Annotated in this window: 55 protein-coding genes (2 of these 55 running past the window's edge); 41 read left to right on the top strand and 14 right to left on the bottom strand. The window is 59.6% G+C overall.

Annotated features, from left to right (window positions below; genetic code table 11):
• Positions 1-184 carry the 3' portion of a winged helix-turn-helix transcriptional regulator gene (locus E2F43_RS07360; RefSeq protein ID WP_133211250.1) on the top strand. The gene continues 764 nt to the left of window position 1, outside the view, so the window shows 184 of its 948 coding nt (coding positions 765-948); its start codon lies beyond the left edge, outside the window; the stop codon is at positions 182-184.
• A gap of 80 nt (positions 185-264) precedes the next feature.
• The gene (gene paaN, locus E2F43_RS07365; protein WP_133211252.1) at positions 265-1,935 is read left to right on the top strand and encodes a phenylacetic acid degradation protein PaaN; all 1,671 of its coding nucleotides are present in this window, start codon (positions 265-267) and stop codon (positions 1,933-1,935) included.
• A gap of 57 nt (positions 1,936-1,992) precedes the next feature.
• Here the strand turns inward: paaN and E2F43_RS07370 are convergent, their stop codons facing one another.
• Positions 1,993-3,687 (bottom strand): tetratricopeptide repeat protein, encoded by a 1,695-nt coding sequence (locus E2F43_RS07370; protein WP_133211254.1) that lies wholly within the window; start codon positions 3,685-3,687, stop codon positions 1,993-1,995.
• A 433-nt stretch (positions 3,688-4,120) separates the two neighbouring features.
• Here E2F43_RS07370 and E2F43_RS07375 point away from each other — a divergent pair, with 433 nt between their 5' ends.
• The gene (locus E2F43_RS07375; RefSeq protein ID WP_133211256.1) at positions 4,121-5,041 is read left to right on the top strand and encodes a VOC family protein; all 921 of its coding nucleotides are present in this window, start codon (positions 4,121-4,123) and stop codon (positions 5,039-5,041) included.
• The gene (locus tag E2F43_RS07380; RefSeq protein ID WP_133211258.1) at positions 5,041-5,226 is read left to right on the top strand and encodes a hypothetical protein; all 186 of its coding nucleotides are present in this window, start codon (positions 5,041-5,043) and stop codon (positions 5,224-5,226) included. Before E2F43_RS07375 ends, E2F43_RS07380 begins: the two co-directional genes overlap by 1 nt.
• Positions 5,227-5,290: 64 nt before the next feature.
• Here E2F43_RS07380 and E2F43_RS07385 read toward each other — a convergent pair whose 3' ends face one another.
• Complete coding sequence (locus E2F43_RS07385; RefSeq protein ID WP_133211260.1) at positions 5,291-5,707, bottom strand: globin family protein; 417 nt, start codon at positions 5,705-5,707, stop codon at positions 5,291-5,293.
• A gap of 625 nt (positions 5,708-6,332) precedes the next feature.
• Between E2F43_RS07385 and E2F43_RS07390 the strand changes: the two genes are divergently transcribed.
• On the top strand, positions 6,333-9,053 hold the full coding sequence (locus E2F43_RS07390; RefSeq protein ID WP_133211262.1) for a cation-translocating P-type ATPase: 2,721 nt from the start codon (positions 6,333-6,335) through the stop codon (positions 9,051-9,053).
• Positions 9,054-9,125: 72 nt separating this feature from the next.
• Positions 9,126-10,154, top strand: a complete 1,029-nt coding sequence (locus E2F43_RS07395; RefSeq protein ID WP_133211264.1) for a histone deacetylase family protein — start codon at positions 9,126-9,128, stop codon at positions 10,152-10,154.
• 11 nt (positions 10,155-10,165) lie between these two features.
• Here the strand turns inward: E2F43_RS07395 and E2F43_RS07400 are convergent, their stop codons facing one another.
• Both E2F43_RS07400 and E2F43_RS07405 read right to left on the bottom strand, forming a co-directional pair.
• Positions 10,166-11,380: an MFS transporter gene (locus E2F43_RS07400; protein WP_133211266.1), complete on the bottom strand. Its 1,215-nt coding sequence runs from the start codon at positions 11,378-11,380 to the stop codon at positions 10,166-10,168.
• Positions 11,381-11,453: 73 nt separating this feature from the next.
• Positions 11,454-11,993, bottom strand: a complete 540-nt coding sequence (locus E2F43_RS07405; protein ID WP_133211268.1) for a hypothetical protein — start codon at positions 11,991-11,993, stop codon at positions 11,454-11,456.
• Positions 11,994-12,222: 229 nt separating this feature from the next.
• Here E2F43_RS07405 and E2F43_RS07410 point away from each other — a divergent pair, with 229 nt between their 5' ends.
• The 7 genes from E2F43_RS07410 (at position 12,223) to E2F43_RS07440 (ending at position 20,576) form a co-directional block, all read left to right on the top strand.
• Positions 12,223-13,245, top strand: a complete 1,023-nt coding sequence (locus E2F43_RS07410; RefSeq protein ID WP_133211270.1) for an ABC transporter permease — start codon at positions 12,223-12,225, stop codon at positions 13,243-13,245.
• 15 nt (positions 13,246-13,260) lie between these two features.
• Positions 13,261-14,328, top strand: a complete 1,068-nt coding sequence (locus E2F43_RS07415) for an ABC transporter permease (protein ID WP_133211272.1) — start codon at positions 13,261-13,263, stop codon at positions 14,326-14,328.
• A gap of 13 nt (positions 14,329-14,341) precedes the next feature.
• Positions 14,342-16,318, top strand: a complete 1,977-nt coding sequence (locus E2F43_RS07420; protein WP_238946798.1) for an extracellular solute-binding protein — start codon at positions 14,342-14,344, stop codon at positions 16,316-16,318.
• 6 nt (positions 16,319-16,324) lie between these two features.
• Entirely contained in the window at positions 16,325-17,299 is a 975-nt protein-coding gene (locus tag E2F43_RS07425; protein WP_133211274.1) for an ABC transporter ATP-binding protein, read from the top strand.
• Complete coding sequence (locus E2F43_RS07430) at positions 17,296-18,264, top strand: ABC transporter ATP-binding protein (RefSeq protein WP_133211276.1); 969 nt, start codon at positions 17,296-17,298, stop codon at positions 18,262-18,264. Before E2F43_RS07425 ends, E2F43_RS07430 begins: the two co-directional genes overlap by 4 nt.
• A 318-nt stretch (positions 18,265-18,582) precedes the next feature.
• Positions 18,583-19,170 (top strand): TetR/AcrR family transcriptional regulator, encoded by a 588-nt coding sequence (locus E2F43_RS07435; protein WP_133211278.1) that lies wholly within the window; start codon positions 18,583-18,585, stop codon positions 19,168-19,170.
• A 23-nt stretch (positions 19,171-19,193) separates the two neighbouring features.
• Positions 19,194-20,576 (top strand): DsbA family protein, encoded by a 1,383-nt coding sequence (locus E2F43_RS07440; RefSeq protein WP_133211280.1) that lies wholly within the window; start codon positions 19,194-19,196, stop codon positions 20,574-20,576.
• Between the two features lie 136 nt (positions 20,577-20,712).
• On the opposite strand, the gene E2F43_RS07445 is transcribed toward E2F43_RS07440, so the two are convergent.
• Positions 20,713-21,783 (bottom strand): MBL fold metallo-hydrolase, encoded by a 1,071-nt coding sequence (locus E2F43_RS07445; RefSeq protein ID WP_133211282.1) that lies wholly within the window; start codon positions 21,781-21,783, stop codon positions 20,713-20,715.
• A 234-nt stretch (positions 21,784-22,017) separates the two neighbouring features.
• On the opposite strand from E2F43_RS07445, the gene E2F43_RS19215 reads away from it, so the two are divergent.
• The 16 genes from E2F43_RS19215 (at position 22,018) to E2F43_RS07525 (ending at position 35,076) form a co-directional block, all read left to right on the top strand.
• Positions 22,018-22,374: a sulfatase/phosphatase domain-containing protein gene (locus tag E2F43_RS19215; RefSeq protein ID WP_238946879.1), complete on the top strand. Its 357-nt coding sequence runs from the start codon at positions 22,018-22,020 to the stop codon at positions 22,372-22,374.
• Complete coding sequence (locus E2F43_RS19220; protein ID WP_238946799.1) at positions 22,341-22,619, top strand: hypothetical protein; 279 nt, start codon at positions 22,341-22,343, stop codon at positions 22,617-22,619. Before E2F43_RS19215 ends, E2F43_RS19220 begins: the two co-directional genes overlap by 34 nt.
• Positions 22,620-22,725: 106 nt before the next feature.
• Positions 22,726-23,433 (top strand): DUF3581 domain-containing protein, encoded by a 708-nt coding sequence (locus tag E2F43_RS07455; protein ID WP_133211284.1) that lies wholly within the window; start codon positions 22,726-22,728, stop codon positions 23,431-23,433.
• 94 nt (positions 23,434-23,527) lie between these two features.
• Positions 23,528-24,814, top strand: a complete 1,287-nt coding sequence (locus E2F43_RS07460; protein WP_133211286.1) for a serine hydrolase domain-containing protein — start codon at positions 23,528-23,530, stop codon at positions 24,812-24,814.
• 572 nt (positions 24,815-25,386) lie between these two features.
• On the top strand, positions 25,387-26,601 hold the full coding sequence (locus E2F43_RS07470) for an acyl-CoA dehydrogenase family protein (RefSeq protein WP_133211288.1): 1,215 nt from the start codon (positions 25,387-25,389) through the stop codon (positions 26,599-26,601).
• Between the two features lie 17 nt (positions 26,602-26,618).
• Positions 26,619-26,849, top strand: coding sequence for a hypothetical protein (locus E2F43_RS07475; RefSeq protein WP_133211290.1), 231 nt, complete (start codon positions 26,619-26,621; stop codon positions 26,847-26,849).
• Positions 26,850-26,891: 42 nt separating this feature from the next.
• Positions 26,892-27,575 (top strand): glutathione S-transferase family protein, encoded by a 684-nt coding sequence (locus E2F43_RS07480; protein WP_133211292.1) that lies wholly within the window; start codon positions 26,892-26,894, stop codon positions 27,573-27,575.
• A 31-nt stretch (positions 27,576-27,606) separates the two neighbouring features.
• A complete protein-coding gene (locus E2F43_RS07485; protein WP_133211294.1) occupies positions 27,607-28,722 on the top strand; it encodes an acyl-CoA dehydrogenase family protein in 1,116 nt (371 codons plus the stop codon).
• 28 nt (positions 28,723-28,750) lie between these two features.
• Positions 28,751-29,947, top strand: coding sequence for an acyl-CoA dehydrogenase family protein (locus tag E2F43_RS07490; protein WP_133211296.1), 1,197 nt, complete (start codon positions 28,751-28,753; stop codon positions 29,945-29,947).
• Between the two features lie 138 nt (positions 29,948-30,085).
• Positions 30,086-30,568, top strand: coding sequence for a hypothetical protein (locus E2F43_RS07495; RefSeq protein ID WP_133211298.1), 483 nt, complete (start codon positions 30,086-30,088; stop codon positions 30,566-30,568).
• Between the two features lie 24 nt (positions 30,569-30,592).
• Complete coding sequence (gene ohrR, locus E2F43_RS07500) at positions 30,593-31,036, top strand: transcriptional regulator OhrR (protein WP_133211300.1); 444 nt, start codon at positions 30,593-30,595, stop codon at positions 31,034-31,036.
• 40 nt (positions 31,037-31,076) lie between these two features.
• The gene (locus E2F43_RS07505; protein WP_133211302.1) at positions 31,077-32,252 is read left to right on the top strand and encodes a saccharopine dehydrogenase family protein; all 1,176 of its coding nucleotides are present in this window, start codon (positions 31,077-31,079) and stop codon (positions 32,250-32,252) included.
• Positions 32,253-32,257: 5 nt separating this feature from the next.
• Positions 32,258-32,692: a nitroreductase/quinone reductase family protein gene (locus E2F43_RS07510; RefSeq protein WP_133211304.1), complete on the top strand. Its 435-nt coding sequence runs from the start codon at positions 32,258-32,260 to the stop codon at positions 32,690-32,692.
• Positions 32,685-33,143: a carboxymuconolactone decarboxylase family protein gene (locus E2F43_RS07515; protein WP_133211306.1), complete on the top strand. Its 459-nt coding sequence runs from the start codon at positions 32,685-32,687 to the stop codon at positions 33,141-33,143. Before E2F43_RS07510 ends, E2F43_RS07515 begins: the two co-directional genes overlap by 8 nt.
• Positions 33,140-33,649 (top strand): carboxymuconolactone decarboxylase family protein, encoded by a 510-nt coding sequence (locus E2F43_RS07520; protein ID WP_133211308.1) that lies wholly within the window; start codon positions 33,140-33,142, stop codon positions 33,647-33,649. The genes E2F43_RS07515 and E2F43_RS07520 overlap by 4 nt, the downstream gene beginning before the upstream one ends.
• 239 nt (positions 33,650-33,888) lie before the next feature.
• A complete protein-coding gene (locus E2F43_RS07525; protein ID WP_133211310.1) occupies positions 33,889-35,076 on the top strand; it encodes an amino acid aminotransferase in 1,188 nt (395 codons plus the stop codon).
• 188 nt (positions 35,077-35,264) lie between these two features.
• On the opposite strand, the gene rraA is transcribed toward E2F43_RS07525, so the two are convergent.
• Positions 35,265-35,744 carry a ribonuclease E activity regulator RraA gene (gene rraA, locus E2F43_RS07530; RefSeq protein ID WP_133211312.1) on the bottom strand — a complete coding sequence of 160 codons (480 nt, stop codon included), beginning with the start codon at positions 35,742-35,744 and terminating at the stop codon, positions 35,265-35,267.
• Between the two features lie 138 nt (positions 35,745-35,882).
• Between rraA and glmS the strand changes: the two genes are divergently transcribed.
• From glmS to E2F43_RS07560, 6 genes are all read left to right on the top strand, one after another.
• A complete protein-coding gene (glmS, locus tag E2F43_RS07535) occupies positions 35,883-36,296 on the top strand; it encodes a methylaspartate mutase subunit S (protein WP_133211314.1) in 414 nt (137 codons plus the stop codon).
• Positions 36,293-37,657, top strand: coding sequence for a methylaspartate mutase (locus E2F43_RS07540; RefSeq protein ID WP_133211316.1), 1,365 nt, complete (start codon positions 36,293-36,295; stop codon positions 37,655-37,657). Before glmS ends, E2F43_RS07540 begins: the two co-directional genes overlap by 4 nt.
• Positions 37,654-38,841 (top strand): glutamate mutase L, encoded by a 1,188-nt coding sequence (locus E2F43_RS07545; RefSeq protein WP_133211317.1) that lies wholly within the window; start codon positions 37,654-37,656, stop codon positions 38,839-38,841. The genes E2F43_RS07540 and E2F43_RS07545 overlap by 4 nt, the downstream gene beginning before the upstream one ends.
• A 4-nt stretch (positions 38,842-38,845) precedes the next feature.
• Positions 38,846-40,414 (top strand): AMP-binding protein, encoded by a 1,569-nt coding sequence (locus tag E2F43_RS07550; RefSeq protein ID WP_133211318.1) that lies wholly within the window; start codon positions 38,846-38,848, stop codon positions 40,412-40,414.
• Positions 40,415-40,494: 80 nt separating this feature from the next.
• Positions 40,495-41,073: a peptide-methionine (S)-S-oxide reductase MsrA gene (gene msrA, locus E2F43_RS07555; protein WP_133211319.1), complete on the top strand. Its 579-nt coding sequence runs from the start codon at positions 40,495-40,497 to the stop codon at positions 41,071-41,073.
• Positions 41,074-41,129: 56 nt separating this feature from the next.
• Positions 41,130-41,453, top strand: a complete 324-nt coding sequence (locus E2F43_RS07560; RefSeq protein ID WP_133211320.1) for a hypothetical protein — start codon at positions 41,130-41,132, stop codon at positions 41,451-41,453.
• A gap of 33 nt (positions 41,454-41,486) precedes the next feature.
• Here the strand turns inward: E2F43_RS07560 and E2F43_RS07565 are convergent, their stop codons facing one another.
• Together E2F43_RS07565 and E2F43_RS07570 are read right to left on the bottom strand one after the other, a co-directional pair.
• Entirely contained in the window at positions 41,487-42,119 is a 633-nt protein-coding gene (locus tag E2F43_RS07565) for a flavin reductase family protein (protein ID WP_133211321.1), read from the bottom strand.
• A complete protein-coding gene (locus E2F43_RS07570) occupies positions 42,116-42,496 on the bottom strand; it encodes a thiol-disulfide oxidoreductase DCC family protein (protein WP_133211322.1) in 381 nt (126 codons plus the stop codon). The genes E2F43_RS07565 and E2F43_RS07570 overlap by 4 nt, the downstream gene beginning before the upstream one ends.
• 139 nt (positions 42,497-42,635) lie before the next feature.
• Here E2F43_RS07570 and E2F43_RS07575 point away from each other — a divergent pair, with 139 nt between their 5' ends.
• The 4 genes from E2F43_RS07575 (at position 42,636) to E2F43_RS07590 (ending at position 49,239) form a co-directional block, all read left to right on the top strand.
• A complete protein-coding gene (locus E2F43_RS07575) occupies positions 42,636-43,070 on the top strand; it encodes a nitroreductase family deazaflavin-dependent oxidoreductase (protein WP_133211323.1) in 435 nt (144 codons plus the stop codon).
• A 119-nt stretch (positions 43,071-43,189) separates the two neighbouring features.
• Positions 43,190-44,551 (top strand): wax ester/triacylglycerol synthase family O-acyltransferase, encoded by a 1,362-nt coding sequence (locus E2F43_RS07580; RefSeq protein WP_133211324.1) that lies wholly within the window; start codon positions 43,190-43,192, stop codon positions 44,549-44,551.
• Between the two features lie 259 nt (positions 44,552-44,810).
• Entirely contained in the window at positions 44,811-45,524 is a 714-nt protein-coding gene (locus tag E2F43_RS07585) for a YebC/PmpR family DNA-binding transcriptional regulator (RefSeq protein WP_133211325.1), read from the top strand.
• 193 nt (positions 45,525-45,717) lie between these two features.
• On the top strand, positions 45,718-49,239 hold the full coding sequence (locus E2F43_RS07590) for a S8 family serine peptidase (RefSeq protein ID WP_165954229.1): 3,522 nt from the start codon (positions 45,718-45,720) through the stop codon (positions 49,237-49,239).
• Between the two features lie 25 nt (positions 49,240-49,264).
• Here E2F43_RS07590 and E2F43_RS07595 read toward each other — a convergent pair whose 3' ends face one another.
• Both E2F43_RS07595 and E2F43_RS07600 read right to left on the bottom strand, forming a co-directional pair.
• Positions 49,265-50,794 carry an AbgT family transporter gene (locus tag E2F43_RS07595; protein ID WP_133211329.1) on the bottom strand — a complete coding sequence of 510 codons (1,530 nt, stop codon included), beginning with the start codon at positions 50,792-50,794 and terminating at the stop codon, positions 49,265-49,267.
• Positions 50,795-50,884: 90 nt separating this feature from the next.
• Complete coding sequence (locus tag E2F43_RS07600) at positions 50,885-51,430, bottom strand: DUF3833 domain-containing protein (protein WP_133211331.1); 546 nt, start codon at positions 51,428-51,430, stop codon at positions 50,885-50,887.
• Between the two features lie 93 nt (positions 51,431-51,523).
• Here E2F43_RS07600 and E2F43_RS07605 point away from each other — a divergent pair, with 93 nt between their 5' ends.
• Both E2F43_RS07605 and E2F43_RS07610 read left to right on the top strand, forming a co-directional pair.
• The gene (locus tag E2F43_RS07605; protein WP_133211333.1) at positions 51,524-52,183 is read left to right on the top strand and encodes a cupin domain-containing protein; all 660 of its coding nucleotides are present in this window, start codon (positions 51,524-51,526) and stop codon (positions 52,181-52,183) included.
• A gap of 82 nt (positions 52,184-52,265) precedes the next feature.
• A complete protein-coding gene (locus E2F43_RS07610; protein ID WP_133211335.1) occupies positions 52,266-53,000 on the top strand; it encodes a trypsin-like peptidase domain-containing protein in 735 nt (244 codons plus the stop codon).
• 71 nt (positions 53,001-53,071) lie between these two features.
• On the opposite strand, the gene E2F43_RS07615 is transcribed toward E2F43_RS07610, so the two are convergent.
• The 4 genes from E2F43_RS07615 to E2F43_RS07630 all read right to left on the bottom strand — a co-directional run.
• Positions 53,072-54,886 (bottom strand): hypothetical protein, encoded by a 1,815-nt coding sequence (locus E2F43_RS07615; protein ID WP_133211337.1) that lies wholly within the window; start codon positions 54,884-54,886, stop codon positions 53,072-53,074.
• 219 nt (positions 54,887-55,105) lie between these two features.
• Complete coding sequence (locus tag E2F43_RS07620; RefSeq protein WP_133211339.1) at positions 55,106-56,020, bottom strand: prenyltransferase; 915 nt, start codon at positions 56,018-56,020, stop codon at positions 55,106-55,108.
• Between the two features lie 133 nt (positions 56,021-56,153).
• Entirely contained in the window at positions 56,154-56,765 is a 612-nt protein-coding gene (locus E2F43_RS07625) for a hypothetical protein (RefSeq protein ID WP_133211341.1), read from the bottom strand.
• 164 nt (positions 56,766-56,929) lie between these two features.
• Positions 56,930-57,671 carry the 3' portion of a transglutaminase domain-containing protein gene (locus tag E2F43_RS07630; protein ID WP_133211343.1) on the bottom strand. Its footprint extends 53 nt past the window's final position, so the window shows 742 of its 795 coding nt (coding positions 54-795); its start codon lies beyond the right edge, outside the window; the stop codon is at positions 56,930-56,932.

Consider the following 57,671-nt stretch of genomic DNA (forward strand, 5'->3'; position numbering starts at 1 on the left):
GCATTGGGGTGACCGCTGGTGCGACCCGACTGGTGCCGGTCCGCCGATGAAGCTGATCCATGCGACCTGCAAGCAGCCATTGCATGGCCAGGTGGTCTGCGATCAATGCGACGACGAAGTGCGCCCCGACGAGGTGGGCTTTTCCATTCACAATGTGGCTGAGTACTCGGCGACAGGCTCCTGACAACCGATAATGCCAACGCCATCCATAACAAGGCTGCGCCGCGCCGTCATCCCGCCCCTGTGACTGATGGGTAATTGCCGATGACTGACTGGTTCTCTGAACACCGCCCCCTCCTGGATAAAGCCCTGGATGCCTGCGCCAGGCGTTACTCATGGAGCGGTTGGCCGGAAAACCCCAGTACCAAAATTCACGGTGAGGAAAAGCCCGCCGCCGGCCGTGCCGACTTCGAGGCGATGCTGGCAAACGAGTTTGTATTGTCCCAGCCGGGGGCGTGCGGTTGGGTGGGTGAGGAAGTATCGCCCTACACCGGGCAGGCTCTGGGTGTTCGCTACGAGCAACTCGATCCAGCGGCACTGTTTGCAGCCATCGCCGAGGGTCGCCCGGCCTGGGCTGCCGCCACCCCGCAGCAGCGGGTGGGGGTGTGCCTGGAGATGCTGCACCGCTGCGGCGAGCAACTGTTCGCCAATGCCCATGCCACCATGCACACTTCGGGTCAGTCCTATGTGATGGCCTTTGCCGGCAGCGGGGCCAACGCCCTGGACCGCGGGCTGGAAGCGCTGGCCTATGCCTACAAGGCGATGGCCGATGTGCCGGCCACGGCCCGTTGGGAGCGCAGCTTCGGTGGCGATGGCGCCGCCTGCCTCGACAAGCACTACCGGCTGGTGCCGCGGGGCGTTTCTGTCGTTATCTGCTGTGCCACCTTTCCCCTGTGGAATACCTACCCGGCCCTGTGCGCGTCACTGGCAACGGGGAACCCGGTGGTGCTCAAGCCGCACCCCGCCGCTACGCTGCCGGTGGCGATGGTGGCCAGGGTGTGCCGCGAGGTGCTGGCCGAGGCGGGGTTTGATCCCAATCTGGTGACCCTGGCGGCGGACAGTCGCGAAGTACCGCTGGCCCTGGCGCTGGTGGAGCACCCGGACACTGCGATTATCGATTTCACCGGCAGCCCGCGTTTTGGCAGCTACCTCGAGCAGAACTTTTCCGGCAAACAGGTGTATACCGAAACCGCCGGCTGCAACTCGGTGGTGCTGGAGTCCACTGACGACCTGGCGGCCACCGCCCGGGCCATCGCCCATTCCCTGTGCCAGGCCTCGGCGCAGATGTGCACCAGTGTGCAGAATATTCATGTGCCCGCCGATGGCGTCCGGGTTGGCGGTGAACGAGTGTCACTGACAGAGGTCCAGGGTGCAATTTGCGAGGCGGTGGACGGCTGGCTGGCGGAGCCCCGGCGGTCGGCGACGCTCTGCGGTACCCTGTTCGATCCCTCGGTTAGCCAGAATGTCGCCCGCTATCGCGAGTTGGCCGGCGACCGCATCCTCAGGGATTCCGCACCTCTCCACTATGCAGAGTTTCCTGATGCGCGCACCGCTTCGCCGCTGGTGATTGCGGCGACAAACAGCGATCGTGAACTCTACCGTAAAGAGGTGTTTGGTCCCGTGTCCTTCATCATTGCCAACGACTCGGCGGAGCAATGCCTGGCCGATGCCACCGCCAACGCCCGGGAGTGCGGGGCCATTACCTCTCATGTGTATTCGGTAGACGAGGCTTTTATCGACGCGGCAGTGGAGGCCTATCACGGGGCCGGTGCTTCAGTGGCGGTGAACCTGCACGGGATGCCGATCAACTTCGCCGCGGCCTATTCGGATTACCATGTCACCGGGCTCAACCCCGCGGGTAACGCCTGCCTGGCCGACCTGGCTTTTGTGACCTCGCGATTCCGCATCGTACAGAGCAAAGTCATGCGCCGCTGATCGTTGCCGTCTGGCGACGATGGCATGGGTTTGAGGTTGTTTTCTAATGATGTCCAGTCAGTCCAGATCCGGCCATGACTCCCGCACCGGCATGCGTCGGTAAGCCTCCAGCAAACCCAGCTTCTCCACCAGCGGCTCCCAGCGGGGGTCGTTGTGCAGGCTCCGCAGCGTTTCCGTTGACAGCAGCTCGTCGGTAAGCCCGGGGTCTCGCCGTCGCACCGCGGTTTCCAGCCACTTGAAGGCGGAGTCGGCTTCTCCCGCTGCGGCAAAAATTTCGGCGATCTGGAAGGCACCGTCTTCGCCATTCGCGGCAATAAACCGGGCGAGTTTGGCCTCGCATTCTTCGGAGCGGCGGTGTTGGTAGGCAATCAACAGCCAGTTGAAGTCGGTCCAGAAGTGGATATTCGCTGTCCGCTGCTCCTGCAGGGCCTCGTCCACCTCGCCGCGGGCGGCCTGGATCCGGCACAGGAAGCAGAAGGCGTTGTGATGATTGGCGTTCAGGGCCATCAGCGAATGAAAGGCCGCCTCTGATTCGTCCAGCTTTCCCAGGTAGTAGAGCGCGCGGGCCCGGTCACTGCGTGCGTCCTGGTTGAGGGGGTCAAGGGCAATGGCCTGGTCACAGAACGCGACAGAATCCTCCAGCCGCCCCTCGCTGCGCGCCAGGCGCGCTTCTGCCACGTAGACATCGCTGTTGTCGGGGGCGAGTGCCCTGGCTCTTTCCAGGTCGCTGTGCGCGCCCGCCCAGTCCCATTCGTAATAACTCCTGAGCTGGCTCTGGCTGATCCAGCCCCCGGCGTGTTCGGAATCCAGCTCCAGGGCGCGCTCGAGCGCCTTGCGACTGGCTGCAACACCTTCTTCCCAGCCGGCCTGGGCCGAGCCACCGCGCAGGGCGTAGACCAATGACAACAGTGCCCATGCCGGTGCGTAGTCAGGATCGATGTCCACTGCCTGCTCGAGGTAATCCATTGCCTGGTTGAGCGAGTCAGGGGTGCGCTGGCGCTTACAGTGCAGCGCCTGCAGATAAAGATTATAAGCCTCGGAACTGGTCTCCCGGGCTACCGGGATTTTGTCCAGCAGCTGAGGCTTGAGCGATTCGACCACCGCCCGGGCGATTTCATCCTGGATGGCAAAGACGTTTGCCATGGAACGATCGTAGTTTTCCGACCACAGGTGATAGCCGTCCTGCGCCTTTATCAGCTGGGCGGTGATGCGCAGCTGATCGCCGGCCTTGCGCACGCTGCCTTCCAGAACATGCCTGACCCGCAGCTTCTCTGCTATCTCGCGAATATCCTCCTGCCTGCCCTTGAAGGAAAAGGCCGATGTACGCGAGGCGACATGCAGGCCCGGCACCTTGGCCAGCAGGTTGAGCAACTCCTCGGTCAGGCCGTCGGAAAAGTATTCCTGGTCACGGTCGGGTGACATATCCGCAAAAGGCAGGACGGCAATGGACTGCCCGGGGATTTCTACGGCCAGTTCTGCCGGTAGACCGGTAATTTCGGCCAGGGTCTGCTCCTCATCGGCACTGTCGCGCTGCACCCCGTCGGGTGTCAGTTCGAATGCCCAGGCCAGCACGATAGCAATCGGGAAGCCCAGAGCGAGCACAATGATCAGCGCCTGCAGAATCCATTCGGGGGCAGTGAAGCTCTCCAGCAGAAACTCCGCTGCCTGGGCGACAATCCATCCGGTCACCACATAGGCTGCGGCGACTTTGAAAACGTGGCGGCGCTTGAGCTCGGTGAAAAAGGTTGCCATCTGATCTTCCGTCCGTTGAAGAGCTGACTATAGCACTACCCGAACGAAAACGACCCCCTTCCCATATTTGGGGTCAGAGTAAAAACTCAGCGTTGGGACAGTCTGTTCACTCTGGCTCCACGTAATTTTTGGTAATTTTTGGGGTCATAATTTTTGGGGTCAGAGTAAAAACTCAATTTGGAATCAGAATGAATGGAATGTCCGAGCGCTGAGTTTTTACTCTGACCCCAAATTTACTCGCCGACTGAATTCACCGGCGAGTGCGATCGCCAGCCCCGACGACACCGGGGACTGTGTTTTGTGATAGCAGGAAGCTACACTGTTACCGCCCAACCCTGGCTGCTGAAGTGGCGGATTGACGCACCTATCAACCACCAGCAGGCACCAGCTGTCGGGAGCCTGATCTCGGGACCAGCACTTGCGGAGCTATCTTATGAAAGCATTGAAACTTGTACTGCTAGCCAGCGCTGTTGTCGCGCTAACGGTGGCCTGCGCTGCCACCCGGGTTGATATCCCGTCACTGGCTGCCGATGAAGAGGGCGCCGACCTGCCGGGTAAATTTGTCTGGCATGACCTGATTACCGATACGCCGGCGCAAACACGCGAATTTTACCGGCAGTTATTTGGCTGGGAGTTTCGCCCGCTTCCCGGTGGGGTCAACTATGAGATGATTTATCACCGCGGCACCGCGATTGGCGGTATGGTCGACCAGACCCGGCTGCCCGCGCAGGTAGATATTTCCCAGTGGGTTGCCGTGCTGGCTGTGGCGGATGTGACAGCAGCGACTGAGTATTTTCGTACCCGGGGCGGTACTGTTTTCACGCCGCCTACCTCACTCGGCGAACGAGGCCGTATAGCCGTCGTTGCAGATCCCCAGCAGGCGGTGCTGGCGCTGTTGCAGACCGATGGGCGTGACCCGGGAGACACAGAGGCTCCGGAGGGCGCAGGCAACTTCCTGTGGAACGAGTTGTGGACGGCTGATGCGGCCAGTGCAAGCGGTTTTTACGCCGGCCTGGCGCCCTATCAACAGGAAACCCGGGCCATGCAGATTGGCACGCAAACCGTCGATTACCACCTGCTCGAATCTGCCGGTCGCCCGCGGGCAGGGATCCGCAACAAACCGATACCGGAACTGCCGTCGCACTGGGTCAGTTATGTCAGCGTAGACAATCAGAGTGCCCTCGAGCAGATCCTTTCCCGCGTTGAACAACTGGGCGGTCGGGTACTGGTACCGGCAACCGGGCGTTTGCAGGGTGGCGGGTCGGTGGCATTGATCGCCGGACCCTCAGGCGCCGGTATTGCATTACAGACATGGCCGCAGCAGACGGTGAGCGTCGCCGGGGAGGCCTGGTAATGAAACAAACGCTGCTACGCTATTGTCTGGCCGCCGCCCTGGCTTGCCTGACGGCGAGCCTGAGCGGCTGCTCAGATCCGAATATTTACGGGAGCATCGGTATCTCCAGCGGCTACGGCGGTTATTACGGTGGCCACGGACCGCATGTGAGGACCAGCATCTCCATTGGCGGGCGCATACGCTAAATCGCGACGCACACGCCTGCATGAGAGTTCGCCGCGCCACATGGCAGGTATCCTGGTCCCGCAATCAGGCGGCGACGTCCCGGCTGGCCTCGATCATCACATCAGCCAGGGTGGTGTAGGCGATGGTCCACGCTTCTTCCACCTCTTCGGTGAAGGCGTCTCCGAGCCCCTGGCCCAGGGTCCACAACAGGGCAGCGCCCACCGTGTCGTAGTCATCTTCCTTTACGCCGTAGCCAACGTGGCGCTGGCCAAGTTGCTGAACGGCGGGGACGATGGTGTCCAGTCGATCCAGTGACGCCACTGCGGTATTGAGCATGGACATCAGCATCTTGCCCTGTGACTTCATATCGCCCTTGAACAGGGCCTTGTATTTCGGCTCGAGTTCGAACAGCCTGCCGTAGAAAAGCGCCGCCGCCTGTTGCGATATCGGGGCGACCTGTGCCCAACTGCTCTTTACCAGGCTGATTTGCTGAGGTGTCATTTCATTCTCCTGTCTGCGAATTGAGCTCGGTGCCGGTGGTGAATCTTGGCGTGTAATCTACCGCCACTTCACTACCGGCGACGCGATCACGTTGTTTTACCACTGCCTGATCCACGTATTGTTCCTGACAAAACCCAAAAAAGGCACCCTCTCTACCCCGGGCCAGGCCGCGGGGGAGAGGGCGCCAGTGCCCTGGATGGTAACTTTACAGCTGTAACAGCCCGCGCTTTAGCAGCGCGGGTACTCAGCTAGCAGCATGATTCGTGCCATGTTCACAATCCCCCGGAAACAGTGACTTTGTCGCCCACGGGAAGCCCGCTGGGTGGCTCTTTTCGAAGCGCTTGCACTACCCGGGTGCCAAAAACATTCCATTTTGGCGCGGGGAGGGCACTCGATAACGGGATTGTGGTGCTGCGCGATAGGAGGGAGAGACCGGTTTGTCAGCAGGCCTCGGCAATCTGTGGCAAGTCCGGGCTTGAAAGGCGGCAGGGTTTTGCTGCCTGCTTGCTGGAGAATTCTCTGGCCGAGAGAAGCCTGCTGTAATCGCCGCTCTCTTGATCTGGTGCATTTGTGTTGTAACAGCCATCGGATAATCTGCATCTGCGAATGAATCAGGGAAGCGAAGATGAGCAGGACATGGTACGGGCTGCAGACGGACGCGGTAATGGATGCGCTTGAGACTGGCCCGCAGGGCCTTCAGCAGGACATGGCAAGCGAGCGCCTGCAAGAATACGGTGCCAATGAAATAGCATTCAGGAAGACCCCGGCCTGGGTGCGATTCCTGCGCCAGTTCAACGATCCCATGGTGATTATTCTGCTGGTCACGGCCCTGGTCACCGGCATTTTGACCGCCTTGGGCAGCCATATGCTGCCGGACACCATCGTGATTGCCAGCGTCGTCCTGCTCAACGCCATTCTGGGCTTTGTCCAGGAAGGCAAGGCAGAGGGCGCCCTGGAAGCACTGCGAAACATGATGGTCCAGGAGGCACTGGTGGTGAGAGCCGGCGACCAGCGGCGCATCCCGGCGCGGGAACTGGTGCCCGGTGACCTGGTGGTGCTGGAGGGCGGAGACAAGATTCCCGCCGATGTACGCTTCATCGAAGTCGCCAACATCCACGTGGATGAATCGTCTCTCACCGGCGAGTCGGTGCCGGTGCAGAAGAAAGTGGAAGCTATTGCGGGTGAAGACCTGGTGCCGGGAGACCAGGCCAATATGGGATTCTCCGGCACCTATCTCACCCAGGGAACCGCCCGTGCGATAGTGGTGGAAACCGGCAGGAACACGGTTTTCGGACGGATCGCCGACATGGTGAAAGCGGCCGACAGCGGGATGACGCCCCTGCAGCGTAAAATGCAGGAGTTTGTTCACACCCTGATTATCGCCATCCTGGTGGTGGGTGCTTTCAACTTTGCCTATGGCATTTACCTGGGCTATGACACCGCTTACAGCTTCCTCGGCGCAGTGTCGCTGGTGGTGGCGGCTATCCCGGAAATGTTGCCTGCGCTGGTGACTTCAATTCTGGCCCTGTCGGGGATGGTGATGGCCGGGCGCAAGGCACTGATCCGCAAGTTGCCTGCGGCGGAGACCCTGGGGGCGACCTCGGTTATCTGCTCCGACAAGACCGGCACCCTGACCGAAAACCGTATGACCGTGAGTCGCGTCTACGCCGGGGCTGAAATCTATGGGGTTACCGGTACCGGCTACGACATTGAAGGCGAGTTTCTCATCGAGGGCCAGCCCGTGTCACCCGCGGAGCGCCCTGCGCTGATGCAACTGCTGGCCTGCGGCTTTTATTGCAACAATGCCCACCTCAGTGGCGAAGGCGGGACCGGTGACCCCACCGAACTCGCCCTGCGCATCTCCGGCGCCAAAGCGGAACTGGTGGTAGACGGTGAGCGGCGGCTGGAAGAGATTCCCTTTGACTCCTCTGCCAAGTACATGGCGGTACTGGTGGAGAGGGACGGCAGGCATCAGGTACTGGTAAAAGGCGCGCCGGAGGTGGTGATCGGGATGTGCTGTAGCCGCCTTGCCACCGACGGCAGCAGCGTGGCACTGGAGCAGGAGCAGGCACTTGCCACGGCCAGGCTGTTCGCCGGGGACGCCCTGCGCACCCTGGGGTTTGCCTTCAGGGAACTGCCCGCCAGCCAGCAGGACCTGCGTCACGAGGATCTTACCGATCTCTGCTTTCTGGGGCTGCAGGGTATGATCGACCCGCCCAAGCGTTCGGCGATCGAGGCGGTGGCCGCCTGCAAGGGCGCCGGCATCCGCACAGTCATGATTACCGGGGATCACCCGGCCACGGCCCAGGCGGTGGCCGCACAACTGGGAATCGATGCCGGTCGGGTGCTTACCGGTGCCGAGCTCAATCCCCTGACCGAGAGCGAGCTGGAAGATGCGGCAGCAACGGTGTCGGTATTTGCCCGGGTCGCACCGGAACACAAGAAAGCCATTGCCGAGGCCCTGCAGGCGCGAGGACTGGTAGTGGCCATGACCGGCGACGGGGTCAATGACGCCCCGGCGTTGAAGGCGGCCGATATCGGCGTGGCCATGGGCATCAGCGGTACCGAGGTGGCCAAGGAGTCCGCGGACATGGTGCTGGCGGACGACAACTTCGCTACCATTGTGGCGGCGGTGGAGGAGGGCCGTCACGCCTGGAACAACCTGCAGAAGGCCATTCTTTATACCCTGCCCACCAACGCGGCCCAGGCCCTGCTGATCATGGGAGCGATTCTCGTGGCGGCTTTCATCCCCCTGTTCGCCGAACGTTTCGTGCTGGAGCCGGTGCAGATCCTGTGGATCAACCTGCTGGATTCCGTGCTGCTGACCATGCCGCTGATGATGGAGTCCAAGGAAAAGGGACTGCTGGACGCGCCGCCGCGTGAGCCCGGGGCGCATATCATCAATGCCCTGTTTATGCAGCGTCTGGTGCTGATGGGGCTGGCCATTTCGGTACCCGGTTTCCTGATTTACTATCACTTTGGTGCCGCTGCGATCGCGGCGGACGGGACAGTGGATACTCTGCTGCTGACCCAGGCCCAGACCGCAGCTTTCTGGGCAATTCTGCTCGCCCACTTCGGCTATGTGATTTCGGCGCGGTCGGTGTACGCCTCCGCCTTCAGCTTCAGCCCGTTTTCAAATCGCTGGCTGTTGGCGGGTATTGCCCTGAGCATAGGTATTCGCCTGATTCCCACCCTGGTGCCTTCGGCGGCGGCGCTGTTCCGGACCGCGCCCTTCCCGGCCGAGTGGTGGCCGCTGATACTGCTGTGCTTCCTGCCCAGTTTTACCGCCATCGAACTGGACAAGTTGTGCCGCAGGCGGTTTGGCAGGGGGGGGCACTCACGTTGATATCGGGGCGTTCCCCTGCGAACATCGACCTGGCCTGTTGGGGCACCAGTACGCCAACCAGTGAGATGAAAAATGCTAACGGTTTACAGTGAAAAACACGCACTGCACAATCCCCGGGGCGAGCTCTGCGGCGGCGAACTGGTCGTCCCCTTTGAGTGCCCGGCCAGGGTCGAACACATTTTGCAACGGGTCAAAAAGGTTGCTTTGGGCGACATCATCGCACCGGGTAATTTCGGTATCGAGGCGGTGGCCCGTGTTCATGATCCGGCTTATGTCCGCTTCCTCGAATCCTGCTGGCGCCAGTGGTCCGCTGCCGGGTACCGGGGGGACGCCATTGCCACGGTATGGCCGGCACGGGGTATGCAGCAGCGTATTCCAGAGCATATCGAGGGCAAGCTGGGCTACTATGCGCTGGCCTGTGAAACCGCCATTACCCGTGGCACCTGGGAGGCGGCCCGTGCCAGTGTGGATGTGGCGCTCACCGCCCAGGCGGCGCTGCGCGATGGAGAGCGGGCGGCCTTTGCTCTGTGTCGCCCGCCCGGTCATCACGCGGCCGCGGACCTGTTCGGAGGCTATTGCTTCATCAATAACGCCGCCGTCGCCACTCAGGCCTTTATCGACCAGGGGGCTGAACGAGTCGCCCTGCTCGATGTCGATTTTCATCACGGTAACGGCAGCCAGGCGGTTTTCTACGATCGTTCGGACATCATGTTTCTTTCCCTGCACGGCGACCCCAAATACGCATTCCCGCACTTTCTGGGCTACGCCGACGAAACCGGCTGTGGGGCTGGCGAAGGCTACAATCACAACTACCCGATGGGGCCCGGCACCTGTTTCAGCACCTGGGGCGAGGCGCTGGCCGATGCCTGCCGTAACATTCGCAATTACGCGCCGGATGCACTGGTCGTCTCCCTGGGTGTCGATACCTTCGAGCACGACCCGATCTCCTTCTTCAGGCTGACCAGCGAGGATTTCAGGCGCTACGGTGCGACCATTGCAAGGCTGGATCTGCCCACCCTTTTTGTCATGGAAGGTGGTTATGCCGTCGATGAAATCGGCATCAATGCGGTGAACGTCCTCGAGGGATACGAGGGGCGATGACGCCAGCTGTTTCAGGGGATCGAGTGTTGCCCGGCGCGCCGCGATAACCAGCCGATTGCCAGCAGCGCCAGCATCGCAAACCCCGTCAGTACCAGCGCCAGGGGAAACAGGTCCCCCAGTCCTCCCATGACGACCGCGCCCGCCGCGGGCGCACCCATGGCGATCATGGTCCACAGGCTGAGTACCCGGCCGCGAAAATGTTCGTCAACCAGCAACTGCGCCAGGGCCTGGTTGCTGGTGCCGGCAATGGTGGTAATCAGGCTGATGCCGCCAATGACGATCGAGACGGCGCGCACATCGGCAAACCAGCCCAGCACCGCGACCAGCAATGCACCCAGGGCGAGGCTCAGGATCATCAGCCTGAACAATCGGGGCTCACTTCCCCCCTGGCGGCTCACCACCAGACCACCCACGATGGAGCCGATCCCGGCACAGGCGGTCAGCTTGGCCAGGGTTGCCGAGTTGCCGTCGAGCAGCAGTCCCGACACCGCAGGCAGTAACTCGATCACGGTTCTGCCCAGCAGGGCGTTGACCAGGGTGAAGGCCAAAACCAGGCGCATGGCGCTGTGGGCGCGGGTGTAGCGCAGTCCATCCGCCAGTTCCCGGAAGAATCCGGTCCTGGCGCGGGTGGAGCGCTCTCCGATCCGGTCCGGTATGAATACCAGGAAGGGCAGGGCCCCCAGCATTAATGCCGCGCCGCTGACATAGGCCACTGCCGGCGAGGCGGTATGCAGCAGCCAGGCCCCCAGCGCCGGACCCAGGATTCTCGAGGTATTGAAGACAATGGCTGAATAGCCAATAGCGCTGGGCAGTGATTCCCGGGGCACCAGCAGCGGCACCAATGCCAGGCGGATGGGCGTATGGGCCGAAGTGGCAACGCCCAGTGCCAGTGCAATGGTGAGCAACACAGGCAGGGTGAACACCCCGCTATACACGGCCGCACCGGCAACGCACGCCAGTCCCGCGTGGGCGCTTACCGTGAGCAACTGGCCGTTACGCGGGTTGATCCGGTCTGAAACAATGCCGAATAGTGGGGACAGCACCAGTGCCGGCGCCAGCATCAAGCCGGCGGTGGCGCCCACCCAGGTGGCGGAGTGGGTCAGGTCCCAGGCGCTCCAGCCGAGCAGAAAGCGCAGTATCCAGCTGCCCAGGGTCGAGAAAATGGCAGAGGGAAAATAATGGCGGTAGGCGCGTGAACGAAAGGCAGAGAGGTGGGCAGAGGGCATGGGTACACCCTAGCGGAAAGCACGGGTCAAGCGCTACATGGTTTGCAGTCCCGGCGGGTATCCGTTGCGTCGATCAGGCGATTTCCGCGATGTTGCCGGGCACCGACTCGGCCCCCAGTTCCTTGAGCGCCCGTCGTAATTCGTACTGCTCGCTGACATCGTGAAGCTTGATCACCAGCACTACTTCGTCATTATGCCGCAGCCGGGTGCGGGCGCCAGCCCCGGCCGGCCGCCAGGACAGCATGCCCATGACTGTGATCACCAGGGCCGCACCGATGGGAATGGCCAGTAGCGCCCCCGCCAGCTCCCGGGAGATGACGCCGTTACTGTAAAGCAGGTGCATGAGAACAATCCCGGCGGCGATCAGGACGAAGGCGACCAGGGTGCGCATCAGTTGGCGTTTTTGCAGCGTGCGGCCACTGGCGTTGAACGCGAAGCGATTGCGGTGGGTGGCAGCGCTGTCCTGCTCAAGCGTGGCGAAGCTGATCTGGGAGGGTTGCAGCCCATGACGCAGACAGAGGGCGGTAGCGGCGCGGCGGGCGCTGCCACCATCCGCAAAGATGGCCTCCACCCGGGAGGGAAAGTCCTCATCCAGTAGCGTGCTGTGTTGCATGGGTTACCCCTGCCTCATGAAAAGCCTGCCTGTCATGAGACTACTCCGAAATCAGGACAGAGTGAAGCCACGGCCATTGTCGCAGGGTCGGTCGACCAGCGACACCGCTTTCGCCACACCGGGCTTTGTGGCACCATCAGGCGGGTACGAGCATCAACCAATGCGAGATCAAGCCTCCATGCAGGGATGGGCCTCTCAGCCGCTGCGCCACCGTGGGGCTGACAGCTAAATGCGCGACTATTTTCTTCGGCGATTATTGTTGGTGATACCCACTTTGCTGGGTATCACCGTGATTGTGTTTGCCGTTACCCGGCTGGTCCCCGGCGGGCCGCTGGAGCGGGCCATCATGGAGGCCCAGCAGCTGGACGCGGCCTCGGGCATGTCCAGCCAGGCGGCAGGTCAGGGTATGGCCATTTCTGAGGCGCAACTGCAGAAGCTGAGGGAATACTACGGCTTCGACAAGCCACTGCTGGCCAGTTACGTCGACTGGTTGGGCAAGGTGCTGCGGGGCGACCTGGGTACCTCCTACCGCTACAACGAACCGGTTTGGGATGTGATCAGTGACCGTTTCCCGGTCTCCCTGTACTACGGCCTGACGACACTGGTACTCACCTACCTGGTCTGTATTCCCCTCGGGGTGGTCAAGGCGATCAAGCACCGCACGGTGATCGATAATGCCACCTCGGTACTTATTTTCATCGGCTACGCGATTCCCGGTTATGTGCTGGGGTCCCTGCTGTTGCTGTATTTTTCGGTCCGCCTGGAGTGGTTCCCGATGGGCGGTTTCGTCAGTTACAACTTTGAGGATCTGAGTTTCGGGGAGAAGGCCGCAGATCTCCTCAGTCACTCGGTGTTGCCCCTGATCTGTTACATGGTCGGCTCATTCGCGGTAGTGACCATGTTGCTCAAGAACCACCTGATGGATAACCTGGCAGCGGACTACATCCGCACGGCCATCGCCAAGGGCGTATCCTTCCGCCAGGCGGTTACCCGCCATGCCATGCGCAATTCGCTGATTCCCATCGCCACCACCTTCGGCCAGAACATCACCCTGCTGGTGTCCGGCTCATTCCTGATTGAGACCATATTTGATATCGATGGTTTCGGCCTGTTGGCCCTGACCGCCATCGTCGACCGGGATTACCCGGTGGTGATGGGCGTGGTGTTCCTCAGTTCCCTGTTGTTGCTGATTGGCAATATCCTCTCGGACCTGCTGGTAGCGCTGGTCGATCCGCGCATCCGCTTCCATTAGGGCAACCATCGACTGATGTTCAAGTTCAACCCCCAGACCCTGAAGAAACTGCACCGCTTTCGCGAGATCAAGCGCGGCTATTACAGTTTCCTGATTCTGGCGGGCATGCTGCTGGTACTGGCCTTTGGCGAACTGCTGGTCAACAGCCGGGCGATCGTGGTCAAGTACGAGGGCCAGTGGTATTTCCCCACCTACACCGCCTTCTACCCCGGTACCGACTTTGGTTTTGATTACAGCTATGAGGTGAATTACCGCGATCTGCGTGACAGGTTCGCCGAGGAGGGCAGCGACAACTGGCTTATCATGCCCCCGGTGCCTTATAACGCCTTTGAAAACAACGGTCACGGCGGCGTCTTCCGGCCCACCCCGCCTTCAGCTGAAAACCAGCATTACCTGGGGACGGACACCACCAGCAGGGACATTCTGGCGAGACTGTTCTACGGAACCCGTATTGCGCTGGTCTTTTCCCTCGCTTTTACGGCCTGGGTTTACCTCATCGGCATTTCGGTGGGCTGTGCCATGGGCTATTTCGGCGGTGTATTCGACCTGTTATTCCAGCGAATTATTGAAATCTGGTCCAACATTCCGTTCCTGTACATGGTGATCATCGTGTTCTCGGTGATTCCCTCCACCCTGTCCATTCCGGCGCGCATCGGTATTCTGCTTGCGGTGATGGTGCTGTTTTCCTGGACGGGGATGACCTACAACATGCGCACCGAGACCTACAAGGAAAAGGCGCGGGACTACGTCGCCGCCGCCCGTATTCTGGGGGCCTCCGATACCCGCATCGTGTTCCGCCATATTCTGCCCAATGTGCTCGCCACCCTGGTAACCTTTATGCCCTTTGTGGTGGTTTCGGCGATCGGCGCCATTACCGCACTCGATTTTCTCGGCTTTGGGCTGCCGCCACCCACCCCCAGTCTGGGTGAGTTGTTAAAGCAGGGGACCGCCAATCTGCGCACCGCCCCCTGGATCGTCTCGGCCGCCTTTGTCACCCTGGTGTTCCTGCTGACGCTGATCACCTTTATCGGCGAGGCCGTGCGCGAATCCTTCGACCCGAAAAAATTTACTGTGTATCGCTGAGGATGTACTGGTTATGACTGAAATGATGTTCCGACGTCTGCGGCTGCTGTGCTTTGCTGCACTCTCTGTTGGTCTGCTGGCTGCCTGCGGTGGCGGGGACGACGCGGCAACGCCGCAACAGAGCGCTGCGCCGATTGATAACAGTGAAGAGGTGCAGGCCTATTACGCGGCTAATCCCGACTTCTTCAGCTTCAAGATGCCAGCCGATATACCGCAGGGGCTGGACTGGCAAAACGGCTCAGGCCTCGCGGAAATGGGTTCGCCGGAGGCGAAGAAGGGTGGCACCGAGTACCGGGCGCTGCAGGATTTCCCGCGCACCCTGCGCATAATCGGCCCGGATTCCAACGGCGGTTTCAGGGGGATGTTGCTGGACGACGTCACCGTTCCCCTGGGCTTCCGCCATCGCGAGTACTTTGACTTTATCCCCGGGCTGGCCGATGCCTGGGCCCGGGGAGAGGACGGCAAGACGTTTTATATCAAGCTGGACCCCAGGGCCACCTACTCGGACGGGGTTCCGGTGACGGTCGACGACTACATGTTCATGTTCTGGATGTTCCGTTCTCCCTATGTGACGTCACCCTGGTACAACAATTTCTACAGCACCATGTTCACCAACATTACCCGCTACGACGATTACACCATGTCGATCAGCATCCCGGCCTCCAAGCCGGACGGCGAGGCCCGGGTGCTGGGCCTGCGCCCAATGCCGCGGCATTTTTACAAGGAGGTGGGTGAGGACTTTGTCGATCGCTACCAGTGGCGTTTTGCGCCGACCACGGGGCCTTACGTGATTGAGGATGGCGACCTGAAAAAAGGCCGTTCCATCACCCTCACGCGCATCCCCGACTGGTGGGCCAAGGACAAGAAGCACTGGCGCTATCGCTTCAATGCCGACAAGGTCCGCTTCACGGTGATCCGCGATACCGAGAAAATATTCGAGGCTTTCCGCCGCGGCGACCTGGACCAGTCCGGTCTCAACCTGGCCGAATACTGGTATGAAAAACTGCCCGATGATGCCCCGGAAGTGGCCGCCGGTTACATCAAAAAGGCCGTGTTCTACAATCAACGCCCGCGACCCACCTACGGCCTGTGGATCAATACCGCGCGCCCCCTGCTGGACGATCAGGATATACGCCTGGGTATCAACCACGCCTCCAACTGGCAACTGGTCATCGACAAATTCTTCCGGGGTGACTACGGTCGCCTGCGTACCGAGCATGACGGTTTCGGCGAGTTTACCCACCCGACTCTCAAGGCAAGGGAATTCGATATCGACAAGGCCCAGGCCTATTTTGCCAAAGCCGGCTTCAGCCAGCGGGGCCCCGATGGCATCCTGGTGAACGAGGCCGGCCAGCGGCTGTCATTTACCCTCTCATCGGGCTACCAGTCCCTCAAGGATGTGCTGACCATCCTCAAGGAAGAGGCCGCCAAGGCGGGACTGGAGTTTCGTATCGAGCTGTTGGACGGCACTGCCAGCTGGAAGAAGGTGCAGGAGAAGCAACACGATGTTCACTTCTCTGCCTTCGGCGTCATCCTCGAGATGTACCCCCGCTTCTGGGAACACTACCATTCCGACAATGCCTACGACCAGGCATTCCTCGAGGATGGCAGCGTGAATCCGGAGCGCAAGATCAAGACCCAGACCAATAACCTGGAGAGCTTCGCCGATCCCGAAATGGATGTGATGATCGAGCGCTATCGGGCTTCTGATGACAAGCAGGAAATGATCGAGCTCGCCCATAACATGTCGGAACTGCACCACGAGCACGGTTCTTTTGTACCGGGCTTCTACCAGGGTTTCTTCCGCGTGGGCTACTGGCGCTGGATGCAGTACCCGGAGGAGTTCAGCTACAAGCTGGCCCAGGGAGCAAGCGAACTGTTCGTGCACTGGATCGACGAGGATATGAAGCGGGAAACCCTTGAGGCCCGTAAAACCGGCAAGACCTTCGAGCCTTCGATCAAGGTATACGACCGCTGGAAGGAGGACTAGGGTTTCATGTCCCTGCTGGAGGTCGACAACCTGCAGGTGGAGTTCGCCACCGACGAGGGTCGGGTGCGCGCCGTCGATGGGGTCAGCTTCAATATCGAGGCTGGCCAGACTCTGGGAATTGTCGGCGAATCCGGTTGTGGCAAGAGTGTTACCGCGCTGTCGGTCATGCGTCTGCTACCCCAGCCCATGGGCCAGATTGCCGGTGGCGCTGTCCGCTTCCGGGGCCGCGAGCTGAGTACGCTGGACCTGGAGGCGATGCGCAAGGTGCGTGGCGCCGATATCGGCATGGTGTTCCAGGAACCGATGACCGCCCTAAACCCGGTACACACCATCGGCCGCCAGTTGACCGAGGCGATACTGCTGCACAAAAACCTCAAGCCGGCTGCAGCGACCCGCGATGCGGTGCAACTGCTGGACCACGTGGGCATACCGTCGCCGGACATTCGCATGGGTGAGTATCCCCACCAGTTGTCCGGCGGCATGCGCCAGCGGGTAGTGATCGCCATGGCCCTGGCCTGCAAGCCGGCACTGCTGATTGCCGATGAACCGACCACGGCGCTGGACGTCACTATCCAGGCGCAGATACTGGAACTGATCAGCGACCTGCAGGCGGAGATGGGCATGGCGGTGATGATGATTACCCACGATCTCGGGGTGATCGCCGAAACCTGCGACGAGGTGGTGGTGATGTATGCCGGCCGCATGGCGGAGCAGGGCAGTGTGTTCGATATATTCGATCGTCCCACCCACCCGTATACCCGGGGGCTGCTGGCCTCCATACCCCGGCTGGAGACGAAGCCCAAATCGCGACTCAGCGTTATCGAGGGCATGGTGCCCAGTCTTTACGACCTGCCGCCAGGGTGTCGCTTCCAGAACCGCTGTCCACACGCAACGGATGCCTGCGCAGCGGCGGCGCCGGTGATCGAAGCGGTCGCCGACGGCCACCGGGTTGCCTGCTGTCGCTGGCGGGAGCTGCGATGAAACCGTTACTCCAGGTCAGTGACCTGCAGATGCACTTCCCGGTGCGCGAGGGGATACTGCTGCGGGCACGCAAGTTTAACCGCGCGGTGGACGGCGTGTCCCTGCACATCAATCCCGGTGAAACCCTGGGGCTGGTGGGGGAGTCCGGTTGCGGCAAGTCCACGCTGGGGCGCTGCATCAGCCGCCTGTATACGCCGACCGCGGGCAGCATCCTGTTTGCGGGGCAGGACATCTCCCGGCTCAGGGGTAAGGCCCTGCTGCCTTATCGTCGTGATATCCAGATGATTTTCCAGGACCCGATGGAGTCCCTGAATGCGCGGCACACGGTGGGCGAAATCCTCGAGGAACCGCTGGTGATCCATCGTATGGGCGACAAGGCGCAACGTATGGCCCGGGTGCGTCAGCTGCTGGACATTGTCGGTCTCCCCGCGCGCTCGGTCACCCGTTATCCCTTCGAGTTTTCCGGGGGCCAGCGTCAGCGTATCGGTATCGCCAGGGCGATCGCGCTGAATCCCCGCCTGATTGTCTGCGACGAACCGGTGTCGGCGCTCGATGTGTCCATCCAGAGCCAGATTCTTAACCTGTTAAATGATTTGCAGCAGGAACTGGGTCTCGCCTACCTGTTCATCGCCCATGACCTGGCGGTGGTAAAACACATCTCCGACCGGGTGGCGATCATGTACCTGGGCAATATTGTCGAATACGCCGCCGGTGAGCGGGTCTACAGCGAGCCCGCTCATCCCTATACGCGATCGCTGATCGCGGCAATCCCGGTCCCAGATCCCCACCGCAAGGCCCAGCGCCAGGTGCTGGCCGGTGATGTGCCGTCGCCGATCAATCCGCCGGCCGGTTGTCACTTTCACCCGCGCTGTCCCGAGGTGATGGAGCGCTGTCGCAGCGAGGCGCCGGAACTGATAGCGCGGGAGCATGACCACGCCTATGCCTGTCATCTGGAACGAGATTAGTTTTTCGTGCTTGCTATCCGCCTGACGTGCCCGGTCCAACCTTGATCGGGCCAGCGATACGGCTGCTCAGCCAACCGCCATAAGATGCGCCGGCTTGTGGTTCGACTCGCTCTGTGTCCACAAAGCAGGCGATCCTGCCCGGGTAAAAGGACAGCTGGTCGGCAATGTTCCGGAACGCACCGATAGCTCCAGACAATGGCGCCTGCCGATGCGGCCTGGCCCCAGAAAGTTATACTGGTCATCGGGCAAAGTTCGCCATACAATATGACACTAATGGTGTCAATAAATACAGTTTACGTACAAGGAAAGTCAGGCGCTATGTCGGAACCCGTAAAACCCGAAGTCGTTGATGGTCGCCGCGCACGCAGCGAACGCAGCAAGCAGGCCATCATTGATGCGTCACTGGCACTGATGGAAGAGGGTAACCTCATTCCTACCGCGCAACAAATTTCTGATAAGGCGGGGGTGGGTATTCGCTCTTTCTTCCGTCACTTCGAGGACATGGAAACCCTGTTTGCCACCATCGACGAACAGATTCGGGCGTCTACTGAAGCGCTGTTTCTTGGTGGAGACCGGGATGGCACCCTCGAAGAACGTATTCTCCATGCGATAGAAAGACATGGGGAGGGCTATGAAAAGCAGCGTAACATGATTCTTTCCACTTCTGCCCAGCTCTGGCGCTCGGAAACCTTGAGGAGGAATTACGCCCGCTACCAGCGCGGACTGCGTCGCGATCTTGATGACTGGCTGCCGGAACTGAAACAACTAACGCGTAGTCAGCGAGAGGCGGTAGACGCGATTGCCTCCTTCGAAATGTGGCACCGCCTGCGTTATCACCAGGGTCTGAGCAACAAGTCGACCATAGAAGTCCTGGTGAGCCTCATTAATTTACAGCTCAAAGGCTGATCGTGCTCTCGGAGGGGTAATTTATGACTGAGCAATTCAAGGATCAGGGTGGCGTGGCCTCCATGGACCCCAGTCCATTCCACCGCTGGCTCACTTCACGCATCGTACGTCGTATCTGCAGCCCGCAACGACAGCAAAAACAGCGGAAAAAGCTGGAAAAAGCGCGCCTCAAGGCTGGCGATAAACATGTCGTGGAATACTTCCACCAGGTGGACGATGGCTACAGCCACCTGGCCTCACAGGTCCTGCTTCACCTCGCCCAGCGCTACGATATCGAATTGGTCTGTCACCTGGTACGTGGCCCCCAGGGTAAGAATGTAGCAGAGCCAGAGTTACTGTTACGACTGTCCCGTTATGACGCTTTTCATGTGGCGCCGGAATACGGCCTGCAGTATCCCGAACATCCCCAGCCGCTGGAAGCGTCCATGGTCGATCTGGCGAATGCCATACTGGCGGCACAGGACAACGAGAGCTTTATCGAGTGTGCGGCACACGTGGGGGATGCACTGTGGTCAGACGATGCACAACGCCTGCAGGGACTGGCAGAAAGCCTGGGCTTCGGCACTGACGCCGAGCGGGAAGCTCGTCTGGCTTCCGGTATTGCCCGCCGTGCCGAACTCAAGCATTACTCCGGCGCAATGTTCTACTATGGCAATGAGTGGTACTGGGGAGTTGACCGGCTCTACCATCTCGAGAGCCGCCTGGCCGAGCTCGGGGCCGATCGCGAACCTGGGGAAGCGCTGCTGGTGCCGCGTCCCCCTGTGGAGGCCGGCCCGCTCAGGGACAATGGCAGCTTGACACTTGAAGTCTATCCCTCGCTGCGCAGCCCCTACACATCCATCGTCTTTGATCGCACGGTCAAACTTGCTGAGGATACAGGTGTGAATCTGGTGGTGCGCCCGGTACTGCCCATGGTGATGCGCGGTGTGCCCGCCACTCGCGAAAAAGGTTTTTATATCTTTTCCGATACGGTGCGCGAGGCCCGTTACGCGGGCGTGCCGTACGGCAATTTCTACGACCCCATAGGCGACCCGGTACGCCGCTGTTATTCCCTCTACCCCTGGGCCTGTCAGCAGGGCCTGGGTAACGAACTGCTCTCCAGTTTCCTCAATGCTGCTTTCGCCAAGGGCATCAATACCAACAACAACCACGGGCTGCGCAAGGTGGTGGAGGCCGCTGGCCTGAACTGGCGAGAGGCACGGCAGCACCTGGGTGAGCCTGGCTGGGAAGCGATGCTGGAAGAAAATCGCCTGGCCATGTACGACGCCGGCCTTTGGGGCGTGCCCAGTTTCCGTCTGCTGGACGAACAGGGTAACCAGATACTGGCTCTCTGGGGGCAGGATCGCCTGTGGCTGTTCGCCCGTGAGATCCAGCGCCAGCTTGATCGGCGACAGGTCGCGGGTTGACAGTAAGACAGGCTACGGTCTCTCCGCGGGTTCTTAGGTAATTGGGGACAGACCACGGTTTATATGGCAGAAAAACCGTGACCCAGGAAAACCTTAAAACCGTGGTCTGTCCCCAATTTTTTCGGTTACTGGTTTCCTATAGCCCGGCGCTGGTCTTGATGATTTCCTTCGAGTTGGCCGGTAGCGTGAACGCCACGCCATCCTCGCCGATGGTGTAGTTGGGGAAGATATCTTCAGCTCCGTTCAGGTACAGCAGGTCCTGGCCCGGAATTACCAGTGGCGGGACAATGTGGTAGTACAGCAGGTGGCCAACACCGGCATCGCGGGCAGTTTCTGCCGCTTCCACCGGGCTGGCGTGGTAATCGAGGATGTCATAGGTAATCTTGGCCATAATCTGGTTGCCCAGTCTCCTGGCGGTTGCGTTCATCATGTTGACAAGATTGGGGGCAAGAGCCTCATGTACCAGCAGGTCGATCCCCTCGGAGAATTTCCGGATGTTGGCCTGCTTGGTGGTATCGCCGGTAATCAGCAGAGAACGTCCCTTGTAGCTGAAGCGGTATCCCACCGCAGGTTCCACTGGTGAGTGATCCACCGCCAGCATTTCTACCTTGAGTCCTTCACCCTCGTAGACCAGGGTCAGTTCACCCATGGGCGGCTTATCGAAAGGTATGGCCTGCATGCCGGCGGCACTCATGGGAGCCACGAGGTCGCCGTGATGCTCATGGCGATAGGTAAAATCCTGGGCATAGGCGGCGTTGAATCCGTCCACCACCCGTTCCACTCCGCGGGGGCCGTAAACGGGAAGGGGAGTCGCGTTATCGCCGCCGGCCCAGCGCAGGGTGCTGATTTCCCCCAGGCCATCGATATGATCCGAGTGAAAGTGGGTGAGGAATACGCCTCTCACAGTGCCGGGCTGGTAGCCCATGCGAGCCAGATTGCGGGGCCCGTCAGTGCCGGCATCCACCATGAACAGCTGTTTGCCGGCAACCACTGCAACGCAGGGGCCGGAGGCGTTGGGAGCGGGCATGGGGCCGCCGGCACCGCACAGCGCCAGGTGCAGCCCATCTTCCAGTTCCGCGACAATGTCAGCGCCCATGCGGGATTCCAGGCCTTTGGCCATTAATCGGGTGGCGATGGTTGCACGCTGGCTGTAGGCGATTGCCGCCACCGCGGCCAGCAGAGCCAGTGCTATTAACGTCTTTTTCATGGTCGGTCCCTGAGTGCGCCGGCGCGATCTGAGGTTAAAGGTATGATATGGCACAATTAATGTCAAATTGATGCCATGCCCTGAAACATGCCCTGTAGAATGTTGATTTGCCCCCAAAATTGACCCACTAACTGGAGTGGAGTGAACCCCTGGAAGTAGAACGTCTTACCCGCTGTAATTGACCGTCCGTAGCGTCACAGGAGCATTTACATATGCCGAGACGACACCGTGGTGGTGTTTACCAGCGACAATGGCGGCGCTGGTTATATTGGCATCCCGGACGTGAACAGTCCGTTTCGCGGCTGGAAAATCACCATGTTTGAAGGCGTTCTGCGTGTACCGTTGTTTGTGAAATGGCCGGCCCGAATCACTGCCGGCGGCTCTGTGGATACTCCCGTAGCCCATATCGATATGATGCCCACGCTGGCGGCCGCTGCTGGAGCGCCGCTACCTGAAGGTGTGATAATTGACGGTGTCGATCTGTTGCCGCTGGTGACAGGGGAGGGGGTGATAACCTGGCCCGCGATATCCTGTTCTGGCAGAACGGCCACTATCAGGTGGTGCGCCACGGTGACTGGAAACTGCAGGTAAATGATCGTCCCACCGATGGCCTGAAGAAATGGCTTTACAATCTCGCGGTTGATCCCACCGAGCAGAATAGCCTTGCGGCGAGCCGTCCGGATAAACGGCAAGAACTGGAGGCATTGCTTGCGGAGCACCAGGCCAGTTCTCGTGGTCCGCTTTATGAGTCCGTGGTGCAAATGCCGGTGATGGTCGACAAGACACTGGCCGAGAAGTTTGTTGAGGGCGACGAGTACGTTTACACCCCCAACTAAAATCCGGGGCAGGCTGCGACTTACAAAAAATGGTGGTCTGTCACTGGATTCCAGGTGATACAATGCTGGTCTCCCGCCTGCAGCGATAAATGGACCGTAACGTTTTATGTTTCTCGATTCTTTCCACAGTAAGGAAAATGGCTTTATTCAAATCACTGCCGACCAGGCCAGTGAATTCGCCAAGGGGATTTCGGATGACTTCAATCCCATTCACGATCCCGACTCCAGACGCTTCTGCGTCCCGGGTGATCTGCTGTTCGCGCTGGTTCTTTCCAGCTACGGAATCAGCCAGAGTATGTCCTTCAGTTTCAAGGGGATGGTTGGCGCCCTGACCCCGCTGGTCTTTCCCGATACCGACGCCTCAAGGCTGGAGATCGTAAACGACAAGGGCAAGGAATTCCTCACTGTCGAGCGCTCAGGCGAAGTCAGCCGTGACCTGGCATTGATAGAAGCCATGATTCGTAACTATGTCGTTTTCTCCGGGCACAACTTCCCGGGAATTCTCGTTCCCCTGATGGCAGAGCATAATGTCATGATTAACCCGGCCCGGCCGTTGGTGATTTACGAGGGGATGTCTTTTAACCTGGAGCACCTTGGTTTTGGTAACCCGGAGTTGGAACTTTCGAAAGCCACCCTCCTGGTATCGGGAAAACGTGGAGATGCAGAATTACATTTCAACATCACCGACGCCGGCCGTCCTGTAGGCACTGGCCTGAAAAAGCTGGTTCTCAGCGGACTGAGGGAGTATGAGGAGCCCGCGATGCAGGGCATGTGTGACCTTTACCAGGCGCGTAAACAGAGTTACATGAACTGATTGCAGAGATTCGGTTACCAATCGCATTGGTATAGAGCGCCCTCGGTACAATATCCAGCCACTTATCAATGTCGGGAAATTGAGTCAGATCTGCATGGATGTCAATTACGTCAAAGGCGATGTAGCGCCAGGTTTCGAATCGGTTAAAGCACTCTTTACGCAACAAATGTGCACTCTGGCAGAGCAGAATGCCCAACTCTGTGTCTATCACCGAGGTAAAAAAGTAGTCGATCTTTGGGCATCGGCTACGGGTAACGAGGATTTCTCAGGCGATTCCCTGGTCAATATTTTCAGTAGTGGCAAGAGCCTGGAGGCCATTGCCGTCGGTGTGCTGGTCAGTCGGGGGCTTATCACTTATGACGCGAGAATTACGCAATACTGGCCGGACTTCGGCGCCCAGGGCAAGGAAGGAGTGACTGTTGCTGACCTGATGCGGCATGAGGCTGGCCTGGCGAATTTCGACACGCCGCTGGATGCGGAAGACTTGTTTACCGAAAATATCAAGGAGAACGCCGTTGGCCGCGTGATTGAACAACAAGGGCTGAGCTACGATTCGGGCGGAAAGCGTGAATATCATGCTATTACACGTGGCTGGATTATCAACGAGTTGTTTCGTCGGGTTGATCCCGAAGGCCGCACCATCGGCGAGTTTTTGCGACAGGAAATCAGTGGCCCACTGGGAGCGGATGTGATGGTGGGTGTTAATGAACAGGAACGGCTGCGCATGTTCCCGGTACAGCCCCTTGGCTTAGGTTTCCAGCTGTGGCAGAGCCTGCTGCCGCGCTTCCTGGGCAGGCGCGTATTGCACAATGTTTTCCAGTTGCTTGCCCGTATAGGCAAGATGATCCCCTCCTTGATCAAGGGCGCTCGCAGGTCCAGGCCGCCGCCAGCATTTAGAGAGATGACCGGTCTGGACTATTTCAATGCGCTCGATTTCGGCAGAGGCGAAACCTCTTCCGCCAATGCGACTTGCTCTGCCCGTGGTCTTGCCAGGCTCGGTGCCATGATGTCTGCCGGCGGTAAACTTGAAGGGAGGGAGTTCCTCTCCGAGAGCGCCTGGCGGGCACTACACGCGAAACCTGTTGAAGCGAGTATGGGGGCAGTCATGCCGACTCGCTTTACCCAGGGCGGGGTTGACTGTTTTCAACCTTGTGACCCCGAATCCCCTCGGCTCGAGCGAGCTTTTAACCAGGGTCGAGAAGGGTTTTATGGTTGGATGGGTTTTGGTGGCTCCATCTTTCAGTGGCATCCTGAGCATGATATCAGCTTTGCCTTTGTGCCCACGTCGTTACACTACCTGGACTTTCTCAACGAGCGGGGCAAGTGTTACCAGGCAGAGGTTTTGCGTTGTGTCAGCCGCCTGAAAGCAGGCGTTGTCTGAACACGGGCCAGTTCTCGCTTGATAACTTGTGGTCTGTTACTGGCTCCAGGCCAGGTAATGTACCCTTGATACCACGCCCGGCGAACAGGGTTTTGACGGCGGCATCCGCTGCTGCGCCTGGGCACAACAGTGCTCGCTCTCGACCAAATAGCGCCGGGGTATTTGCTGGCACCTTGGCCGGGCTTCCAGCTTGCGCATAAAGAAAATCATCTCGCTGCCGATGAGCTGGTGGTCGCCTCTATAGATAGCTTACTCCTGGGCGCGTTCGCGGCTGCAACTCGGCGTTTCCCGCTGCGCCTATGTGCCGGATTTGTTAGCGTGGCAGGTTTACATAATGGCAGTTTATGTGACAATATGTTTTGATGCTCGCGAGCGCCTGATCATCAGCTGATCGCAACGGATAAACAGCAGCAGCGCAGATCGCAGCACTGTAACGAATCCGCCTCTATGGACGCGGAAGGAATTTAGAGATGGGTGCGCGTGCTCAGCTGCTCCGATTCGCCCGGATAGCAAAGCTGGAGGCAGGCGGTGAATGGATTGGTCTCCAGCGAAACAGATAGAGGGACAATAAAATGGGTTTTGAAACAAGCGAAAAAGTGATGGCGCTGAACACCAAACTGGAAGTTTTCATGGATGAACATATTTATCCCCGTGAACACGACTGGAACGAATGGACGCTTAACCAGGACAATCTCTGGGAGACGCCTCCCTGGTTTGACGAGTTGCGCGAGCTGGCCAAGGCCGAGGGATTGTGGAACCTGTTCCTCCCTCACGAGTATGAGCCCTGGAGCCCGGGTTTGACCAACGTGGAAATTGCGCCGCTTTTCGAGACCATGAGCAAGGTGATTTGGGCCCAGGCAGTGTTCAATTGCAACGCACCGGATCGCGGCAATATGGAAGTACTGGCGAAGTACGGTACGCAGGAGCAACAGGAGCAGTGGCTGAAGCCTCTTCTTGCGGGTGAAATCCGCAGCGCCTACGCCATGACTGAACCACAGGTCGCCTCTTCTGATGCCACCAACATGGAGCTCGAGATAATTCGCGACGGCGACGAATACGTGCTTAACGGGCGCAAGTGGTGGACTACCAATGCGATTAACCCGCGCTGCAAAATCATGCTGGTGATGGGTAAATCCAATCCGGAGAACGACCGGCACCGCCAGCATTCGACTATTCTCGTGCCTCGCGACACCCCCGGGGTGAAGCTGGTGCGAGAGCTGCGTGTATTCGACAATCTTCACTCGCCTGGCGGTGAAGCGGAATTCCTGTTCGACAATGTCCGGGTGCCGGTGAGCAATATGATCAAGGGCGAGGGCTGTGGTTTTGAAATTGCCCAGGGCCGGCTTGGCCCGGGCCGATTCCAGTACGCCATGGGCCTGGTGGGTCTGGCCCAGCGGTGCCTGGAACTGATGTGCGCGCGTGCAGATGACCGCGTTGCTTTCGGGGAGAAGCTGATCAAGAAAACCAGCGTGCAGCATGAGATCGCCCGCTGTCGCTGTGATATCGAGCAGGCCCGACTGCTGACCCTGCAGGCCGCCCACGTAATGGACACCCAGGGTATGAAAGCGGCGATACCCTATATCTCCATGGTCAAGATCGTTGCCCCCAATATGGCGCAGCAGGTGGCCGACCGCGCCATGCAGGTGTTTGGCGGCATGGGTGTGTGTCAGGACACCCTGATCCCCGAGGTATTTACGCTGGCGCGGTTCTCACGCATTGCCGATGGCCCCGATGAGGTACATATGTCCCAGCTGGGCAAGCTGACCGCGCGAGAACTCAACGGATAATCCATGGACACAAAACCATGAGACGTAAAGCACTGATTGTATTCGCGGTGCTGCTTGCGCCGCTGACGCTGGCCAGCGATATTTCCGGGATTTGGAAGCATGCCGACGAACCGGGCTGGATCGAAATCAGTCTGGAACAAGGGATAGGCACCGTGGTGCGCAATGACCAGTTTCCCGAACGGGTCGGTCGCGAAATCCTCATTGACTGGCTTAGGGTCGACGCCTTACCTGTCTCCGGAGACAATTAGCCTCCACTCACGCTATCACAGCTAACGGTAACAGGAGTTGCCATGATCGATTTGTATACCGCACCCACTCCCAATGGTCACAAGGCATCGTGCACCCTGGAAGCCCTGGAGATTCCTTACCAGACACATTTCGTTAATATTTCGGAAGGCGAGCAGCGCACGCCTGAATTCCTGAGGCTCAACCCCAACGGCCGGATACCGGCAATCGTGGACCGTGAAGCGGACAGCTTTCCGGTTTTCGAGTCCGGGGCCATCATGATCTACCTGGCAGAGAAAGCCGGAAAACTGTTACCCACCGACTCTCTGGGACGCTCGCGGGTGATTCAATGGTTGATGTTCCAGATGGGCGGTGTCGGTCCAATGATGGGGCAGGCCAATGTGTTTTTTCGCTATTTCCCGGAGAAGTTACCGGCGGCCATCGATCGATACCAGAACGAGTGTCGACGCCTGTTTGAGGTTCTGGACGGGCATCTCGCAGAGAATGAATGGCTGGCCGATGATTATTCCATCGCCGACATCGCCAACTGGTGCTGGGTGCGTACCTACAAGTGGTCAGGCGTCTCTATCGACGGCCTTGATAACCTGGACCGCTGGTTGCTGGTAATGCGTGACCAACCGGGCATGGCAGCAGGTATTGAGGTACCTTTCAGCCTGGGCAACCTGCTTGAAGATGAGAAGGAGGCCGAGGCCTTTGCCAACAATGCGCAGAAACTGGTCCAGAAGTAAATTCGGACAAACGCCAGATTAAGGAATACCAATGACTGATGCAGTAGATGATCGCTTGTTCGACCTGACGCTCACCGACGATCAGCGCATGAACCGCGATACGGTGCAGCGCTTTGCCAAAAACGATATTCGGCCGGTGGCCAAGAACGCGGACGAGTCTGCTGCAACACCGGAAGGATTTTACCAGCGCACGATGGAACTGGGTCTCGCGCTGATGCCGGTGCCGGAGGCGCTGGGCGGCGCGGGTGTCGGTCGCGCCTGTATATCCAACGCCCTGAATGCAGAAGACCTGGCCCACGGCGACCTCTCCCTCGCGCTGGGCAGCATTACGCCACTGGCATTCGTGAATACGCTACTGGATCAGGGGACGGACGCTCAGCGTGAAAAATACTTGCCGCGCTTTTGTGGTGAACACTTTGTCGCAGCCACAACCGCATTGATGGAACCGCGCGCCACCTTCGAGCCCACCGAGCCTCGAATGACGGCGAAACGGACCGATAACGGTTTTGTTCTCGATGGTGTCAAGTCGCTGGTGCCCCTGGGCGTTAGTGCTGAACTCCTGCTGGTCGTCGCGCAGCTGGCTACCGAGGGTCCTGCTGCATTTATTGTAGAGGGAACGCCGCAAGGCCTGAGTCGCGAGTTGGAATCCAATATGGGCCTGCGCGCCGTCGAAACCGCCACCTTGACGTTTGAGCAGGTTGCATTGCCTGCCGACAGCTTACTGGGTGACGGCCTGTTCGATCTGCAACGCTTTATCGATCTGTCGCGTATTGGCGTTTGTGCTCTGGCGGTGGGCACCTGTCAGGCTGTGCTTGACTATGTGGTGGACTATTGTAACGACAGGGTGGCCTTTGGTGAGCCAATCACCCATCGTCAGTCGGTAGCGTTCATGATCGCCGACATGGCGATCGAACTGGAAGCCATGCGGCTGATGACCTGGAAGGCCGCGTCCCGGGCAGAGCAGGGGATGGACTTTCATCAACAGGCCTACCTGGCCAAGGCGTTCTGCAGCGAACACGCGATGAAGATCGGCACGGACGGGGTCCAACTGCTGGGCGGCCACGGGTTCTGTCGCGAGCACCCGGTAGAGCAGTGGTACCGTAACCTGCGGGCAATTGGCATTCTTGAAGGCGTCGCCAGCGTCTAATCTGAAACTCTCAGTAGCGAGCAAAAAAATGATTAATCTGGAAATCTCAGCAGCCCACGAAGAAGTCCTGAAAAACACCAGACTGCTGGCAGAGCACATGATGCGTCCTTATTCGCGCAAATATGACCGTGAGGAGCATACCTACCCGAAAGAGATGGAAGAGGTCGCCAAGCTGCTGGGCTCGCGTCGCGGGGCGCCACAGGGATCCGCTAAGCCGGCCGACGGCAAGGTTGTAAATGGCGCCAATATGGGCGCTGTGATCGGTCTTGAAGGCTTGTGCTGGGGTGATGTTGGCTTGTTCCTGGCCATTCCCGGCAGCGGGCTGGGTAATGCGGCGATCAATGCCGTGGGCACCCCCGAGCAGCGTGACAAGTACGGCAACTCCTATGCGGCCATGTGCATTACCGAGCCGGGTACTGGCTCTGACTCGGCCAATATTTCCACGACTGCAGTGGCTGACGGTGACGAGTGGGTGCTCAACGGCGAAAAGATCTACGTCACGGACGGTGAGCGTTGCGATACACTGGTGGTTTGGGCCACTCTCGATAAGTCGCTGGGCAAGGCGGCGATCAAGTCCTTTATCGTGGAGAAGGGTACACCGGGTTGCGAGGTGGTCCGGTTGGAACACAAAATGGGCATTCGCGCATCTGACACGGCGGCCATCACCTTCACGGACTGCCGGATTCCTCGTGAAAACATTCTCGGTAGTGCAGAAGTGGCGGCAACCGCAGAGGCCCGCAAGAAGGCGTTTGGCGGTGTGATGCAAACCTTCGATAATACGCGCCCGCCGGTGGCATCCATGGCCATCGGCACCGCCAGGGCCGCGCTGGACCTGACCCAGGAAATTCTGGCAAAGGAGGGGGTTGAGCTGAAGTTCGAGAAGTCCCCGGCCAATCTTTCGGCGTTGGAGGCTGACTTGTACAGAATGGAGGCGGAATGGAACGCTGCCCGCTTGCTGGTGCACAAGGCCGCGTGGATGGCCGACAACAGGATGCCCAACTCCAAAGAGGCATCCATGTGCAAGGCCAAGGCGGGGCGAATGGGTAACCAGGTGACCCTGCGCTGCGTGGAAATGTGCCAGTCTTTGGGCTACAGCGAGAATGCGTTGCTGGAAAAGTTTGCCCGGGATTCCAAGATCCTCGATATCTTTGAAGGTACTCAGCAGATACAGCAATTGATTGTGGCACGGCAGGTGCTGGGAAAATCTTCGTCCGAGCTCAAGTAGGCCTGCAACAGCCAGCGATTGCTATAGGTGAATCCAGCGGCTGCTCGGTGGCCGTTAAATAAATTGCGCACAATATAGTTGCATGCAATTGATATATGGGCTAGTCTTTCCCCGTCATCAAAGACGGGATGTTTCGTTATGTTACTGAGCCCAATCGGCATCTTTCACACCGTACTTGGCATTGCCGCCATGCTGGCAGTGGGCGTTTTGCTTGTTCAGGACAAGCGGATCCGCTTGCAACGGCCACTGGCGCGCTTTTACCTGGGCGCCACGGTACTGACTGCCGCCAGTGCCCTGGTCATTTTCCGCCACGGTGGCCCCAACGCCGCCCACGGCCTGGCGGTATTGACCATTGTTGCTGTACTCTTGGGCATCGCGGCGTCCCGAGTAAGCTTTCTCGGCGGCCTGCAGAAGTATTTCGTTGCGCTTTGCTTCTCCGTGACTGTCCTGTTTCACCTGCTGCCTACTGCTACCGAAATACTGACCCGCTTCCCGATGGATGCCCCTATGGTCGGTTCACTGCAGGACCCCCTGCTGCTGAAGACGTTCGCTGTAATCACTTTGCTGTTCTTCATCATGTTGGCCCTGCAGATGAACTGGCTGCGCAAGCAATCCGTATAACCGGCGTTAGATTGGAGAAAACCCTTGAAAGCTGAAGAAGCGCTGCGATTTCACAACCAGGTCTGTTTTCCCTTGTATGCCGCGGCCAACGCAGTGGTGCGAGCCTACCGCCCGTTGCTGCAAGATCTGGATTTAACCTATTTGCAATACATGACGCTGATGTTGCTGTGGGAGCATAAGCAGATGAGCGTCAAGGCCCTGGGCCAGCAGATGTCACTGGACTCCGGAACGCTGACCCCATTGCTCAAGCGACTTGAGTCCAAGGGTCTGGTGAGCCGCGCCCGGGATACTGAAGACGAGCGCGTGCGCCTGATCGCGGTGACGCCAGCGGGCATGGCCCTGCGTAATAAAGCGAAAAATATACCTGGCCAACTGGCTTGTAGCCTGGGGGTGGATGCCGCCCAGGCAGAGACCATCAAACACACCTGCGAGCAGTTGCTTGCCGTGCTTGCCGACGAGCAGGCCTGAAACTTACCAGTAACCGCCTTGGCGGCAAAGGAGAATTACCATGTCCCAGCAACCCGATCTGGACATCATTGTTTATGGCGCCAGCGGCTTCACCGGCCGCCTGGTGTGTGAGTACCTGCAGGTCCAGTATGGCGTCGATGGCGATATCAAGTGGGCGATGGCGGGCCGCAGCGAGGCAAAGCTGAAGCAGGTACGCGAGGAGATGGGTATCGCTGATGCAGTGCCCCTGGTCGTTGCTGACTCCGCCGACCAGGCTTCGGTGAAGGCCATGGTTGGGCGTACCAAAGTGCTGCTGACAACGGTGGGCCCTTACCAGCTTTATGGCTCCGATATTGTGAAGGCCTGTGCCGAGGCGGGTACGGATTATGTGGACTTGTGCGGTGAACCCGGCTGGATGCATGAGATGATTGCAGCCCATAGCGATGCTGCCCGCGCCAGCGGTGCTCGCATTGTCTTCTCCTGCGGGTTTGATTCCATACCCTTCGACCTTGGTGTGTACTACCTGCAACAGCTCGCTGCGGCAGATGATCAGGCGCCATTGAACCGGGTGAAAGGTCGGGTTCGCGCAATGAATGGCAGTATGTCCGGGGGGACCCTGGCCAGTTTCAAGGCAACCATGGCCGCAGCCGGAGAAAATCCCGAACTGGTGAGTGTGTTGATGAATCCCTTTGCCCTGACCGAAGAGTTTGTTGGGCCGGAGCAGCCCTCGGGTCTTGCACCGCTGCATGAGGATGACCTGGACAGTTGGTCTGCGCCTTTTGTGATGGCGACCATTAATACCAAGAACATTCATCGCTCCAACTATCTGCAGGGTCATGCCTATGGCGCAGATTTCGTTTATGACGAGATGTTGCTCACGGGCCCCGGCGAGCAGGGCGAGGCTATCGCCAATGCGGTGGCGAGTGACAAGTCCATGGCGAAGTCGAAGCTTCAGCCGGGAGAAGGACCCAGTAAAGAGGAACGTGACAACGGCAACTACGACGTGATGTTCGTTGGTTCCAACGACTCGGGCTATCAGGTGGTGGCCAGCGTAAAAGGCGACAGGGATCCCGGTTATGGTTCTACCAGTAAAATGATTGCCGAAGCCGCGGTGTGTCTTGCCCTGAACCCTGAAGCGGCCAGCGGTGGTATTTGGACACCGGCTGCAGCACTTGGCTCGGCCTTGATCGACCGCCTGCAGGACAATGCAGGCCTCAGCTTCCAGCGTGAGGGCTAACGACAATGGCAACAGCAATTGCTCAATTTGAACAGCAGTTCTTCCGCAGGATCAACGGCGTTGTTGAACCACTGGTCTCGCGCGGCCTGGGCTCACCGGCCTGGACGCCGGCCAGCCTGATTGTGCTGGAGTCAATCGGCTTCAAAAGCGGCCAGCGCCGCCGCACACCGCTGTGGAGTTTACGCCTGGGTCCGTATCGCCTGATTTCAACCGCACGCGGCAAGCGTTCTTTCTGGGTCAAGAACCTGAAGCAGCGACCGGCCATAAATTTTTCGCTGGACGGCAGGGCAGTGGAGGCTGAAGCGATTGTCATCGCCTCCGGGTATGACAACCTCGATGACTGGGACCTCAGTCCGCTTATGAAGCGGACCCTGTCGCTGTTAAAGCAGCAGGCGGAAAGAGGCTGGGCATTTGCATTACTGGTCCCAACCGATGGCTGACATCAACGCTGATGCTGGCACCTATGCCCGGGCGACACGCAGCCTGGCGGAGATCGCGCAGCCATTTGCCGCGCTTTATCGCGCCTTCTGGACCCTGGAGTCGTTGCCCGCCGAGACCCTCGAACTGTGTCGCCTGCGACAGGCCCAACTGCTGGGGAGTGACCTGGCATGGCGCCATGAGCAGTTTGGCCTTTCTGCTCAACAGCGCGAGGATTTGAAACATTGGCCGAGCAGCCCCGTCTACTCTGACGCCGAGAAAGCCTGTCTGGAATTCACCGAGATTCACGCCATGGATGCTCGCGCCATCACCGATGCCCAGGCCGATGCGGTAAAACAGCATTACGGTGATGTGGGCCTGGTCGCATTGGTGCAGGCGTTGGGGGTGTTTGACGCGGTCACCCGACTGGGCCTGATCTGGGACCTTGAAACTCTGGAGTTGAACGCGTCATGAGCATAAAACCACGTGTACAAAGCCCCAGGTCGGACACCGGTAACCTGATTCGGGATTCCGCGCTCGGTCTGGTGCCGGAAACGTTACCACATTACCTGCAGCTTACGGTGGCGATCTGGGACAAGGGGCCGTTAACGCCGGCGGAAATTGAGCTGGCGCGGCTGCGCAATGCGGGTCACGTGGGCTGTGTAATGTGCCAGGCGGTGCGCTATGACATCGCGGTGGAGGACGGTCTCAGCGAAGAGGTGGTCAGCAGCATGCGCGCTGAAGATGGCGGCCTGACGGCGCGCCAGCAGAGCATTGTGCGGTTCGTGGATCACTACCTGCACAATCCCTCTAAACCCGATCCTGAATTACAAACTGCGCTGGATGAACAACTGAGTGAGGTGGAGCAGGTCCATCTGGCATTGTTGATGGCCTACTTCAATGGCTTTTCCCGCTGCGCGGTGGCTTTGGGTGGCATGCCAGACAGCATGCCGCGAATGGAGATCTCAGTCCCGCGATAGTGCGTGGCCGTTATTGAAGAGCAGAGAGACATGCAGAGCGATTATCTTCACATGGCCCCTTTACAGAACGCATTCGAAGTCGAGGATATCTCCGCTCTTTTGGCAGATGACAATCGACCCACGACAATGCTTCTGTTGGCCAGCAATCTTCCGCTATAATTCCCGGCCTTCGCAGCCGGTGACCTGATCGCAGGTCCTCCGGCAATGTCGATCCGTCGTGTTATCAGGTGCCTAATGCCATGTTCTCAGAACTAGAACCGCGTCCTGCGGACCCCATTCTTGGCCTTACCGTTAAGTTCAAGGCCGATAGCAACCCGAAGAAGATTGACCTCGGTGCCGGGATCTACAAGGATGCGCAGGGAAATACGCCGGTACTGGATTGCGTCAAGGCCGCGGAGCAGATCCGGTTAGACACGGAAACCAGCAAGACCTACATCAACTCCGCCGGGTCGCCCCTGTTCAACGAAAAAATGACCGAACTGATGCTGGGCGAGCACCGGGTCATCGCGGAAAATCGCATCCGCACGATCTCCACCCCGGGAGGCACCGGCGCCCTGCGAATTGCCGGCGAGTTCATCAGGGCCTGCAAGCCGGGCACCACCATCTGGGTGAGCAATCCGACCTGGGCCAATCACCAGGGCGTGTTTGCCGCCGCGGGGCTGACGGTAAAAACCTACCCCTACTACGACTATGAGAACAAGTGCCTGGACTTCGACGGCATGCTTGAAGCCCTCGGACAGGTGACCGCCGATGATGCGGTACTGATTCACGCCTGCTGCCACAATCCCAGTGGCATGGATCTGGACCAGCAGCAGTGGCAGCAAGTGGCTGAACTGGCCCGGGAAGTGGGCTTCCTGCCCGTGGTGGACATGGCTTACCAGGGCTTCGGTGAGGGGCTGGATGAGGACGCCAGTGGCCTGCGCCTGCTGGCAGATGCCGTGGACGAGATGATTATCTGCGGCTCCTGCTCCAAGAATTTTGGCCTGTATCGGGAGCGGATCGGCGCCTGTTCCATCATCGGCAGGAGCGCCGAGGCGGCGGACATCATCTACTCCGTGCTGCTGCCGACCGTGCGGGTGAACTACTCCATGCCACCGGCCCACGGCGCCGCCATTGTCGAGACCATTCTCGATTCCAGTGAACTCACCGCTCGCTGGCATGAAGAGCTCAGGGAGATGCGCGACCGCATCGGTGGTATGCGCCAGCTCCTGGTGGACAAGTTGGCAGAGAAAAGCGTGACTCGCGATTTCAGCTTTATCACCCGCCAGAAGGGCATGTTCTCTTTCCTGGGGATTGACCAGGCACAGGTGCAGCGGCTGCAGGAGGAGAACAGTATTTATATTGTCGGCTCCAGCCGGATCAGTATTGCGGCAATTGCCCCGGATAACGTGGACTACCTGGCGGAGAGTATAGCGCGGGTGTTGTAGCTTCCCGCCATCCCGTCATTCCCGCCACCCCGTCATTCCCGCCACCCCGTCATTCCCGCGAAAGCGGGAATCCAGTGTCTCCAAAACGGCAGCTGTCTCCACCGTCGCTGGATCCCCGCCTGCGCGGGGATGACGGGAGGGGAACTCCTGAACGACGGTATGGGTAGTCGAGTATCGTGACGCAGGGCCTAATCCACCTGCTGCGGACAAACAATCACCCCGTCCCGGTCCGCGTACAGGTACGCTCCGGGCCTGAACTCAACGCCGCCAAAGTTGAGCACCGCACCGCGTTCCCCGGTGGTAACCGGAATATACTTGCGCGAACAGGTGCCCAGCGCGAACAGCGCCACCGGAATGTCCGCGATCTGCAGGGTATCGCGCACATAGCCATTGATGACGATGCCACTGTAATGGTTCTGGTGGGCGAACTTCATCAGGTTCTCACCCACCACCGCGTAGTAGGCCGCATCCACATCCACCACCACTACCTTGCCACTGCCGTCTTCATCCCGTAACAGGGTGATCAGGTCGGAGTTGTTCCGGTCGAGCTTTATGGTGATAATCTCGCCCCGGCATTTTTCCGCGCCACCGTAGTTTTGATAGCCGGGGCCCAATACGTTGGCCTTGTCGCTGTGTTCGTCACAGATGTCGGCGGTGAAAAATGCCATGGAGAATCCTCTCAACTGATGTTCGCGGGGGAATTCTAGCACCGCGACCCCGTATTCGGCATAAACTTTTGATAGTATTACGTTTTATGGCGCGTTGGCAGAGCTGGCAACGCGCCGGATAACCAGGCAGCAAAGCACATGAAGGTAGTAACCGGCGTAGTGGGTAACGACATCCACGTGGTCGCCAACCGACTGATTGACCTCTCCCTGCGCGCCAGGGGCTACGAGGTCTACAACCTCGGGGTAAACACCCACCTGGAGGAATTTTTTGATGCGGTGGTGGAAACCGGCGCGGAGGTATTGATGATCTCCTCGCTCAACGGTGAAGCCGAGGGCTGGGGCCGGGAGGTCCGGCTGCTCAAGTCGAGGTACAAGACCCTGGACGATGTGGTCCTGATGATTGGGGGTAACCTGGTTGTCGGTAGTGGCGACCCCGAGGAAATCGTTGCCCGTTACAAGAACTATGGTTTCGACCTGGTATGCCACCAGGTGGATCTCAATACCGGGCTGGATATGTTGCAGGAACTGGTCGACCAGAGGTTTCCAGCGTGAGCCTGCTGCAGGAAGAGAGGGAAATCATACTCAGCAACGAGTATGTGGACAGTTTCGATTTTGCCGAAGTCGCAGAATTTGTCAGCAACGCCAGCAAGGAACTGTTTATCTCCCACCATTTTGCCCGCAAGAACAAAATGCTGGTGCAGCCCCGGGGCGGCTTTCCCACCTACCAGCAGCAATTCGCGCTGTATGAGTACTTTGTCGATGCCAACGTCGACGTGTTGCCGCTGACCATCGACTCCAACACCCGCCTGAACGACTATGCAACCGCCAAGAAAATGCTGCGGCTCAGCGAAGAGAACGATATGGATATGCTCAACGGCTATCCACTGGTGACACATGGCTATCGCACGACCCGCAAGATGATCACCCATTTCGACAAGCCGGTGAGCCTGCGCCACGGTACGCCGGACGCGCGGCTGCTGATCGAGACGGCCATTGCCTCGGGTATCTTCGAGATCGAGGGCGGACCCATTACCTACCTGTTGCCGTACTCCAAGAATTTCCCGCTGGACAAGGCGTTCCTGTACTGGAAATACGTTGAGCGGGTGTGCGCGAATTATTCCCAGCTCAATGAGCCCATTAACCGTGAATCCTTTGGCCCACTGACCGCGACCCTGGTGCCGCCATCGATCACCATTGTTATTCAACTGCTGGAAATGCTGTTGTCGCTGGAGGAGGGGGTGAAGTCATTCTCCGTGTCTTTCGCCCAGCAGGGGTCGATGAACCAGGACATTGTGACCGGCGCGGTACTGAAAAAACTCGCCCGCCACTACGCCGGAGAAATCGACTGCGGCGATGCGGCCATCAACCTGGTCTACCACCAGTGGATGGGGGCTTTCCCCACCAACCAGGATTACGCCGACCAGTTGATCAACCTGTCCACGGTGATTGCCGCCATGGTGGGTGCCGACAAGATTATCACCAAGACGCGACAGGAGGCCACCGGTATTCCCACCAAGGAGGCCAATGCCAAGACCGTGGCCGATACCCAGTACTGCCTGCGTATTCTCAACGGCCTGCCGAATGTGGTCGATGAGGAAGAGGAAGAGATGCTGACCCTGCAGGTCACCGCAATCATGGAGGCGGTCTTCAACGATCCTGCAGATACCCTCTGGCGCAAGGTGTTTAACTGTATCAAGAATGGGATTATCGATGTCCCGTTTTCGCCGCATATTATTAACCAGAATGAAATGATCACCATCCGTGATGCCGGCAAGAATATTCGCATCATTGAACGGGGCAATGTCCCCATTCCGGATCGTTGTTACGAGTACGATAAATCCCGTTGTGACCTCAGCAAGGACACCACCAGTATCGTCAACGATATCATTCACGATATAGGTATCATGCAATGAGCGGGGCGGATAACAGGTTGCTGATCGACGTGGGCAGTACCTATTTCAAGCTGTGCACGCCGGACAGCATCGAGCAACACTTCCGCGATTTCAATCGCGATATTCTCGAAGACCTGCGCAACAAGTGCGGCGATACGCTGGAGCGCTTCGGCAAGGACGAGGTCTACATCTGTTCTTCTGCCAACGGTGGACTGAGCACCCTCATTATCGGCGTTACCCAGTCCTTTTCCCTCAAGTATGCGACCAATATCGCCTTCAATGCCGGCATCAATATTATCGATACCATTCTGTTCCAGAATATCGAGGAATATTCTATTCCCAGCGATCTCATCGACGTGGTGATTATTGTCGGCGGCGTGGATTCCCACTCGGGTCTGTTCTCACCGGCGCTGTATGACTATGTGGGCCAATTGCGATACTCAAATGCAGTGTTTGTCGGATCGGCACAGGATGCGCAGCAGGTCAGCCGGAATATCGATCACCTGGTCGTGTTGCCCAATGTCATTGACGATCGCCTGCACATCGTCGAGGAACACCTGAAGGACTACCTGACCAATCTCTACCAGCAGGATATTGAGGGTAAGGAGGACATCAAGAACCTCTACCAGATTACCTCCAACCAGATTTTCTCAACGCCTTATATTGTCAACCGGGCGCTGCCCCACATCGAGAGCCGGGTGTCGGTTGCCAACCCCTTCATACTGCTGGATATTGGTGGCGCCACCACTGATATTCACTATTCCAAGGACCTTGTGGACGAAAATATCGTCACTGAAAACGAGTACGACCGGCTGGTGTTCAAACGCCTGGGAGTGTACAAGTCGCGGCAGTCGCTGGTGCTGGCCGCCCAGGCCAACGAGTTTGTCTATGAACTGCTGATGCACCTGGGCGCTACCGAGAATATTTACAACGAGGACAGTGACAAGGCCACTCGCATCCTGATGCAACTGGCTATCTTCCTGGTGTTGTACAAGATGTCGCCCTACGGTGAGGCCTACATCAGCCTGAAATTACTGGCCATCAACTCCATTGTTCTCACCGGCGGCATTACCAAGGTGCTGACGGTCGAGGAAATCCAGACCATTATCGCGTTCTTCTATCGCAAGATTCTGAGCTCGGACCATAATCCGGTTGCCGTTCTGGACAGCAACTACGATATCTGGACCCTGGGCACAAAGGTATAACGTTATGTCGATCAACTGCATCCGCTCCATTCTCGAAGGCGCCGTCGAAACCCACAGCGACAAGACCGCTCTGATCTTCAACGGCAAACGGATCAACTACGGCGAGCTGTTCAGCCGGGTTAACCAGGTGGCCTGCTACCTGGATGAACTGGGGCTGCCCAAAAACGCCCGTGTCGGGGTGTATTCCAACAAGGGCATGGAGCAGGTGATCGCGATACTGGCGATTCTGTCTACCGATTATGTGCTGGTGCCGCTGACCCGACTGCTCAAGCCGGAGCAGGTGGAATACATCATCAACGACTGCGGTATCCGCTGCATCATTACCGACCGTATCAAGCTCGAAAGCATTGAGGAAATCGAGTTTGACGGTAAGGTGATTTCCTACGAGAGCGTCGGCAGGGATGTGGATTCCTTCGAGGAAATCTACAAGTACTACAACAAGCCCTACAGCTGCGATATCAGCGGCCACAATAACGCGGTGATCACCTATTCCTTCGGTTTGACCGGTACGCCCAAGGGCATTGTGATCTCACACCGCAACCTGATCGATTCCGCACGGGTGGTGTCCCAGTATCTCAAGCTGGAAGAGACTGACGTCATATCCGGCATCCTGCTGTTCAACCTCGACTACGGCCTCAACCAGATTTTCTGTGCACTGTACAAAAAGGCCACCCTGGCCCTGCACCGCTTTATTCTGCCGGATGATTTTTTCAATCACCTGATCGATGACGAGGTGACCATACTGCCGCTGATGCCGGTGAATATTTCCCAGATGTTCGATGATCCCGGCCAGCGCCTGCCCAGCCCGGAGCTGTTCGACAAATTGAGGATCATTACGTCCTCCGGTGGCAATGTGACCGAACGGATGATTAATGACTGTGAACGGGCCTTTCCCCGTGCCCGGTTCTTTTCCATGCATGGCCTGACCGAGGCCTTCCGGTCCACTTATCTGGATCCGTCGCAGGTGAAGATTCGACCGGACTCCATCGGCAAACCCATACCGGACGTGGAACTGTACGTCATCAACGAGCAGGGCCGGGAGTGCGCACCGCGGGAAGTGGGCGAATTGATTCACCGTGGCGGCTATATTTACCGGGGGTTCTGGAACGGCCCGCAGGAAAACGCGCAGCGCTTCAAGTCGATAGAGATTCTCAAGGATGTGATCGACCTGGAGGGCCAGTTGACGGATGAGATCGTGGTGGCCTCCGGCGATTACGTCTACAAGGACGAAGAGGGGTATTTCTATTTCGTGTCACGTCACGATGACATGATAAAAACCCGCGGTTTCCGGGTGTCACCCTATGAGATCGAATCCGTGGTGCGTAAAAACCTGCCGCAGATAGACCAGAGCGCGGTTTTCTCCATAGAGAATGAGCTGATTGAGGAGGAAATTGTGCTGGTGTACTCCTCGGCTCATGAAATCCCCGAGGAGGAAATCCTGTTCGAGCTGAAGCAACACCTGGCCTCCTACATGATCCCCAGCAAGATTGTTTACCGGAAGTCGCTGCCACTGGTGCAGAGCGACAAGAACCGGGTCAACAAGGAAGCACTGAAGCGGGAAATAACCGGCTGAGGCCCCCCCGGGCTTAAAGCCACTGAACGCAATCTGCGGCTCGCTGTCTATCTGTAGACCATAGACAGGGAGATACTGTAATGCGTCGTCTTTTCTTCGCCAGCCTGTTGGCTCTGGCCAGCCTGAGCGCCAGTGCCGGAACAGCAACCGCCCAGTTTGCCGGGGGCTGTTTCTGGTGCATGGAGTCCGACTTCCAGGACAGGGAAGGGGTGATAGACGTCATTTCCGGCTTTACCGGGGGCACCCTGAAAAATCCCACCTACAAAGGTAACCACGAGGGACACTTCGAGGCAATCCAGGTCAGCTACGATCCCGAGGTGATCAGTTACCGGGAACTGCTGGATCTGTTCTGGCTGAGCATCGACCCCTTCGATAATACCGGTCAATTCTGCGACAAGGGCTTCAGCTATCGCAGCGCCGTTTTCCCGGCCAACGCTGAGGAGAAGGCACTGGTTGAGCAGTCCCTGGCGGCGATAGAGGCACGTTTCCCTGGGCAAAAGGTCTACACGGAAGTGCGTGATGCCGGCCGATTCTGGCCGGTGGAGGAGTATCACCAGGATTACTATCTGAAAAACCCCGTACGATACAAGTATTACCGCTGGAATTGCGGCAGGGACCAGCGCCTGGAGGAAATCTGGGGCGCCGCTGCGACGCACTGACAGCCAGCACGTGAATTGCTAGTCTCGGAGGGTGGAGTCACACAGGCAGGTCAATCATGGCGGAGAAGCAGTTTGAGTACGGCCCTGTGGCCAGGGGTGTCTACATGGCGCTGTTGTACTTTGTGTTTCTGGTCGGCTGGCTGGCACCGGGTTGGCTGTTTCCCTACGCAGCCTTCCTTATTTTTCTAGGTCTGGGTCTGCGGCCCTTACTGGAATGGACAGGCCTGGCGCAGCGCTGCCAGGACATGACTGCTACGATCGGTGACTGGCGTTATCGCAAACGCAACCGACAACGGCGAATGGAAATAGCACGCAGGGAAAGGGACAGGAAATATCGGTATTCTCATTACCGTGACCCCCGGCTGCCACCCAACTGGTAGCGTTTCCCGGCGTCAATGCGCAAACACTGCCCTCTACCCGATTTCTCTGGGAGGGAGGTCAGGCTTGGCGTAGGCCATGCGTTTGTGCAGCCGCACCGTGTGGTATCGATCCAGGCCCGACAGGGCCACGCTGTCGGCGGTGGCAAGGTCAACCGACCCGTCCTCGCCCATGCTGGCGTCCGGCAACTCCAGCGCCAGAATCTCACCGATCAGGAAGTGGGTGCCATTGATCTCCAGCGGCAGATGTTCGCGCAGGCGCATGGCCATTTTGACCCGGGCCTCAGCGACCAGCGGTGCCTTGAAATCGGGCCACCACTGGGGGGTGAGTCCGGTCGCCTCAAATTCGCTGGTGTCCCGGTCGTAGCGCGCCGCGGTCTGGTGGGATTGGGCAACGATGTCCGCGCTGACGTGATTCAGGCTGTAGCAGCCGCTGGCGAGAATGTTGGCCAGTGTGTGCCGCTCGTCGCCCCCAGGGCGGATGACCAGCCCCAGCAGGGCCGGATTCGAACCCAGGTGAACGGCGGAGCTCATGATGGCCAGGTTGCAGCGCCCCTCGCTGCTGACGGTGCCTACCAGGTTGGCTGACTTGAAACCCGACAGTGAATTGACCAGGGCCGCCCGTTGCCGGTCCGGCATGGCCTGCAGGTTATCGCTGGTGACTTTCATTGCTGTTGGTTCCCGTTGTTACCGTAGAGCCGCCGGTAACGCCACCGCGCCCACCAGCGATACACCGCATCGGCCACCGGCTTTACCACTGGCCAGCGCATCCAGCCGACCAGGTGGCGGTAGCGGGTGCCCTGCCAGGCCGCAACGTTGGCGTCTACGCCGGTCAGTAGCCTGCCCTCAGCGGTTTTCAGGTGCAGGTTGCGCAGCAGGGTGTCCCGATCCGGCAGCCCGCGGAAATCGTCTAGCTGGTGGATATCCTGCAGGCGCAGGCCGGTGTCCTTGAACTCGGCAAGGCGGGCCATCTCGCGGGTGCAGAGAGAACAATGGCCATCGTAGTAGAGCGTGGACTGTGCACAGTGTTGTCTGTTGTTTTCCATGCTGGTTGTACGGGCTGACCGTCATTATGGATTGCCGCGGCAGGCATGAAACAGAGCCAACTGCGCCAACAGCGGGGTTCCGATTCCTCGTCTATAGTTTAGAGTCTGATGATCATCGCAATGAATAAGAGGTAAGAAAATGACTGAGTATATTCCCCCGACGCTGGACTGGGTGCGCGAGCAGGTCGAACTCTATGAGGGCAGCGGCGGTACCGAAGGCTACTTGCTGGAGGGCACTGACATGCCCTGCATTATCGTCACCCACAAGGGAGCAAAGACCGGCGGGATACGAAAAATTCCTTTGATGAGAGTGGAAGTCGATGGTTGCTATGTGCTGATCGGCTCCATGGGTGGTCAGCCCAGGGATCCGGCCTGGGTCAACAACCTGCGGGCCCATCCCGAGGTCACCGTGCGCGACCGCACCGAGGTGTTCGAGATGCGCGCAAGGGAAGTGACTGACCCTGAGGAAAAGGCCCGTTTGTGGGCGGCCGGCGTCGAGGCTTATCCCCCTTATGATGAATACCAGGCCAAAACCTCGCGGGTCATTCCCGTTTTCCTGGCGGAGCCGCGTTGAGCGTTGCCCTCATCCCGGGAAAATGGCCTGGACATTGATCCAGTCGCTATCCAGGGAGCACGATTAGCGCTACGTTTATCGAGATTCCCAACGTAATCAGTAAGACGGCTGCTACCACCATGGAAAAATTGAGCGCCCAGGACCAGGGCTTTCTGAAAATGGATACGCCCCGCTGCCCCTTCCACGTGGCGGGACTGATGATTCTAAAAATTCCGGAAAATGCGCCCCGCAATTACATCCGGGGGCTGGTCACGAAATGTGGCCGGCTCAACGAGCTGTGGCCGGCCTTCAATCGCAAACTGCGCGACCCGGATGACCTGTCCGGGGCCGTCTGGATTGAGGCCGATGACTACGTGCCCGAGCGTCATGTCTACCACTACGCGCTGCCGGCGCCGGGGCGGATGCAGGACCTTGTCGCGCTGGCGACCCGCGCGCACGAGCGACCGATGGACCGCTCCCGCCCGCTCTGGGAAGTGCACGTCGTGGAGGGTCTGGGCGCCAACCGCTTCGCCATTTACTGCAAGGTGCACCACGCCGTGGTGGATGGTGTCGGTGCCATGCAAATGCTGCAGGGCCTGTTCAGCACCTCGCCCCGGGCACACCTGGAATTCTCGCCCAACGAGCAGCAGGTGACCACCGCCCGCAACTCATCGCTGCTGAAACAACTGGGGACCATGCGCAGGGGCCTGCTGCGCCAGTATCGCGCGATCCCCGAATTGTCGCGACTGCTGGCGCACATGGGCGCCGACGCGATCGGTGGACGCACCGACGCCATGCGGCTGCCGTTTACCGCGCCAAGAACGCGGTTCAACCGGGAAATCGACTCCCGGCGGGCTATCGTACTCTGTGAGCTGCCGCTGGGGCCGGTCAAGGCCATGGCCCGCAAGGCCGGGGGGTCGGTTAACGATGTCTTGCTGGCCGTATGCGGGGGAGCACTGAGGGCCTACCTGTTGGCGCAAAATGAGCTTTACCGCAGTTCACTGGTGGCCGGGATGCCCGTATCCCTGAAAAGTCACGCCGACGATGCCGGCAATAAACTGAGCTACATCATTGCGCCATTTTTCACCAACGAGCCAGACGCCCTGAAACGTCTGCAGAGGGTGGTCAAGGTAACCGCCAAAGCCAAGGCGGAATTGTCGCAGATGTCCACTGCGGCGGCGGAAGATTACTACGCGCTGATCATGGCCCCGACCATCCTGCTGACCCTGACCGGGAACGCCACCCGGGTGCGTCCGGTTATCAACGCGATTTTTTCCAATGTGCCCGGCAGCCGGGAAAAACTCTACCTGGAAGGGGCGGAACTGGAGTCCATCTACCCGCTGTCTATCGTCACCGACGCGATGGGACTCAACATTACCGTGCTCAGCCACGTCAACAAGCTGTGTATTGCGGTCGCCAGTTGCCCCAGGGACCAGCCGGATATCGAGTCCCTGGGTCCCTTGCTGAAGCAAAGTTACCGCGACTTGCGGGCGGCCCTGTAGCATGACCTGACGACAGCTTCACAGTTCACTGTCGTTGCCCCATTCGCTGATGGAGGCACACCCATGCTGACAGATAACGAATTCCTGGCCCGTTTCGAAGCCCCGAGCCTGCCTCACAGGCGCACCAGGGTGTTCTCCGATCCTTCAGCGTTCCTGCTGAAGAGATTGCCGCTATTCGCCAGCGATCACGAGAGTCGGGTTAGCTGGCCAAAATTAGCGGTATTTCGGCTATAATCGCCCCTTTTTGCAGGAGTATCCCATGGGCAGAGCCTACCAGAACCGCAAGGAATCCATGGCCAAGACCTCGGACCAGAAGGCCCGGGTCTACAGCAAGCATGCGCGGGTGATCTATGTCACCGCCAAGCAGGGTGGCGTGGACCCTGACGGCAACCTGGCCCTGCGCTCCGCCATCGAGCGGGCGAAGAAAGACCAGGTCCCCAGCCATGTGATCGACAAGGCCCTGGATAAGGCCAAGGGTAGCGCTGGTGAGGATTTCGCTCCTGCGCGCTACGAGGGTTTCGGTCCCGGTGGCTGTATGGTCATCGTCGATTGCCTCACCGACAATCCCAACCGCACTATCGGCGACGTGCGCCAGTGCTTCACCAAGACCAGGGCCAAGATCGGTACCCCGGGCAGTGTCAGTCATTCCTTCGACCACAGCGCGATTTTCGTCTTTGAGGGTGAAGACGAGGAGGGTGTACTCGAGGCCCTGATGATGGCGGATGTGGATGTTGAGGACATCGAGTGCGAAGGCGGCAGGATTACCGTATTTGCCCCGCACACGGAATTCGCCAAGGCCCGCCAGGCACTTAACGAGGCGCTGGGCGACATCGATTTCGAGGTTGAGGAAATCCAGTTTGTTCCCCGGGAAACGTCCCCGATTCCCACCGAAGACGAGCCCATGTTCGAGAAATTCCTGGAAATGCTCCAGGACGTGGAAGACGTGCAGAAGGTCTACCACAACGTCGGTTGATTGTGTTTTGTGCAGATAGCGCCTGACAATTGCGCAATTGGGCCTATACTGAGGTAATAATCCGCACCCGTAAATTATTGATTTTTCAATAGAATCAATAAGTTGATCAAGCGGCAAAGCCCATGCATTTGCCCCGTACCACTGAGAGGTAAGGGAAATGATGCGCGCAGGTAGCACTGGAATTGCAATTGTTATGGCCATTGGATTGGCCATGCCCCGGGTTACTCACGCCCAGGTTCCCCCCGGCACCAACCAACAGCGGCTGGCAGAGCTGCAACAGGCCCTGAAAGCAAAGGGGGTAGCGGAGAAAGCTGCTGCCCGCCGTTGGGCCAGCCAGCACGCCATCCCCCTGCGTCGAGAACTCCCCAACGGCAGAACCCTGGAACTGCAGCGAATGGGGCCTCGGGGTCCGGTCTTTTACATCACCCACAATGTCGATGCGGCGGACTCAATTTCAACCGACGAACTGTGGCCCGGCGGCGGCCTCGGCCTGAGTCTGGCGGGTCAGGGCCTTACCCTGGGTGAATGGGACAGTGGTCGGGTTCTGCTGGAACACCCCGATCTCTATGATCGCGCCACCCAGATGGATGAGAATGACGATCCGGCCCCGGTCCACAGTGACCACGCCACCCATGTCGCGGGCACGCTCATCGGCAACGGGGGCAGCCAGTATCCGCAGGCCAGAGGCATGGCTGCGGGCGCCTATTTGCAGGCCTGGGACTGGAACAAGGACCGGGAAGAGATGTCGGCCGCAGCGGCCGGGCTGCTGGTATCAAACCACTCCTACAGCATTGCCGCCGGCTGGATTCCCTATGGCCAGGCGGAACCGGACAACTGGTGGTGGATCGGTGGCGACGGTGACGAGGACCCCAATTTTGGCTACTACGATGAAGAGGCCCGGGAATTGGACCAGATTGCCAATGCCGCGCCTTACTACCTGATGGTGAAAGCCGCGGGTAATGATCGTTGGGACATCGGCCCCGAAGCGGGTGAAACCTACACTATCGTCGACCAGGACGGGATCAGCCAGGGAACCTCCACCCAGCAGCGGCCCGCGGACTGTGGCCAGACCGGATACGATTGCCTGCCCGGCGCGGTTGTGGCTAAAAACATACTCACCGTCGGGGCGGTGAACGATGTCAACGGCGGTTACCTGCCGCTGCAGGGGCCGGGCTCGGTACAAATGACCGGCTTCAGCAGCTATGGTCCCACCGATGACGGACGCATCAAGCCCGACCTGGTGGCGAACGGCTGGCTGCTGCTGTCCACCTGGGGCGCCCCCAACTACTTTGCGGTGATCGCCGGAACCTCAATGGCCGCGCCCAGCGTGAGCGGCTCCCTGCTGCTGTTGCAGGAACACTACGAAGACCTGCACGGCAGTGGCAATTTCATGCGCGCAGCCACCCTCAAGGCACTGGCGATCCACACCGCCGATGAAACCGGACTGGCGGACGGCCCGGATTATGAGTATGGCTGGGGATTGATGAATACGACGAAAGCCGCGCAACTGATCACAGCGGACGGTAACGGAGACCACCAGATCGTTGAGGGCACAAGGCTCGACCCGTCTGCACCTGACGCTGTGGGATTCAGCGTGACTGAAGAGGGCGCGCGGGTGCGGGCAACCCTGGTGTGGAACGACCCCGCCGGTACGCCGCCGCCGGCCGCGCTGGACCCGACGGAATCCATGCTGGTCAACGACCTGGACCTGCGTGTCGTCGGTAACGGCAACACGCACCAGCCCTGGGTATTAAACCCCCTGTCGCCGGCTGCGGCGGCCACTCGCGGTGACAACACCCGTGACAATGTGGAAATGGTGGAGTTTGTCGCCAGTGCCGGCAACTATTCGGCACAGGTGAGTCACAAAAACAATCTCCAGGGCGGCAGCCAGAACTACTCATTGATCATCTCTGTGCGGCCACCGGCGCCGGTCTCGTCAGGACTGATCATTGACGAACACTTCGATGCCGGCGTGCAGCCTGCGGGCTGGACCCTGGATACCCAGATGGGGGTGCCCTGGACATTTCACCTCGACGGCAGTGGCGACTTCGCTAACCAGACCGGGGGTAGTGGCGGTTTTGCCATGATGTACAACAACGGCACCAACAACAGCATCAGTTCGCTGGTGCTGCCACCGCTGGACCTTAGCGAGAGTGAGTCGGTGACGCTTCGGTTCAGGAGCTACTACTCTTTCACCGATGGGCTGGAGGCGATCAGCGTCTATACCAGTGCAGATGGCGGCGCGAACTGGAGTCACGCCCAGAGCTTCAGTACGTCCAACCATTTTCCTAGCAGCTACGTACTCGACCTGAGTAACAAGGTTGCCGGCGAGGCTGACGCACGGATCAGGTTCCATTTCACCAGCAACTGGAACAACAATGTCGGTTGGAACTGGCAGGTAGACGACGTGGAAGTCGAGGTCTTCGGCGGCGGCAGTGTCGGTGGCGGGCCACCGCCACCCCTCGAATTGCCGGGCCAGGCCGATATGCCAAGCCCAATTAGCGGAGCCACCGACATCGGCACCTCGCCCACTCTCGCCTGGATCTCGGCCCCGACAGCCGACAGCCACAATGTGTATTTTGGCACCAGCCTGGACCTGCAGAACCCGGACTTCCGCGGCAACCAGGCCGGCACCCAGTTCAGCCCGGGTATCCTCGCCAACAATACCACCTATTTCTGGCGGGTGGATGAGGTCAACCAGGCCGGTACCACGGCCGGTGTGGTGTGGAACTTCACCACCGAGCCGGGGGATCCGCCGCCACCGGGGCCGATTACGCTGCATGTGGCCGACCTGGAAATGAGCGCCGAACCCCTGGCGCGCAATCGCTGGCAGGCGAATGTCCGTGTGCGGGTGCTGGATGATGAAGGTACGCCTGTCGCTGCCGCGACGGTAACGGGCCAGTGGAGTGACGGCGCCAACGGCAGTGATAGCCAGGCCACAGACAGTCTCGGCTGGGCGAGTTTCGGCAAGAGCAACCTGAAATCGGCAGTGGGCAGTGTGACTTTCTCGATAGCCGATATCACCCACGCGAGCCTCACTTATGCGCCCGGCAACAACGCGGATGCCGACGGGGACAGCAACGGCAGTACGATACTGGTGCCGAAGGACGCGCCGCCACCGCCTGCCAATGCGCCGCCCGTTATCAGCATGCTGTCGCCGGTTGAGGGGCAGCAGTTCGCGGCTGGCGCCGAGGTGGCGCTCTCTGCCAATGCTGATGACGCCGAAGATGGGGACCTCGATGCGGCTATCAGCTGGACCTCCGGCGGCCAGATTCTCGCCACCGGGCCGACAGGGTCACACCCGTTCGACGAGGGTGTGCATACAGTGACCGCGTCGGTCACCGACAGCGGGGGTGACAGTGCCAGCCAGAGCGTGACCATTACCGTGGGCAATCCCACGGTAGCCAGCGGCGTGGTGGTGGACCAGTTGCAGGACCTGAGCATGGGCGGAGCGCGGCGCTGGACGGCAGTTGTGGGTATCACCGTGCGCGATGACCTGGGCAACGCCGTTGCCGGCGCCACCGTATCCGGAGACTGGAGTGCGGGGGCCAAGGGAGGCGGCAGCTGTGTGACGGGTCCGGCGGGTCAGTGTGAGATCAGCAAGGGCAACAAGGACAGTGTGGCCAGCGTGGTGTTCACGGTCACCGGTATCGCCGCCAGCGGCCTGAGCTATGCCGGCGGCGGGCCAGCTTCGATTGAACTGGTGCAACCCTGAAGTCTTCTAACCGCGCAGTCGCGGTTCAGTAGCTGTAACTGGCCTGCAGGCCAAGGGGAATGCCCAGCCCCCAGTAAGCGAGCAGGAACAGTGTCCACAAGCCGAGGAAGGTCAGGGAGTAGGGCAGCATCATTGCCGTGACGGTACCGATGCCGGTAGTTTTGATATAGCGCTGGCAGTACACCACCACCAGGGGAAAGTAGGGCATGAGCGGGGTGATGATATTGGTGGTGGAGTCGCCCACCCGGTAAGCCGCCTGGCTGAGGTCCGGAGAGATGCCCAGTTCCATCAGCATGGGCACGAAGATCGGTGCCAGCAGGGCCCACTTGGCCGACGCTGAACCCACGAAAAGGTTCAGCAGGCCGGTAAGCAGGATGATGCCGACAATGGTCAGGGCACTGGGCAAACCAGCCGCTTTCAGCGCCGCCGCGCCCTTCAGCGCCAGCAGCACGCCGAGATTGGACTGGGAAAACGCAAAAATAAACTGGGCGATGAAGAACATGATCACCAGGTAGTACGCCATGCTCTGCATGGACTTGCTCATGCCATCGATGATGTCCTTTGCACTGTGCACCGTACCTGCCACGTAGCCATAGACCACACCCGGCAGCAGAAACAAAACGAAAATAAGCGGCACGATAGAACCCATCAGTGGCGCCCCCAACTCGGTGAGTGAGCCGCCCTGGCCACGCCAGGGTGAGGTCTCTGGCCAGGCGCTGGCCGCCAGCAGGGCAATGGCAATCAGCATGGCAATGAGGGCGGCGCGCAGTCCGCGTGTTTCGTTCTCGGCCAGGCTGTCCATGCCGGGCAGGTTTTGCAGGTCGGGGTCGAGCGGTGCGGACTGCAGCCGTGGTTCAACCAGTTTGTCGGTCACAAACCAGCCCGCCAGTATGATCAGGATTGAGGACGTGGCGGTGAAGAAATAGTTGTTCAGCGGGTTCAGGGTCACGTCGGGATCCATGATCTGCGCCCCGGACTGGGAGATGCCCTGCAACATCGGGTCGATGGCCGAGGGCACAAAATTGGCAGAAAATCCTCCCGAAACGCCGGCAAAGGCGGCGGCGATGCCCGCCAGGGGATGGCGCCCTGCCGCGTAGAAAATCACCCCGCCCAGCGGTATGACCAGGACATAGCCCGCATCCGCCGCGGTGTGGCTGACAATACCCACCAGTATCAGCATGGGCGTGAGTAACCAGCGGGCGGTTACGCCGAGCATGGCGCGCAGGCCGGAGTTAATGAATCCGGTATGTTCGGCAACCCCGATGCCCAGCATGGCCACCAGTACCACGCCGATGGGGTGGAAATGGGCGAAGGTTTTGACCATGGAGGAGAAGAACAACACCATGGATTCGCCCGAGAGCTGGTTCACGACTGCTAGTGGTTCGCCGGTGCGTGGATCGTTAACGCCCCAGTCGCCATAGGACAGTAGCCAGGAGAGAATCCAGACTACAAACAGCAGGGCAATGAACAGCAGGGTGGGATCGGGAAGTTTATTGCCCACCCTTTCCACGGTGGCGAGAGCGCGTTGGCCAAAGCCGGCCTGCTGCTGTGACATGGTTGACCCCTGTTGATTCAGTGAAAGGGCGCCGGCTGGCGTTCAGGGGCAGTGTAAAGGTCTCGTGAATCGGGGACAATGCAGGTGAGGCTAGTTCACGGCCGTGGCCGCTGGCTCACGCTTGATGACCAGCAGCAATTCGCCCACCTGGAAGCCGAATTTGGTCAGTCTGGATTCGTTGATCAGGAGGTCCGGGGTGAGCAGGTACATGCGGTCGTCGACGCGCACTTCCAGTGTGTCGCCGCGGTAGGGCACCTGCAGCACGTAGTCGAGAAAAATACTGTTGCCCGACTGTCGCAGTATGCCGTCGCCGGTGACATCTCCGGCGGTCCCCAGGTAACTGCCGTCCGGCTGGGGGGTGAGTTTCCAGATCCGTTTTTGGACTTCGCCGTCGTTGAACAGGAAGTCCTCATCCAGCGTCCCGACACCATTTTCCCAGCGGGCGTCGATGCTCGCGCTGAAGGTACGGATAACCCTGCCAGCGCGATCTTTGACCACCCCGTGAGCGGTCAGGGGACCGTTGAAGAACTGTTCGACCCTGAGTTCGGGTTCCATCCCGGCATAGTCGGTGACCTGGACCTGGGTACAGGCCGAAAGGGCCAGCAGGCCGGCGGTGAAGAGCAGTGTGCGAATCATTCCGAATCTCCTGTTTGTATTGCTTACGGAATACAGACAAAATCCGATCAGTGCAGCCTGGCGTAGCAATCCGGTGAGCCCCTGGAGTCAACGATGCTGAATATGGATTTTGCCCAGCGGGTGGTCATCGACACCACCCGTCTGGAATGGCAACCGAGCCCCCGGGCTGGCGTATGGCGCAAGCCACTGGCGCGGGAAGAGGTGGAGCGTGGTCACGCCACCAGCGTGGTGCGGTACGACCCTGGCTCGCGCTTCCATGCCCATGATCATCCCCGGGGGGAGGAGATCCTGGTGCTGGAGGGCACGTTTTCGGATGAAACCGGGGACTATCCGGCGGGTACCTATTTCCGTAATCCGCAAGGTTTTCGCCACGCACCGTTCAGCGAGGAAGGGTGCGTCATTCTGGTCAAGCTGCACCAGTTCCAGGACGGTGACCGCGAGCACGTGGTGGTCGACAGCACCAGCGCCGAATGGCGTCCGGGGCTCGGCAGGCTGCAGGTCTTGCCCCTGCACGAGTACCAGGGGGAGTCCACCGCCCTGGTGCGGTGGCCCGCCGGCGAGCAGTTTCAGCGTCACAGCCACTTTGGCGGCGAGGAAATTTTTGTGATCAGCGGCGAATTGCGCGACGAGCACGGCATTTATCCGGCGGGAAGCTGGCTGCGCAGTCCTCACCTCAGCGAGCACACCCCCTGGGTGGACGAGGAAAGCCTGATCTGGGTGAAGGTCGGCCACCTGCACCCGGAGGCGGGATAGGCTTCACTCGCCGGCTCCCCTGGCATACCCTGTGGGTATCAGACTGACATCAATATTCCACTTTCAGACGCGGACCCCCACCATGCCCCCTGTCGAGCCCATACTGCTGACCACTGTCTACATTTCCACCCTGAAATCCGAGACGCTGTTGAGCAGCGCGTCGGGTTTTTTCTTTCGTCGCGATGAGCGCCTGTTCCTGGTCACCAACCGTCATGTGTTGCTGGACGAGGCATCGGACCACCGCCCGGACCGTATCCTGATCCGGGTCTTTACCGATGAAGAAAATCTAGCCACCACGGCGGAATTTTCGATTCCCCTGTACCAGGACGGACAGGCGCACTGGCTGCAGGCCCAGGATGCGTCGGGAACCATTGATGTGGTGGCCATCGAACTGGAACAGGGAGCGCTGCCCCAAAGCATGGTGTATCAGGCATTTTCCCCTGACAGCCTGGTAAGCCCGGAGACGGTGGTGGAAGTGGGCACATCGCTGATGGTCCTGGGTTTTCCCCTGGGCTTCTCCGATACCCTGCACAACCTGCCGGTAGTGCGGCAGGCAGGACTGGCGTCCCAGTTCGGTCTCCGCTTTCAGGGCATCGGCTATTTCCTCACCGACGCCCGCACTCACCGGGGTATTAGTGGCGGGCCGGTAGTTTTGCGTGTGCCCGACGGTATTCGCTCCCAGCCGGAGTTTCACTGGCGTCTGCTGGGCATCCACTCCGCCCGCCTGGATGTCGGTTCCAGGGATCTGTCACAGGACGAGGCATTGGGCCTCAATACGGCCTGGTACGCGGACGTGTTGCTGGCATTGACCGAATAGGACGATATGCCGGCCTGCCACAGAGCAGGGTCAGTAAGGAGCGGATGTTCCTGAGCCGGTAGCGCCTTTTGTCAGAGTGCACTCAATGCCAGGGCGTCCGTGTCACCCAGCCATGCCTGGCGGAACAGTGTGTCGGCATATCCGGCAGCGGCCTTGTTGCCCAGCGCCGCCTCGGCCTCGCGCAACCCATACAACGCCCAGGCATTATTGGGCGCATCAACCAGGGAGCGGATGAAGACGGCCTCAGCCCGGTGTGCCTGGCCATCCATTAACAGGACGGCTCCCAGCATCTGTCGGACCGGGAAATACCAGAAGGCGGGTTCAGAGTAGAACATCTGATCCTGCTGTGCGGTGGCGTTTTCCAGTCGCTGCAGGGCTGAATCGAGCGCACCGTTGCCGATATCCACCCGCGCGCGCACCACTTCGGCGGCAATCTGGGCGAGGGTCGGTGCCGGCAGGCCATTGGCATCGAGGTCTTGCATCAGCGGGTGATCGGCCAGCGCCTCCGCCGCCTCGGCTTCCCGCAGGGCGGCGCTGGAGTCTCCCTGCCGGGCCAGGGCCTCACCCCGGGCGTAATGCCACATCGCCTGCAGGTAGGGGAATTCTGCCCCGGGATCAACAAGCCCCATCACCGTGTCGTGAGCGCCGAACTGGACCCAGGCGAAGTAGGGCGCCACCTTGATGGCCTGCACCCAGGGTGCAAGCCTGACCATTTCTGCGGGCATCCTCTGGTCCAGTTTTTCTGCCAGTGGCAGCGCGGCCGCCGCGTCCCCCGCCATCTGCGCCGAGGTGAGCGCGGAATGGACGTTGTGGGTGTAGTAGCCGTATTCATAGAGTGCGCTGGCCTGGGATTCGGCAAAGTAGGCCTCGTTGGCTTCCATGGCCGCGACGTTGACCCGATAGGCGTCGATATAGCGCCCCACCCGGTGGAAGGTGTGGGACGGCATGTGCACCAGGTGGCCCGCCGCAGGCGCCAGAGCGCTCAGCCGTTCGGCGCCTGCTTCAGCCCGGTAGGGGTCATTCGATGCCTCGGTGACATGGATGTAGAGATGGATAGCCGCGGGGTGCTCGGAATCCCGTGCCAGTACTGTCTCCAGCAGCGCCAGGATCTCGGCGGTACGCCCCTTGGGGGTGCGGTTATCCGCCTGCCAGTAATCCCAGGGCTGGGCGTCCATCATCGCCTCCGCGGCGAGGGCCAGGATGTTGTTGTCTTCAGGGTAGGCGGCGGCAACCTGTTGCATGGCCTTGGCATAGGCGTTGTCATACTGGGCGCGAAGGCTTAAATCCTCACTGCCATAGCGTGACACCAGTGCCTGGATGAGCGCCTGCTCCTTGTCAGAGACGCCAGCCATCAGCGATGCGGCCCTGCGTGCGGCGGCGTAGGCCAGCGGCGCAGCGTCAGCGTCCATGGGGGCATTGATATTGGGTCCAAGGGCCAGCGCCTCGCCCCAAAAGCACATGGCGCATTGGGGGTCCAGTTGTTGCGCCCAGCGGAAAGAGCGTATGGCCTCAAGGTGATTGAAGTCGTTGGCAATCCGCATACCCTGGTTGAAGTAGGCCTGGACCTGCGGGTCATCGGTGGTAATCGTGAAATCGAATGAGCCCAGGCCCTGCCATAACGGGGGAGCACTGCGCGCCAGCTCTTCTGCGCTCGCTTCCGCGGCGTGAAGCCGGGCGAAGCGCAGGAATGGAGCACGCCTGGCGGCATAGCCGTCGCTGGTGGAACTGCTGCACAGCTGCCTGCCGATCTCGACAGGATTGAGCAGTGCCTTGAGATACCCGGCATCGTCGTTGCCAGGTACATTCGGTTGGCGAATCTCCAGCACCAGGCCGCCCATCAGCGTGGCGGCACCAAGTGCGGTTACCAGCGTTGCTGCAGTTTTCATCGGTCTTACCCTCCGGTCTGAAACACCGCGGCGCCAGGGCAGCGGATTTCAGGCGAACAAAAAAATAATAAAACTCCCGGCGGGTCCTCACCATGATCCGCCGGTGTGGTTTCAGACAGTATAGAAGACCGGTTGGCCTGCGCCAGTCGGCAGCGGGTTCAACCCGGGTGCATCCGGGGGCTGCAGCGGCACCCTCCGCAGCGCCCAACGGAAAGGTCGCTAATGCCAGTAGTATCCGGCCCCCGTGCCCAGGGCCATGCACAGGAAGCCTGCCAGCGTGGCTGCCTGTGCGGGAATGAGGCGGGCGGTCACCCCGCCGGCCTGTGACAGGCGAATGATTGCAAAGCCCGCCGGCACTGCCCCCAGCAATCCCCACAACATGCCCCTGGCGCCGTCCAGCGACAGGCTGGCCAGCACCAGTAACAGGTAAGCCGCCGTGACCGTGGTGATATAGAGCGTCACGGCATTTTCCCGGCCGAGACGCACGACGAGGTTGTCCTTGCCGCTGGCCCTGTCGGCGTTGTAGTCGGGAAATTCATTGATCAGGAGAAAACTGGCCACCAGCAGCCCCAGTGCGACGGAGGCGTAAATCAATGCAGTGTTCAGTTCGCCTGTCTGGACAAGGTAGGTTCCGCAAACCACCAGCGGTCCGTAGGCCACGGCGACAGCCAGTTCGCCCAGCCCGCGATAGGACAGCCGGAGGGATCCTCCGTGGTAGTACCAGGACAGGGCGACACCGATCAGGCCGAAGCCAAGCACTCGCGGCTCTCGGCAGGCGGAAATCAGCAGCCCGATGGCAATGCCGGCAGCAAAGCCTACGGCGGCGATCAGCCAGCACTGGCGCCTCGTCAGGAGGTCGTCCACCAGGACCCGCTTGCCCCCGGAAAAGGGACTCCGGTCGGAGGCCGTTACTGCCTGGTCGGTACCGCTGTCGAAGTCCACCACCTCGCCGGAAGCGTTCTTGCCAACTTCGATAAAAAAAATCCCGAGCACGGTCAGAATCAGCCAGCCGGGGGCCAGGCCGTGGTCTGCTGCAGCGAACAGTGCGGCCATGGCCATGCCGGCAAAGGAGGCCAGGGAAACCTTTGGGTCGGCAAGACGCCAGATTCCGCGTAGCAGTGGATGTTCGGTCATGCCGGGATTATGACACGGGGAGATAAAACCGAGTATCAGTCATCGGCAGAGCGGTCCCACGGGCACGGCGTGTGCTGCGACCCTGTGTCGAATGCGGGTATCGGGATCCATCGTGATTTTTCGCGCCCTGGATTCAGCTCGATTCTCGAGCGCGGTTCATGGCTGTCTTCCACATTTTGTAGAAGCTCAGGGCCCACAGTGGCGGCTGGGTCATCACCACCAGGGCGAGCAATATCTCGGTTGATTCAGCAATAAAGCCTTTATAGGAAAGCCAGCCCGCCAGCGCGGCTGGCGGGGAGTAGAACAGCGTGCCCCACAGGCAGGGAGCCCAGTCCCTGAACTGCATGTCGAATGGCATGACCTCTGCGAGCATGCTGATGTTGTAAACCACGGCATAGGCGGCCAGGAACATATACAGGGAGGTGGCAAAGAAAAACCAGTGGTGGGCCTTGCCCACCGAGGAGTTGATGATGAATATGCCAATAGCGAGGGCGAATACGTTGACGCTGTCAAACAGGCGTGGACGACGGACCTGGGTGATCGCGATAAAACTATAGCCAGTCCAGGCTGCCAGGGTGGTTCCGCTGACGTAGATCGCAATGACCCAGTTAAAGAGTTCGTTGGACTCGACCGTACGTACCTGGGAAATCACGTCTTCCAGCCCAACCGCCAGCAGTACGCTGATCAGGGTGATGTAAATCGTTGGGAAGCGATCCTCTATGCGGGAAATATCCAGCCTGGGCATGTTGTGTTCCTCGAATCACTGAGCCTGAAAACAGCATAGACCCTATTTCGAGTTTGGCAGCGCGGCTGTTCTGCCGCCGGTACAACTTCAGGGTGACTAAGGCCCGTAAAATGTGTTGTTGATGCGTGGCGGCCTACTCCGGCGGCGGTCATTGCGATGGTTGATCACGGGGGTGCCGTCGTTTTCTGGACGTTAACCTCCATCAGTAGCAGCGGGACCGGGTCTCCAAACTGGGTGAACACCGCGACGTCCGCCGCATCACGGCCGTAGGCAATCGCCACCCGGCCACCGTCCAGATTGGTCTGGGTCGGGTCAAAGGTGTACCAGCGTCCGCCCACGTAGGCTTCAAACCAGGCATGGAGATCTACCGGGGTTAGTGGCTCCAGGTAACCGACCACCATGCGCGCAGGAATCGAGAGGGCCCGGGTCAGGGCGATGCCCAGGTGTGCCATGTCCCGGCAAACGGCATCGCTGCAGCCGTTGACTTCGCGGGCGCTGCGCAGGATCGAACCGCTACCCGGCGTGTAGCGCATGGCCCCCGCCACATAGTCGACAATCCTGCTGACCTGGTCCCAGCCCGGCAGGCAGCCCGCGGTGATCTCGGACGCCATCGCATAAAAACAATCGGACTCGCAGTAGCGGGAGGGTAGCAGGAAGGGCAGAACATCCTCCGGCAGGCGCTGGACTTCGACGAACTCGGCGCCCGGGGCGGCATCGGCACCCGCGGGGCACTCAACGTCGGCACTGGCCAGAATGGAGAAAGGACCGGCCGGCGCCACCATGCGCTGGCACAGGTTGCCAAACGCATCGGTAAACTCGACCGCCGGCACGCTCGGCTCCAGTACATAGCGTTCGCGTCCCACCCATTGTTGCCAGCCACTGCGGGGCCGCAGCATCAGCAGGAAA

This window comes from Seongchinamella unica, from assembly GCF_004354085.1.
Lineage (GTDB): Bacteria > Pseudomonadota > Gammaproteobacteria > Pseudomonadales > Halieaceae > Halioglobus > Halioglobus unicus.

Coding starts and splice junctions, on each gene's coding strand:
- E2F43_RS07460 (WP_133211286.1), top strand. CDS start 23,528: ATGGATGTCAATTACGTCAAAGGCGATGTAGCGCCAGGTTTCGAATCG.
- E2F43_RS07380 (WP_133211258.1), top strand. CDS start 5,041: ATGAAACAAACGCTGCTACGCTATTGTCTGGCCGCCGCCCTGGCTTGC.
- E2F43_RS07400 (WP_133211266.1), bottom strand. CDS start 11,380: ATGCCCTCTGCCCACCTCTCTGCCTTTCGTTCACGCGCCTACCGCCAT.
- E2F43_RS07415 (WP_133211272.1), top strand. CDS start 13,261: ATGTTCAAGTTCAACCCCCAGACCCTGAAGAAACTGCACCGCTTTCGC.
- E2F43_RS07610 (WP_133211335.1), top strand. CDS start 52,266: ATGCCCCCTGTCGAGCCCATACTGCTGACCACTGTCTACATTTCCACC.
- E2F43_RS07395 (WP_133211264.1), top strand. CDS start 9,126: ATGCTAACGGTTTACAGTGAAAAACACGCACTGCACAATCCCCGGGGC.
- E2F43_RS07585 (WP_133211325.1), top strand. CDS start 44,811: ATGGGCAGAGCCTACCAGAACCGCAAGGAATCCATGGCCAAGACCTCG.
- E2F43_RS07420 (WP_238946798.1), top strand. CDS start 14,342: ATGACTGAAATGATGTTCCGACGTCTGCGGCTGCTGTGCTTTGCTGCA.
- E2F43_RS07480 (WP_133211292.1), top strand. CDS start 26,892: ATGATCGATTTGTATACCGCACCCACTCCCAATGGTCACAAGGCATCG.
- E2F43_RS07620 (WP_133211339.1), bottom strand. CDS start 56,020: ATGACCGAACATCCACTGCTACGCGGAATCTGGCGTCTTGCCGACCCA.
- E2F43_RS07590 (WP_165954229.1), top strand. CDS start 45,718: ATGGCCATTGGATTGGCCATGCCCCGGGTTACTCACGCCCAGGTTCCC.
- E2F43_RS07485 (WP_133211294.1), top strand. CDS start 27,607: ATGACTGATGCAGTAGATGATCGCTTGTTCGACCTGACGCTCACCGAC.
- E2F43_RS07615 (WP_133211337.1), bottom strand. CDS start 54,886: ATGAAAACTGCAGCAACGCTGGTAACCGCACTTGGTGCCGCCACGCTG.
- E2F43_RS07440 (WP_133211280.1), top strand. CDS start 19,194: ATGACTGAGCAATTCAAGGATCAGGGTGGCGTGGCCTCCATGGACCCC.
- E2F43_RS07425 (WP_133211274.1), top strand. CDS start 16,325: ATGTCCCTGCTGGAGGTCGACAACCTGCAGGTGGAGTTCGCCACCGAC.
- E2F43_RS07490 (WP_133211296.1), top strand. CDS start 28,751: ATGATTAATCTGGAAATCTCAGCAGCCCACGAAGAAGTCCTGAAAAAC.
- E2F43_RS07545 (WP_133211317.1), top strand. CDS start 37,654: ATGAGCGGGGCGGATAACAGGTTGCTGATCGACGTGGGCAGTACCTAT.
- E2F43_RS07580 (WP_133211324.1), top strand. CDS start 43,190: ATGGAAAAATTGAGCGCCCAGGACCAGGGCTTTCTGAAAATGGATACG.
- rraA (WP_133211312.1), bottom strand. CDS start 35,744: ATGGCATTTTTCACCGCCGACATCTGTGACGAACACAGCGACAAGGCC.
- E2F43_RS07445 (WP_133211282.1), bottom strand. CDS start 21,783: ATGAAAAAGACGTTAATAGCACTGGCTCTGCTGGCCGCGGTGGCGGCA.
- E2F43_RS07525 (WP_133211310.1), top strand. CDS start 33,889: ATGTTCTCAGAACTAGAACCGCGTCCTGCGGACCCCATTCTTGGCCTT.
- E2F43_RS07475 (WP_133211290.1), top strand. CDS start 26,619: ATGAGACGTAAAGCACTGATTGTATTCGCGGTGCTGCTTGCGCCGCTG.
- E2F43_RS07605 (WP_133211333.1), top strand. CDS start 51,524: ATGCTGAATATGGATTTTGCCCAGCGGGTGGTCATCGACACCACCCGT.
- E2F43_RS07370 (WP_133211254.1), bottom strand. CDS start 3,687: ATGGCAACCTTTTTCACCGAGCTCAAGCGCCGCCACGTTTTCAAAGTC.
- E2F43_RS07435 (WP_133211278.1), top strand. CDS start 18,583: ATGTCGGAACCCGTAAAACCCGAAGTCGTTGATGGTCGCCGCGCACGC.
- E2F43_RS07575 (WP_133211323.1), top strand. CDS start 42,636: ATGACTGAGTATATTCCCCCGACGCTGGACTGGGTGCGCGAGCAGGTC.
- E2F43_RS07385 (WP_133211260.1), bottom strand. CDS start 5,707: ATGACACCTCAGCAAATCAGCCTGGTAAAGAGCAGTTGGGCACAGGTC.
- E2F43_RS07595 (WP_133211329.1), bottom strand. CDS start 50,794: ATGTCACAGCAGCAGGCCGGCTTTGGCCAACGCGCTCTCGCCACCGTG.
- E2F43_RS07375 (WP_133211256.1), top strand. CDS start 4,121: ATGAAAGCATTGAAACTTGTACTGCTAGCCAGCGCTGTTGTCGCGCTA.
- E2F43_RS07410 (WP_133211270.1), top strand. CDS start 12,223: ATGCGCGACTATTTTCTTCGGCGATTATTGTTGGTGATACCCACTTTG.
- E2F43_RS07390 (WP_133211262.1), top strand. CDS start 6,333: ATGAGCAGGACATGGTACGGGCTGCAGACGGACGCGGTAATGGATGCG.
- E2F43_RS07455 (WP_133211284.1), top strand. CDS start 22,726: ATGTTTCTCGATTCTTTCCACAGTAAGGAAAATGGCTTTATTCAAATC.
- E2F43_RS07625 (WP_133211341.1), bottom strand. CDS start 56,765: ATGCCCAGGCTGGATATTTCCCGCATAGAGGATCGCTTCCCAACGATT.
- E2F43_RS07510 (WP_133211304.1), top strand. CDS start 32,258: ATGGCAACAGCAATTGCTCAATTTGAACAGCAGTTCTTCCGCAGGATC.
- E2F43_RS07495 (WP_133211298.1), top strand. CDS start 30,086: ATGTTACTGAGCCCAATCGGCATCTTTCACACCGTACTTGGCATTGCC.
- msrA (WP_133211319.1), top strand. CDS start 40,495: ATGCGTCGTCTTTTCTTCGCCAGCCTGTTGGCTCTGGCCAGCCTGAGC.
- E2F43_RS07570 (WP_133211322.1), bottom strand. CDS start 42,496: ATGGAAAACAACAGACAACACTGTGCACAGTCCACGCTCTACTACGAT.
- E2F43_RS07405 (WP_133211268.1), bottom strand. CDS start 11,993: ATGCAACACAGCACGCTACTGGATGAGGACTTTCCCTCCCGGGTGGAG.
- E2F43_RS07520 (WP_133211308.1), top strand. CDS start 33,140: ATGAGCATAAAACCACGTGTACAAAGCCCCAGGTCGGACACCGGTAAC.
- glmS (WP_133211314.1), top strand. CDS start 35,883: ATGAAGGTAGTAACCGGCGTAGTGGGTAACGACATCCACGTGGTCGCC.
- E2F43_RS07470 (WP_133211288.1), top strand. CDS start 25,387: ATGGGTTTTGAAACAAGCGAAAAAGTGATGGCGCTGAACACCAAACTG.
- E2F43_RS07550 (WP_133211318.1), top strand. CDS start 38,846: ATGTCGATCAACTGCATCCGCTCCATTCTCGAAGGCGCCGTCGAAACC.
- E2F43_RS07515 (WP_133211306.1), top strand. CDS start 32,685: ATGGCTGACATCAACGCTGATGCTGGCACCTATGCCCGGGCGACACGC.
- E2F43_RS07600 (WP_133211331.1), bottom strand. CDS start 51,430: ATGATTCGCACACTGCTCTTCACCGCCGGCCTGCTGGCCCTTTCGGCC.
- E2F43_RS07565 (WP_133211321.1), bottom strand. CDS start 42,119: ATGAAAGTCACCAGCGATAACCTGCAGGCCATGCCGGACCGGCAACGG.
- paaN (WP_133211252.1), top strand. CDS start 265: ATGACTGACTGGTTCTCTGAACACCGCCCCCTCCTGGATAAAGCCCTG.
- E2F43_RS07505 (WP_133211302.1), top strand. CDS start 31,077: ATGTCCCAGCAACCCGATCTGGACATCATTGTTTATGGCGCCAGCGGC.
- E2F43_RS07430 (WP_133211276.1), top strand. CDS start 17,296: ATGAAACCGTTACTCCAGGTCAGTGACCTGCAGATGCACTTCCCGGTG.
- E2F43_RS07560 (WP_133211320.1), top strand. CDS start 41,130: ATGGCGGAGAAGCAGTTTGAGTACGGCCCTGTGGCCAGGGGTGTCTAC.